The following is a 55,849-nucleotide window of genomic DNA, read 5'->3' on the forward strand; positions in this document are numbered from 1 at the left end:
CCTCCTACGTCACCGGGGCGTCCTGGCCCGTGGACGGCGGCATGCTGCGCATGGGGCCGCACGCCGGATCACACCTGTGGGACGACGCCTGGCGGCGCGGCTGGCACGCGGGGGACGCGTCCGGTCCTCAGGACTCCCCGTCCTCGTAAGTGACCACCGGCTCGTCGGGGACGATGTGCATCGCCGCCTCCTCGGCCGAGGCCGCGCCGCCGTTGACCCCCACGTCCCGGGCGAAGACGTCGTTGCGCCGGGGCGGCAGGACGTCCAGGGTCGCGGTCAGCCGGCCGGCGCGTACATCGCCGACCTCCTCGTCGATCGGCTCGCCCTCCCCGCCCGGCTGGTCGCCGATGCCGTCCCCGTCCGGTACGGCGATCTCGGGCAGTTCCTCGGACAGCCGCTGGTCGAGGCTCTCGCGCTCCCTCTGCTCGCGCGCCGTCGTGCCGTGGCGGCCGACGCCCAGCGGCTTCTCCGGGGGCGACCAGCCCTCGTCCAGCACCTCGTCGAGGAGGTCGCCGTCGAGCGCGTTCTCCAGGTCCAGGTCGGCGACGTTGTCCCGGCGGTCGGAACGGGCCGGCTGGTAGACCTCGTCACCCATCACGTCGTCGGACATGCTGCGCTCTCCTTCCTCGCGCGCGTCCCCGCGGCGACGGCACACCTCCAGTTTCCTCCGTACGCCTGCCCCGCGCTCCTCGGAGCGGAACAGCACGTCGGCGGAGGGCTCAGCCGGCCCGGGAGGCGCTCCGGCGGCCGAGCAGCTCGACGACGGCGGCCATGTCGCCGTCCCCGTACCCCGCGGCCACCCCGCGCCTCATCAGTTCGAACACCGGCGCGAACAGCTCCGTGCTGACCCCCTGCGCCCGGCTCACGTCCCCGATGCTGTCGTGCGAGACCTGCATCGCCAGGGTGGAGCCCGTCGCCGAGTAGTCACCGGAGTCGACCTTCGCCGCCATCCCCGGCAGGATGCCGCCGATCGCCCGCAGCCACGGCAGGAGCAGGTCCTCGGTGAACCCCGCCACGGGCAGGCCCGCCGAGCGCACCAGCGCGGCCGCCTGGAAGAAGCCGCCGAACATTCCGTACATCCCGCTCAGCAGCGCCAGATCCGCCAGCGGCGCCAGCCCGGGGTCCGTACCGAGGTGGACGGGGCGGGCCGGGGCCTCCAGCACCCCGCTCCACCGTGCGAACGCCTCCTCGGGGCCGCTGTAGAGCACCAGGGCCTCCGGCCCGCCGATCATCGCCGGCACCGCCATGACGCCGCCGTCGAGGTACTCGGCCCCCAGCGCCGCCACCCGCTCCGCCAGGACCCGGGCCTCCCCGGGCGAGCCGTTGGTGACGTTGACCACGGTCCTGCCCTTCAGCCGCGGACCGGCCTCCTCCACCAGGAGCGTGGCGGCGCGGTAGTCCAGGACGCAGACGACGATCAGTTCGGCGGCCTCCGCCGCGTCCCCGGGGGACGCCGCCCGTACGGCGCCGCGCGCGACCGGGCCGTCGGCCTTCGCGGCCGTCCGGTTCCAGACCGTGACGCGGTGCCCGGCGGCGAGGAACGCGTCGGCCAGGGCCGTGCCCAGGCTGCCCAGGCCGAGGACGGCGACGGACGCGGGGGTGGTGCTCATCGTGAACTCCCTTGCTCTGCGAGCCCGCTCTGTTGAACTTGCTCTGGTGAACTTGCTCTGCGGTGACGGTGGTGGCCATCCGTCCCGATGGCCACGACATCAGTCTCGGAGTGGCGGGAGATCGCGCCAAGTACGCACTTTTTTGTGCGCACTTACCTTCAGGTCCGTGCGGACGGGCCGGCCCTGCCTTGACTTCGCGTGCGCTCCAACTCCTAGCCTCACGCCCATGAGCACTCGGCAACACCGCCTCGGATCCGGATTCGGGGCCCGCAGCACCACCGACGACGTCCTCGCCGGGACCGACCTGACGGGCAGGACCGCCCTGGTCACCGGCGGCGCCTCCGGCCTCGGACGGGAGACGGTCCGGGCCCTGGCCCGGGCCGGGGCGCACGTCCTCGTCGCCGTCCGCGACCCCGCGGGGGCGGCGGAGGCCCTGCGCGGGATCCCCGGGGCGGAGCCCCTCGCCCTCGACCTCGGCGACCCGGACAGCGTCCGCGCCTGCGCCGAGCGGGTCCTGGCCGCCGGGCGCGTCCTCGACCTCGTCATCGCCAACGCGGGCATCATGGCCTGCCCGGAGACCCGCCTCGGCCCCGGCTGGGAGGCCCACTTCGCCGTCAACCACCTCGGCCACTACGCCCTCGTCAACCGGCTGCGCCCGGCGCTGAACCCCGCCGGTGCGCGCGTCGTGGTGGTGGCCTCCTCCGGGCACTTCCTCTCCGATATCCGGTGGGACGACCTCCACTTCCGCACCGGCTACGACCGGTGGCTCGCGTACGCCCAGTCGAAGACCGCCAACGCCCTGTTCGCCCTGCGCCTCGACGCGCTCGGCGCCGCCCACGGACTGCACGCCTTCGCGGTGCACCCCGGCAGCATCCTCACACCTCTCCAGCGGCACGTCCCCCGCGAGGAACAGGTGGCCCAGGGGTGGATGAGCGAGGACGGCACCCCGGCCGAGGGCTTCAAGTCGCCCGCGCAGGGCGCCGCGACGACCGTCTGGGCCGCCACCTCGCCCCTGCTCGACGGCCACGGCGGCGCCTACTGCCAGGACTGCGACATCGCCGGACCCGCCACCACCGACGACATGCTCGTCGGCGGGGTCAAGCCCTGGGCCACCGACCGGGACGCGGCGGCCCGGCTGTGGGAACTGTCCGCGGAGCTCACGGGAGTCGACGGCTTCACCCCGTGAACACCGCGGCTACGCTGCGGACATGAGCTCACCAGCCGTCACACCCGCCCCTGCCCCCGCTCCCGTCCTCCTCGGCCGCACCGCCCTCGTCACCGGTGCGGCGAGCGGCATCGGCGCCGCCTGCGCCCTGCGACTGGCCGCCGCCGGGGCGCGGGTGCGCGCCCTGGACCGCGACGCGGGCGGGCTCGCGGACCTCACCGCCCGGGCGCACTCCCTCCCCGGAGCGGTCGAGGCGGAAGTCCTCGACCTCACCGACCTCGACGCGGCCGAACGGGCCGCCGCCGGCACCGACGTCCTCGTCAACAACGCGGGCATCCAACTGGTCCGCCCCATAGAGGACTTCCCTCCCGACACGTTCCACACCATGCTCACCGTCATGCTGGAGGCCCCCTTCCGGCTGATCAGAGGAGCGCTGCCGGGGATGTACGGGCGCGGCTGGGGGCGGATCGTCAACATCTCGTCCGTCCACGGTCTGCGGGCCTCCGCCTACAAGTCCGCCTATGTCACGGCCAAGCACGGACTGGAGGGTCTCTCCAAGGTCACCGCGCTCGAAGGGGCGCCGCACGGCGTCACCTCCAACTGCGTGAGCCCCGGCTACGTCCGGACCCCGCTCGTCGAGAAACAGCTCGCCGACCAGGCCGCCGCGCACTCCCTTCCCGTCGAACGCGTCCTGAACGACGTCCTGCTGGCCGGCTCCGCGGTCAAGCGGCTCGTCGAGCCGGAGGAGGTCGCCGAGGCCGTCGCCTACCTCTGCGGCCCGTATGCCATGTCGGTCACGGGCACCACCATGGTTCTGGACGGCGGCTGGACCGCGCGCTGAGAGTGGCACCGGGGGCCGTGGCGCGCCCCCGGCCGTCACGCCCCGTGACGGGGGTGGAGCATCCCGCCGTCCTGTTGGATGATCTTGGTGTCATGCCCGCAGGACCACGGCTCCACCGCAACCGCAGTCCAGAGAGGTCTGTTTCATGCAGCACGAGACGAACACCCCGTACGAGACCGGCCCGGAGGCGTACGACACCGCCACCTTGAGCGAGGTCTCGCAGCGCGTCCTGTGGCTCGCCACCGCGATCGTCGACGCCGCCAACCGCGGCCGGCCCAACGACACCGGCATCAAGGTCGGCGGACACCAGGCCTCGTCCGCGTCGATGGTCGACATCATGGTGTCGCTGTGGTTCCACGAACTGACCGCCGAGGACCGCGTCTCGGTCAAGCCGCACGCCTCGCCCGTGCTGCACGCCATCAACTACCTGCTCGGCGACCTGGATCCCGGCTACCTGACCACGCTGCGGGCCAAGGGCGGGCTGCAGAGCTACCCGAGCCGGCTCAAGGACCCCGACACCGTCGACTTCTCCACCGGCTCCGTCGGCATCGGCGCCACCGCCACCGTGTGGGCCGCGATGGCCCACCGCTATCTGCTCTCCCGCTCCGACGCGACCCCGCCCGCGGGCCGGTTCATCGGCCTGATCGGCGACGCCGAGCTGGACGAGGGCGCGATCTGGGAGGCCGTCGCCGACCCCGCGGTCTCCTCGCTCGGCGAACTGCTGTGGGTCGTCGACCTCAACCGCCAGTCCCTGGACCGCGTCGTGCCCGACGTCCAGATCGGCCGCCTCCAGGGCATGTTCGAGGCCGCCGGCTGGCAGGTCGTCACGCTCAAGTGGGGCCGCGAGGTCACGGAGATCTTCCGGCGCCCCGGCGGCGAGGAGCTGCGGCGCCGGCTGGAGGACATGCCCAACGAGGAGTACCAGCGCCTCCTGCGCGCCGACGACGCCGAACTGGCCGGACGGCTAACGGGGGACGCCGCCGGCCCGGCCCTGCGCGCCCTCGTCGACGAGCTCGGTCCCGCCCGGCTCCACCGCGCCCTCCGCGACCTGGGCGGCCACGACATCGGACTGCTGCTGGACACCTACCGCACCGTCGACCCCGACCGGCCCACCGTCGTCTTCGCCTACACCGTCAAGGGCCGCGGCCTGCCGACCGAGGGGCACCCGAGCAACCACTCCGCCCTGCTGACCGGCGAGCAGATGACGGCCCTCGCCAAGGCCTGCGGCACCGACGAGGCCGACCCCTGGCGGGCGTTCGACCCCGGAACCCCGGCGGCCGAGCTGTGCGTCCGCCGCGGCGCTCACCTGCGCCGTACCCCCGTCGTCCCCGAGGGGCCCGCCGCTCTGCCCACCTCCTTCGGCCGCCCGCACAAGGCGGCGATCTCCACCCAGGCCGCCCTCGGCCGGTTCCTCACCGACCTCACCCGCAAGGTGCCCGAGGCCGCCGCCCGCGTCGTCACCTGCAGCCCCGACGTCGCCTCCTCCACCAACCTCGGCGGCTGGATCAACAAGACCGGCGTCTGGTCGGCGGAGGAGCGCCGCGACTGGTTCGCCGACGACGCCGAGCGGCTGCTCAAGTGGTCCGAGGGCAGCGGCGGTCAGCACATCGAGCTGGGCATCGCCGAGGTCAACCTCGTCGGGCTGCTCGGCGAACTCGGCGCCACCTGGAGCCGCTGGGGGCAGCGGCTCATCCCCATCGGCACGCTCTACGACCCCTTCGTCTCGCGCGCCCTGGAGCCCTGGTCGTACGGCATCTACGCCGGCGGGCAGTCGATCCTCGTCGGCACGCCGTCCGGTGTGACCCTCTCCTCCGAGGGCGGGGCCCACCAGTCCATCACCACCCCCTCCATAGGGCTCGAACAGCCCGGCTGCACCGCCTGGGAACCGGCGTTCGCCCAGGATCTGGAGTGGTGCCTGCTGGAGGCCATGGGGCAGGTCGGCGTCCCCGGCGGCACCTCGGCGTACTTCCGGCTGTCCACCCGGCCCGTCGACCCGGCACTGGCGAGCCCGCCCGCCGACGAGGCGCTCCTCGAACGGCGCCGCCGCCAGGCCGTCGCCGGCGGCTACCGGATCACCGCCCACGACCCCGCCGCCGAGCAGGTCACCCTCGTGGGCGTCGGGGCCATGATGCCGGAGGTGGTCAGGGCCGCCGAGCTGCTCGCCGGTCAGGGCGTCACGGCCGGCGTCGTCTGCCTCACCAGCCCCGATCTGGTCTTCCGCTCGATGCAGACCCGTGGCCGGCTCTCCGGCGGGGACGGCGGCGGCATCGTCGACGTCCTCTTCCCGGCCGGGCACCCGGCGCCGCTGGTCACCGTCCTCGACGGGCACCCGCACACCCTGGCGTTCCTCGCGGGCGCGCGGGGCGACCGGATCCGCTGTCTGGGCGTCACGGAGTTCGGCCAGTCCAGCGACCTGCACGACGCGCACGCGCTGCACGGCATCGACGCCGTCTCCGTCGTGGACGCCGCGCTCACGCTCCTCGGGCGCTGAGGCGCCTACCGGTCTACCGGCGGCAGCCGCCGGTAGACCGAGGTCAGCAGATGGTCCTTGGCCGGGCCGGTGGTCCGCCAGCGCAGGTGCCACTCGTCCGGCGAGACGACCGTGAACGTGCCGTCGTACCGGTCGGCCGCGCAGGGGTGCCGCACCGTCCACCGGCCGGTGCGCAGGTCCAGGCCGTGGAACGGCCGGCCGTCGGCGAACGTCACCTCGGCCGTGCCGTCCGGCGCCGGGTCCAGGCCGAGCGTGCGGCCCGCGCGGACCGCGGGGGCGTCGCCCCAGCGCAGCTCCCCGTCCTCGACGTGCAGCACGCGGCCGTCGTCCCCGGTCCGTGCGAAGCGCGCCGTGCCGCGGAACGCGCCGGCGGTGTCCGTCCGCAGGTCGAGCAGCTCGCGCTCGACCGCCCACCGGCCGGTCAGATAGGCGACGGCGTCGGGGACGGGATGCGGTGCGGCGGGGCTCATGTCTCCATTGTCCCTGCCGCATCGTCCGTCCCTGCCGCACCGTCATGCCCTGCCACGCCTTCATGCGAAATGGCCGGTTGATCGACATCTGCGAAGCTTGTCGTATGAAGACTCGGTTCCGCTCGCTCGCCGTGCACTGGCCCACCGCCGTGCCGGCCATCGCCTTCGTCATCCTCGCCCTGACCTGGGGGAGCTCCCTGAACGGGGGGATGGTGGCGCTGGTCGGCTGCGCTCTGGCCGGGGCGGTGCTCGCCGCCGTCCACCACGCGGAGGTGATCGCGCACCGGGTCGGCGAACCCTTCGGCTCCCTGGTCCTGGCCCTCGCCGTGACCGTCATCGAAGTGGCGCTCATCGTGACCCTGATGGCCGACGGCGGCGACAAGAGCAGCTCGCTCGCCCGCGACACCGTCTTCGCGGCCGTCATGATCACCTGCAATGGCATCGTCGGACTGTCCCTGCTGGTGGGCGCGCTCCGGCGGAAGGTCGCGGTGTTCAACCCCGAGGGCACGGGGGCGGCCTTCGGGACCGTGGCGACGATCGCCGGACTGAGCCTGGCCCTCCCCACGTTCACCACCAGCACCCCCGGCCCCCGCTTCTCCCCGCCCCAGCTCGTCTTCGCCGCCCTGGCCGCGCTGATCCTCTACGGCCTCTTCGTCGCGACGCAGACCATCCGGCACCGCGACTACTTCCTCCCCGTGACCGCCGAGGGCGAGGTCATCGACACCGACGACCACGCGGACCCGCCCTCCACCCGCACGGCCCTGGTCAGCCTCGGCCTGCTGGCCCTCGCCCTGGTCTCGGTCGTCGGCCTCGCCAAGGGCGTCTCGCCCGCCATCGAGTCCGCCGTCGCCGCCGCGGGCCTTCCCGCCTCGGTCGTCGGCGTCGTCATCGCCCTCCTCGTCCTCCTGCCCGAAACCATCGCCGCCGTCCGCGCCGCCCGCCGCGACCGCGTCCAGACCAGCCTCAACCTGGGCCTGGGATCGGCCATGGCGAGCATCGGCCTGACCATCCCCGCGGTGGCCGTCGCTTCGGTCTGGATGGAGGGCCCCCTGGTCCTGGGCCTCGGAGCCTCGCACATGGTGCTGCTGGCGCTGACGGTGGTGGTCGGAACGCTGACGGTGATCCCGGGGCGGGCGACGGTGCTGCAGGGGGGTGTGCATCTGGCGCTGCTGGGGGCGTATGTGGTGCTGGCGGTGAGCCCTTGAGGGCTGGTGAGCCCTTGAGGTTCCGATGTGCCCGGTCCCGCACGGGACTTCCGGAGGGTCGCCGCGCCGGGCATGATGCCCCGTCGGGGAGGCGTCCCGGCCGTCCCGGCGCGGTTCCGCGGCCGACCGGGGGCCGACCGCGGCCGGGGCCCTGGCGGCCGCGGAACCGCCGCACCGGCAGCCCGCGGGCTCGGCGCGCCTGTCGTCCTCAACGACGAGGTGCACGCCGTCCGTTGGGTGCGCAAGCCGCGCAGCACGAGTACCGCGTGGGCGGGCGCGCATCCTGACCGCGCCTGCACGCGGCACCGCCGCACTCCCGCCATGGCCCGGCGCGGCCCGCGTCACCCTCCGTCGCGTCACGTCCGACGACGGGGCGCTCCTCGATCGGGCCCGTGGGCGCCCTGACCGGACGCGTCCCGGTGGCGCCGGGCCCGAGGAGAGTGCGGCGGCCTTCGTCGGCTATGCCGTGCCCGTCAGACGCCGTCGCGTCCGGGCCGGGGCCGACGCGGGGAGTTCCGCGAGGAGGTCGCCGATCGAGACCCCGGCGAGGCTGCTCCGCCATGCCTCGTGCGCCGCGGCCATCTTCCGGGCGATGAGGCAGGGCCTCCGGCACTCCTCGGCGGGGAACGCCCCCCGCCCCTGCTGACGGATCTCGCGGCACTCGTACGGCGACGAGGCGCCGTCGACCGCCTCGACGATCTGCAGGAGTGTGATCTCGGAGGCCGGCCGGGCGAGCCGGAAGCCGCCCCGCGGTCCGGTGCTCGCGGCGAGCAGGCCCGCCTTGACCAGCGACTGGAGCTGCTTGGCGAGATACGGCGCCGGCAGGTCGTAGTACTGCGCGAGTTGGGCCGCCGACGCGGTCGCTCCCGGTTCGAGCTGTGCCAGCGTCGTGGCGCAGTGCAGCAGCCATTCGGTGCTCACGGGAAGCTTCATGGCCGGATTCTATCCCGGACTTCATAGATCCCGGATATTGTGGATCCATGAGGTCCGGGATAGCGTCGCCGGGACCGACAGGAACAACCAGGGGAGAACGTCATGCGCATTGCCGTCGCCGGTGCGACCGGGAACATGGGGACACTTACCGTCGCCGCCCTCGAACGCGACGGGCACGACGTCGTCCGCATCAGCCGCTCGCTCGGCGTGGACCTGACGACCGGTGAGGGGCTGGACGAGGCCCTGGCCGGGGTCGAGGCGGTCGTCGACACCACCAACTGCATGGCGGCCGACCCGGACGAGGTCGTCTCCTACCTCGGCACCACCACGCGCAACCTGCTCGCGGCCGAGGAGCGGGCCGGCGTCCGCCACCACGTCCTCCTCTCGATCGTGGGGATCGGCCAGATCGAGGGCAACGCGCACTACGCGGGCAAGCGGGAGCAGGAGCGCTTGGTGGCCGAGGGCGCGGTGCCGTGGACGACCGTCCCGGCCACGCAGTTCCACGACTTCGCGGCCATGGTGGCCGGCTGGACCGAGCGGGACGGGGTCGCCGCCATCGCGCCGCTGCTGGTGCAGCCGGTCGCGCCCGCGGACGTCGCCGACATCCTCGCCGAGATCGCCGCGGGCGCGCCGCAGGGCCGGTACGCCGACGTCGCCGGGCCGGAGCAACTGGAACTGACGGACATGGCCCGGCGCACCTTCGAAGCGCGGGGGCGTGCGGTGAAGGTGGTGCCGACGTGGTCGGGGCTGTTCGGCACGTCCATGGCCGGTGAGGTGCTCCTGCCCGGCGAGGGCGCCCGCATCGCGCCGACCACGTTCGAGAAGTGGCTCGACGGACAGCGCTAGGGGCCCTGGGGGCTCAGCGCAGCGTGGCCAGCCGTTCCAGCCCCGGACCCGGGGTCTTGGCCGTGCCGCAGTACTCGGCCTCCAGCAGCGCCGCGAGGTTCCCGCCCCAGTCGCCGTTCAGATTGAACGCCGCGGTGTGGCCGCCGCCGCGCGTGGCGGCGACGAGGGACGTCGAGCCGTGGATGCCGCCGCTGTGGAACCAGACCGTGGTGCCGCACGAGAGCCGGGACCGGGCGATGCCGAGACCGTAGGCGGACATCTCCTGTGCCTGCACTGGCACGGTGGTCAGCAACTCCCGCTGCTGGTGGCGGGGGAGGAGCCGGCCGTCCAGCAGGGCCTCGTAGAAGCGGGTGAGGTCACCGGTGGTCGAGATGATCTCGCCCGCGGCCCAGCCCCAGGACGGGTTGAGCTCGGTGGTGTCGTGGACCTTCGCGTCCGGGGCCGTGGAGAGGAGCTTGCTGTAGGCGCGGCCGTGGGGGTCGGGCATGCGCGGCGAGGTGCCCGGGAGGGTGGTGTTGCGCAGGTCCAGCGGGCGCAGCACGCGGCGCTCGATCTCGGTCGCGTAGGGGTGGCCGGTCACCTTCTCGATGACGAGCCCGGCGAGGATGTAGTTGGTGTTGGAGTAGTGCCAGCCCTTGCCGGGCTTGAAGTACGGCCGGTGCCTGAGCGCCGTCGCCACGAGCTCGGCGGGCCTGGCGGTGTCGTAGCGGTGCTGCGGGAAGCCGACCGAGAGCTTCTCCGCGAAGGCGGGATCCTCGGTGTAGTTGAAGATCCCGCTGGAGTGGTTGAGGACCTGGCGGAGGGTGACGCGGCGGCCGTCGTTGCCGTTGCCCCGCAGCACGCCCGGGAGGTACTCCTCCACGGGGTTGTCGAGGTCCAGCCTCCCCTCGGACTCCAGCTGGAGCAGGACGACCGAGCTGTAGACCTTGCTGATGCTCCCTATGCGGAAGCGGTCCAGGGAGAGCCGCTGCCGGTGCGTGGTGAGGTCGGCGACCCCCGCGCTGCCGTGCCACGAGCCGTGCCGGTCATGGGCGCGGCCCAGGATCCCGGGCACCGCGCCGGGCCCGGTGGTCTGGGCCTCCATGGCCGCCTGGGTGGCGGCGTGCCGGCCGGTGCCCCCGTCCGCCGGTGCGGCCGACGCGGCGGGGGCGAGCGCCGTGGCCGCCAGTGCCGCCGCGGCGGCCACGGCGGTGAGGGCTCTGCGTAACGTGGGTAACGTCCTTGCGGCCGAGGTTCCTGTGGCCGGGGTCCTTGGGGTCATCCGTCTCTCCGTTCCCTGTGACGATCGGGTGCGTACGAGAGGAAGAACTCCGTCCGGGGCCGTTCCGTTGAGCATGATCCGGCCATGAAGGGGACGCTCAGTCGCGGGAGTTGCCGAAGAGGATCCGGTAGCCGATCAGCAGCACGAGGGAGCCCACGATCGCCGCGCCCCAGGTCGGCGCGTCGAAGAAGTGCTTGCTGATGGGCCGGTGCAGGAACTTGGCGGAGAGCCAGCCGCCGAGGAAGGCCCCGGCGATGCCGATGGCGGTCGTGCCGATCAGCCCGCCCGGGTCCCGGCCCGGCAGCAGAACCTTGGCGATCGCGCCGGCCAGCAGGCCGAGAATGATCCAGCTGATGATGCCCATGATGGTGTTCAGTCCTTCCGGGGGTGCGTGCGTACGGGAGGACGCCCGGCCGCGGAGCGGTGGTTGCCGCACCGCGGCCGGGCGCCCCGGTCAGCCGAGGGTGACGCCGTAGTCGGCGGCGATGCCGGCGAGCCCGCTGTCGTACCCCTGGCCGATGGCCCGGAACTTCCACTCGCCGCCCCGGCGGTAGAGCGCCCCGAAGACCATGGCGGTCTCGGAGGCGGCGTCGTACGAGAGCTCGTAGCGGCACATCTCGCGGCCGGTGGCGTTGTCGACGACGCGGATGTACGCGTCCCGCACCTTGCCGAAGTCCTGGCCGCGGGCCGCGGCGTCGTGGATGGAGACGGTGAAGACCACCTGCTCCACCCCCTCCGCCGCGTCCAGGCCGTCGAGGTCGACGGTGATCCGCTCGTCGTCCCCCTCGCCCGCCCCGGTGGTGTTGTCGCCGAGGTGGCGCACCGCGCCGCCGGGCAGGACGAGGTTGTTGTAGAAGACGAAGTGGGCGTCGGAGAGCACCTTGTTGCCCGGGCCGCAGACCAGGGCGGCGGCGTCGAGGTCGAAGGCGGCGTCGCTCTCGCCGACGTCCCAGCCCAGACCGACGGTGACGTCGGCGAGCGGGGTGCCGTCCTGGGTCAGGCCGGCGTTCTGGCCCTTGGTGAGACTGGTGCCCACGGCTGTCGGGAGATCCTTTCCTGAGGGGTTGTCCATGGATCCTGAGGGGTTGTCCGTGGACCGGGTCAGACCCGGACGCCGAAGTCCTGGGCGATGCCGTGCAGCCCCGACGCGTAACCCTGGCCGATGGCGCGGAACTTCCACTCCCCGCCGTGCCGGTAGAGCTCGCCGAAGACCATCGCGGTCTCCGTGGACGCGTCCTCGGTCAGGTCGTAGCGCGCCAGCTCGCGGCCGTCCGCCTGGTCGACCACCCGGATGAAGGCGTTGCGCACCTGGCCGAAGCTCTGGCCGCGCTGCGCGGCCTCGTAGATGGAGACCGGGAAGACGATCTTGTCCACCTCGGCGGGCACCGTGGCCAGGCTCACCTGGATCTGCTCGTCGTCGCCGTCGCCACCACCGGTGAGGTTGTCACCGGAGTGCACCACGGAACCGTCCGGGCTGCGCAGGTTGTTGAAGAAGACGAAGTGCTGGTCGGAGACGACCTTGCCATTGGCGGCGCACAACAGGGCGGAGGCGTCCAGGTCGTAGTCGGCACCGGTCGTGGTGCGCACATCCCAGCCGAGGCCGACCGTGACGGCCGTCAGGCCGGGGGCCTCCTTGCTCAGCGAGACGTTGCCGCCCTTGGCCAGGGTGACTGCCATGAACTTCCTCCAAAGAAGACGGTGAAGAGGGTCCGGAACGTGCCCCGGTGACACGTCGTGACACGAGAACGTGAGGTCGGAACGGATGGTTCCCGGATTGCGCAAACAGTGAAGTGGGGTGCCGGAACGGCGGATCGGCCATGCCTCGCCCCCTCGTTCTTCCGCTTGCGCAACATCTAAAGTGTCTCCATGATGCATGCCGAGATGTCGAAGGCGGAGACCGCCCTGCTGGTCGGCGGCCCCGCGGCCGGAGCCCGTGTGCGGGTGACCGGCCGGCCGGGGGTGCTCCAGGTCACCCGCCCCTGCGCCGTGGAGGAACCGGCCGACGGGGTGCGGGTGGAGGCGCTGTACATCTACCGGCGCGACCTGGGTGTCGCCGAGGAGCCGCTGCGCTACGGCTACGACGCGGTCAGCCCCTGACCCTCCCGTCCCGTGGATCACGCCCTCCTCAACAGTTGCTATATTGCGCAACTGAAAAAGCGACGAGCGGGGTGGGATGACACGCGCAGCAGTGGCCGAGCGCCGTGAGGGGCGACGGGCCGACGGACGACGGGCCGAGCGGCTCAAGCAGCGACGGCGCGGCCGCGCCCGCCTCATGGGCGCGATAGCCGGCTCCTGCGCCCTCCTGCTGGCCGGGGGCGCCGCCTGGGTCTACTACGAACTCGACGGCAACATCGACAGCTTCGACGCCAAGGGCCTCTCCAAGGACCGCCCGGCCGGCGGCTTCGGCGGCCGGAACGTCCTCGTCATCGGCTCCGACTCGCGCTCCGGCGCCAACAGTTCGCTGGGCGGCGGCGAGGGCGACGTCGGCCGCTCCGACACCGCGTTCCTCCTGCACGTCTACGGCGACAGCGAACACGCCGTCGCCGTCTCCATCCCGCGCGACACCCTCGTCGACATCCCGCCCTGCCGCCTCCCGGACGGCACCTGGACGAAGACGCAGACCGGCGTCATGTTCAACTCGGCCTTCTCCGTGGGTCTCACGGCCAAGGGAAACCCCGCCTGCACCCAGAACACCGTGGAGAAACTCACCGGGCTGCGTGTCGACCACACCGTCGTCGTCGACTTCGCGGGCTTCTCCAAGATGACCTCCGCCGTCGGCGGCGTCCAGGTGTGCCTGCCCAACGATGTCTACCAGGGCGATCTCAATCCCCACCGCGGATCGCGCGGCGAGCGCATCTTCGCCAAGGGACCGCAGAACGTCTCCGGGCAGAAGGCCCTCGACTACGTCCGCCTGCGGCACGGCATCGGCGACGGCTCCGACATCGGCCGCATCCAGCGCCAACAGGCCTTCGTCTCCAGCCTCATCAAGAAGGTGAAGGGAGAGGGGTTCGACCCCACCACCCTGCTGCCGTTGGCCAATGCCGCCACGAAGTCCATGACCGTGGACCCCGGACTCGACTCCGCACAGAAACTGCTCTCCTTCGCGATGTCGCTGAAGAACGTGGACCTGCACAACACCAAGTTCGTCACCCTGCCCTGGCGTTACCAGGGCAACCGGGTCGCCGTCGTCCACCCCGACGCCGAGGCCCTGTGGGAGTCGCTGCGCAACGACCGCACCATCGACGGAAAGAACGCCGGTGGGAAGAAGAACGGTGGAAAGAACGACGGTGGAAAGAACGACGGCGGCAGGCCCGGGGCCGCCCCGAGCGCGTCCCCGGAGCCCACGTCCGGCGCCGGCATCAGCGTCACCGTCCACAACGGCACCACCGTCAAGGGACTCGCCGCCCGCGCCGCCGACATGCTCAGGAAGGACGGCTTCACCGTCACCGGCACCGCGACCGTCCCGGAGCCCGGCCGGACCGCCACCCTCGTCACCTACGGACCCGGCCTCAAGAGCCGGGCCGAGAACCTCGCCCGGCGCTTCCCCGGCGCGGAACTGCGCCAGTCCGCCGCCGGGGGACTCGTCGTCACCCTCGGCCGGACCTACGCCGCCGACCCGTCGCCCGCCCCGTCCGCGCCGGCCCCGACGGCCGTCCCCTCCCGGGTCGCCGAGAAGGCCCGCTCGGCCGACGACGACGTCTGCTCCAACCTCTCCTACGGGTGACCGGGCCCACGGCGCCCCGCCGCACACCGCTCCCGGCCGCGGGCGGGGGGACCGCCCGCACCGGCCCGGCCGCGCGTACGCTGGGACCGCCGGACCGAGCGCACGGGGAGGCAGGGATGGCGTCGCCGAGCACCGGCACGGAGGACCCCTCGCCCGAGGAACTCCGGCGCGCCGCCGCCGTCTTCGCCCTGCTGGCCTCGCCGGTCCGCCTCCACGTCCTGTGGCTCCTCGCCCAGGGCGAACACCACGTCACCAGCCTCGCCGAGCGCGTCGGGCAGTCCCTGCCCGCCGTCAGCCAGCACCTGACCAAACTCCGGCTGGCCGGCCTCGTCGACGCCCGCAGGGCCGGCCGGCACACGGTCTATCTGGCGACCGACCCGGCCGTCGGCGCCGTGGTGGAGCGGGTCCTCGGCCACCTGGCGGAGGACCGGGCCGCGGTGCGTCCGGCCGCCCGTGCCCGCTGAACCGGACCCGCCGGGCCGCCGTATGCCGGACGAGGACGGACGGAGGGCGGGCGAGGGGCGGACGCGCAACTCCCGCGCTCCCGGGGGCGCGTGCCCCGGAGCGCGGGCACGGCCGGTGCAACGGCCTGAACGCGCGCCGGACCGCGGACCGTTGCGGCTGTCCGGACCCACCGCCGTAGCCTGGCCGTTCATTCGGTCACGCCCCGGGTGACGCGTCGCGACGAGGGGACGCCGCCGTGCCGCGGGCGGAAGCGGGTCCTCACCGCGACGACGGGGAAAAGACGACGGGGAAAAATCGGCCAGTTGACCCCACGGCCCCGTGCGCCCGCGGGTCCGCCGCCCCCGCCGGGCCGACGGGGGACCTTCCCGGAAAGGGGGATCGATGGACGGCTATGTGATGGCGCGCGGCCGGGCCCGGGACGACGAGGACCACGGCGTCCCGGACGAGAACCACGGCTTCCTGGGCGCACGGCCGCCGGGCGCCTGGTGGCGCTCCTACACGGGGAGCACCGACCCCGACCGGCCGACGCTCCTCGTCGAGGCGGACGCCGGCGGCTGGCGGGCCTACCTCGGCGGCATACCCGCCGGGCCCCTCGGCGCGGAACCCGCGCCGGACACCGCTCCCTCGGGCTTCGCCCTGGCCTTCACGGGCGGCCCGGGGGAGGAGGCGGCCGGCGGGGTCGTACGACTCGTCGCCCGCTGGCTGGAGGACCTCGCCGAGGGCCGGCCGGACGGGCCGGTGAGCGCGTGCCTGCGACGGCACTTCCCCGACGGCACCGTCGAACGCCTCGGCGACACGGACACGGCGGGGGAGACCCGGCTGCTGCTGGCACGCACCCTGGCGGACGTGGCGTGGCTGCCGGCCCCGGGGGACGCCGGGGGCCCGGACCTGCCGGCCGCCGGGGGCGACCCCCCGGCATGGATCGGGACCGTGCACCACCGCTCCTCGCGCGAGCGCTTCGTCATGCGCGTCGAGGAACTGCTCTCCGGCGTCGAGGGCCGGGCCCTGCTCCTCAACCGGGTCGGCGGCCCCGAACAGGCGCCGGCCGGACGCCCCGGAGAACGGCTGACCGTGCTGACCGACCGGCCCGCCGGTACCCTCGGCGGCGGTCCGGTGGCCCTGGCGGGCGGGAGGCCGCCCTACGGCGCGCTGTCCGCGAAGGCACTGATCCTGGCGGGTGCCGTGGTCGTGGTCGGGTGCTTCGTGTGGGTGCTGTGCATGACGGCGGGATGAGGGGGCGGTCGGGGCCGCGCCCCGTCGGCGTCCCAAGGGCACGGAGCCGTCGGCTCCGGCGCGAGGGACCACCGCCCGTCCGCTCCCCGGGAATCCGTGCGCGTGCGCATTTCCGCTCCGCCGGGCGCATTCGGCGTTTGACGGGTCCCTCACGGGTCATTCGTGTCGTGTCGGCCGGTGACGGGCAGAAAGGCGAACGGACATGGGCATCATCGCGTGGATCGTCATAGGGCTGATCGCCGGAGCGGCGGCCAAGGCCATCATGCCGGGCAGGGACCCCGGCGGAGTCTTCGTGACCATGCTGATCGGTATTGCCGGCGGTCTCCTCGGCGGATTCCTCGGCAAGGTGATTTTCGGGATCCATTCCCTCACCGGTTTCTTCCACCTCTCCACCTGGATCGCCGCGATCGTCGGATCGCTCGTGATCCTCGCCCTCTACCGGCTCTTCGCCGGGCGCCGCTCGTCACGGGGGTGACCCGTCCGGTCACACGGGGTGGGTGGCGAGGAATGAAGAGCGTCTTCCGGGGCAGGCGCGTGCCGGTCAGTACATCCGTCGCACGCACTTCGCTTCGTGGAGGAATTCATGCTGCTCGCCCACCCCGCCGTTCTCCGTGACCTCGTCGAGCGCCACACCGCCCTCGAGCGCGCCGCGGCATCGGGTGCGGCGGACCCGGGGATACGGCAGGAGCTGGCGGACGTCACCTACACCCTGTGCGTGACGACCGGGACCAGGGACGCCGATGCCGCGCTGCGCGTCGCCCGTCACCGGCTGGCGAAGTCCGGCGGGGACCACGAGGACGGGGCGGTCCCGGGCGGGCGCTGATCTCGATCCGTGATCACAGTCGGCTCGGTTCGCCCCTCGGCGGGTGCGCCGCGCGGTGATGGGATGGAGTCATCCGGCCCGGGCGGTCCGCCCGGGCCCCTCCTTCTCGCACTGCGGAGCGTTTCCATGCCTCTCATCCAGGTGAAGCAGACCCCCGGCAAGACGGCCGAGCAGAAGGCCGCGCTGGTCCGTGAGCTCACGGACGCCTATGTGCGGGCCACCGGCGGAAAGCCGGAGAGCCTCTGGGTCACCGTCGAGGAGGTCGCCACGGACAGCTGGGCGGTCGGGGGCGAGACGCTCGCGGCCCGCGCGGCGGCGGCACAGGGCTGACCCTGCCGACGGAGCGCCCGATTCATCCCCTTCGGGGAAGGAATCGGGCGCTTTTCCGTTCACGTTTCGTGAGGAATACGTCGCTCGGAGTCGCGCGAATGCCCTCGCGCTGTGAGCCCGGCCATGGGACGTGCGTCACTTACTGCTTTGTTTAGTGAGTGCGGTCGGCTCTGTGGTGGGAATTCACGCCGGTGCGGGTGGGTGTGGACGGTGGTCGGTAGTAGGTCACAGGCATTGTCAGGGGTTTTCCCGGCCGCTAACAATTGCTGGACCCGCTGGGGCGCCGTCGGATTGCGGCGCTCGTTTCGTATCGGATCTCCGGAGCGGTGCGGTTCCGCGATACGGGAAGAGGTTCTTCTTCGCATGCGTTCCACTCACTCCGGTTATACCCGTCTGTCCAAGGTCCACAAGATTTCCGCCGCTGGTCTCGGTGCTGCTGGTGCGGCTGCCGTGGCGTTCGCGGTGGTTTCGGGTGGTCCGGCCGCCGCCCAGTCGGTGGCCGTGAAGCCGGTGGCGTTCGACGCCAAGGCGTTCACCGCGGACGAGCAGGGCCGGGGCGAGCTCGCGCAGCAGGCCGACGAGGCCGCCGCGCAGGCGCGGACGGAGGCCGCCGCGACGGTCAAGGCCGATGGTGAGGCGAAGGCCGCCAAGGCCGCTGCGGACAAGGAGCGCGCCGAGAAGGAGACCGCGAGCCGTTCCGCCGCGCGTCAGCCGGTCAAGGCCGCCGAGCAGGCCCCGGCCGCCGCTCCGGCGCCGAAGGCCTACGGCAACGACCTGGACGGCTGGATCAACCAGGCGCTGGACATCATGCGGGCCAAGGGCATCCCCGGCTCCTACGAGGGCATCAAGCGCAACGTCCTGCGCGAGTCGACCGGCAACCCCCAGGCGATCAACGACTGGGACGTCAACGCGGTGAACGGTGTGCCGTCGAAGGGTCTGCTGCAGATCATCGACCCGACGTTCCAGGCCTTCCACGTGGACGGTACGTCCTGGGACATCTACGACCCGGTGGCCAACATCGTCGCGTCCTGCAACTACGCCGCCAAGACCTACGGCTCCATGGACAACGTCAACTCCGCCTACTGATCAGTTCAGTCGAGGCCCAGCAGAACGCGGCCGCCGCCCGATATCCGGGCGGCGGCCGCGTTCTGCTGCCCGGGATGCCGGGATCCGGCGGGACAACCACCCACCTCCGGAAGGTAAGTAACCGATCAGTAGGGTGATCCCCACCGGACAGAGGGGAACGCCATGAGCAGCGCATCACGGCACGCGGTCGTCATCGGGGGGAGCCTCGCCGGGCTCCTGGCGGCCCATGTGCTCAAGGACCACGCGGACACCGTGACCGTCGTCGAGCGCGACCGCTACCCCGACGGACCCGAGCACCGTCCGGGGACACCCCAGGACCGGCACGCCCACATCTTCCTCAAGGGCGGGGTGCAGGCTCTGGACGCCCTGCTGCCGGGCCTTCCGGACGAACTGCGCGAGCACGGATCCCCGAGCCTGGGCATGCCGGACGACCTCCTGCAGTGGCAGGGCGGCCAGTGGTTCCGGCGCACACCCGCCGCCACGCACATGCTCACCGGCTCCCGCCCGCTGACCGACTGGCTCGTGCGCCGTCGCGTCCTCGCCGACCCCCGCATCACCGTCCTGGAGGGCGCCGAGGTCACGGGCCTCGCCGGTGACGCCACGCGCGTACGGGGCGTCCGGATACGCCCCAGGGGCGCCGGCCAGGAGACCCGTACCCTGGCCGCCGACCTTGTCGTCGACGCGTCCGGCCGCTCCTCGCGCGCCCCCGACTGGCTGCGGGCGATCGGCGCCGAGCCGGCGCCCGAGGAGACCATCGACGCGGGTCTCGCCTACTCCACGCGCTTCTACGGGGCCGGCGCGAACCCGGACGGAGCGACCTTCCGGGGCATCTATATGGCCATCGACGGCGAACACCCGCGCGGCGGGCTCCTGTTGCCCGTGGAAGGGGACCGATGGGTCGCCCTCCTCTCGGGATTCAAGGGGAACGAACCGCCCACGGACGAAGCGGGGTACCTCGACTTCGCCGCCAGTCTCCCCGACCCGGTCATGCGCGAATGGCTGGACAAGGCCGACCCTCTCACCCCCATACACGCCTACCGCAGAGCGTCCAACGTCCGCCGCCGCTACGACCGGCCGGGCCGCCGCCCGGCGGGCTTCCTCGCCACCGGCGAGGCGCTGTGCGCCTTCAACCCCGTGTACGGACAGGGCATGTCGGTCGCGGCCCTGTGCGCCGTGGCCCTGCGCGACGCCCTGGACGACCGCCGCCGTACGCCCACCACCCGGCGCGTGCAGCGGGCCCTCGTCGCCGTCGCGCGGCAGGCGTGGGACATCTCCGCCGGAGCCGACCGCGCCGTGCCCGGAGCCACCGGCAGCGCGGTGCGGCCCCGGGCGGTCGACCGGCCCGCCGCCTGGTATCTGCGCCGCGTCATCGAGCGCGTGCCCGGGAACCGCGTCGTGGGCGACACCTTCCGGCAGGTCGGCTCCCTCGCCGCCCCGACGACCGCGTTCTTCGCCCCGAGGGTCGCCAGGGCGGTCCTCTTCGACCCCGTCCCCGCGTCGCCCTCCTCGCCCCCGCTCCTGCCGGAGACGCCGGACGCCGGGCACTGACCCCGACGGGGCGGCGGCTCCGGGCCCGTCAGGCCGCCGTCCCCTTCTCCAGCCGCTCCAGGAAGTCCAGCAGCGCGGAGCTGACCTCCTCCGGGCGCTCCTGCTGCGTCCAGTGGCCGCACCCCGGCAGCGTCACGTCGTCGTGCAGCAGCGGGGCGATCCGGCGCAGCCCGGCCCGCAGTTCGGCCACGCCGGCCAGGGACGTCACCATGTCCCGGTCGCCCACCATGTACAGGGCGGGCATCTCGATGCGGCGGCCGTTGAAGGGCGTCAACAGCTCCTGGTTCCGGGCGATGTTGCGGTACCAGTTCAGCGGTCCGGTGAAGGCCCGGTCGCCGTGTCCGGCGTAGTCGTCCACGAACGCCTCGATGTCACGGTCCGTCAGCCATGCGGGCAGCCGTTCCGGATCCGGCATGCCGTCCAGCAGCCCCTGCCCTTCGGCGACGATCCATGGGCGGGGACGGGAGTTGGCCGGGTTGTCCCCGGAGCCGCCGAACAGGACGCGGCGGAACGTCGTGGCGGGATCGCGGGCCAACTCGGCGTCGGCCACGCCGGGTTCCTGGAAGTAGTTCTGGTAGTAGCCGTCACCGTAGTGGGCGCGCGTCACCGCGGGCGGTGCCATGACCGCCGGCGGAAGCGTCGGCGGCACGCTCAGGCCGACGACGCCGCGCACGAGGTCCGGGCGGAGCATCGCCGTCGTCCAGGCGACCGGCGCACCCCAGTCGTGGCCGACGACCACGGCCTGCCGCCCGCCCAGCGCGGCGATCAGTTCGGTGACGTCGCCGGCCAGGTGCAGCAGCGTGTACGCGTCGGCACGCCCGGGCTGCTCGCTGCGGGCGTAGCCGCGCTGGTCGGGGGCGACGACCCGGTAGCCGGCCGCCGCCAGCGGCCCGAACTGGTGGCGCCAGGAGTACCAGCTCTCGGGAAAACCGTGCAGCAACAGGACCAGCGGGCCTTCGCCCTGCTCGGCGAGGTGCAGGCGCACGCCGTTCACTTCCACGGAACGGTGGGTGACGGACGGATTCGCAGCGGTCTCTTCAATGGTCACCCGTTGATGTTCGCCCCGATCGGCCCGGGAGTAAACGCCGGTGTCCGGCACCGGGTGGCGCCGGACACCGTGACATCGCGCCGCCTCAGCTGCGCAGCGGTCCCTCGCACAAGTAGTCCGCACTGCCGGCGGTTCCGTCGGACCAGACGTCCACGGCACCGAAGTGACAGTTCATGTCGGCCAGATTGGTGGAGGCGGGACGGGCCCGCTCCAGGATGAAGTAGTCCACCGTGCGGGACATGTCCTGGAACACCCGGTCCGTGTCACCGGAGGCCTCCAGGCGCGCGGTGATGCGCCCGGTGCAGACGAAGCGCCGCATCGCCGGGTCGGGGCCGGCGGCGCAGGACGGGGTGAGGTACGTCGCCCCGGCGAAGGACGCGCGGACGGCCTCGGCGGAGGCGTCGCGCAGCCGGTCGTTGGGGGTGAAGTCCGTGCTGGGCACGTAGAGCCCGTCCACCTGGGCGATCTGCCGGTCCAGGAAGGCGTCGTAGGAGCGCTGGAGCGAGGCGTCCCGGCCCGTACGGTCGCGCCACGCGTCGAAGCCCTTCGGGTCGTCCGCCCGCAGCAGGCCGTACATCTCGCGCAGCAGCGAGGGGTGTTCGGTCCACAGGAACTCGAAGAACGTGCCCGCGTAGTCGTAGAAGCGGAAGCCGTCGCCCGCGTAGGTGGCGTGCAACAGCTTGTCCATGCTCATGCGCGGCCCGCCGCCGGACGTGTCCCGGATGACGCCCCGGACCAGGGACTTGCGGACCTTCACCCCCTCGTCGCGGGTGGACCCGGCGAAGAACTCGGCCGTGCCCTCGTCCATCGCGGTGGTGCGGTCGCCCTCGTACCAGGGCCCTTCCCCGAACAGACCGGGCACCGCCCAGCGGCCGTTGAGATAGTGGGTGTACTCGTGGCGGAAGAGCTCCTCCAGGGTGAGCGAGGAGTCCTCGGGGACGCGCCGCTGGTAGGTGTAGAAGGTGGCGCCCTGCTCGATGTACATGCCGCCGTTCTCGGTGGACAGTCCGGTCAGCACGGTCTGGAACGCCACGTAGTGCGCACGGGAGTCGTAGAGCACGATGTGCAGGGTGGAGTTGGTGTCGTCGGGCAGCGGCCGGTCGGTGCCCAGGACCCGGAAGTACTGCTCCTTGACCTGCTTGCTCGCGTAGTACAGCCGGTCCACGGTCGCCCGGTCCAGCGCGGTGCGGACCGTGATGCCGCCGCCGTCGTAGGAGTACGTGCGCGGGAACAGCCGCTGCTCGACGTCCGGTTTGCACACGTGGTAGGCGGAACAGGCCTGGTAGTCGATCAGCCAGGCCACCGCCTTGGCCCAAGGATCGCCGAGGGCGCCGAAATTGCCCTCGGTGACGGACAGCAGGGCCCCGAGCCCGGAGACGGTCGCGTCGCGCAGCTCCGGGATCTCGCCGAAGCGGCCGTACTCGCCCACGGCGTCGCGCACCACCCACTCGTTGGGCGTGCCCCTGAGATGGGTGTAGTCGGCGAACTCCCGGAAGGTGTCCCGGTACGCGGCGTCGCGCGCGGCCGCGGCGCGGAAGGCGGTGTCGTTGTTGCCCGGGTAGATGCCCAGGTAGTTGACCGAGAGCCCGGCGAGGGCGGCGCCCGCCCAGGAGGGGTCCTTGAAGGTGGCGGTGTGGTGCGGGTCCATCGTGGCCAGCACCTTGCGGATCAGCGGGAGTTGGGACTGGCGCAGATCCTTGGCGCTGCCCGCGTAGAGCGCCTCGCGCAGGCTCTCGGCGTTGATGCGCGTGACGTCGAAGCTGTGGGCCGCGGTGCCGAAGTCGTCGATCGCCCCGCGCATCGCCTCATGGGTCGCCGGGTCGGCGATGTCGACCTCCGCATGCGAGAAGGCCTGGTACGCCACGGCGTGGAGGTAGGTGAGCAGCTCCAGCAGGTGGCTGCCGTCCTGGCCGTCGTGCGTGGGGGAGAGGGCGGATATGCGCCGGGACGCGGCCTGGATGTGGGCCCGGGACATGACCGGTGCGAGCCGCGGGTCCCACGTCCAGATCAGGCCGCGCAGGCAGCCGTCGGCGGTGACGGCCGGATCGGCGAGGAAGTCGGCGAACTGTTCGGGGCCCAGGCCGGTCACGCCGTCGAGGGTGCAGGGCGCGACGGCCGGCCGTCCGAGGTTCTCCGGCGGGACGGCGGGGGGACGCGGTCCGGGTATGCGGCCCTCGGGCAGCCCGCCGGGCGCGGGGACCGATCTGCCCCTGGCCTTCGGCGACTTGGCCAGGTGCGGCACCTTGTCATGGGTGCCGCGGTGATCTCCGTCATGGGTGCCGCGGTGCTCTCCGGCGACGGGTGGCGCGGGGTGCCGCGGCGCGGCCGCCGCGTCGGTGAGCAGGTTCGCCGGAGCGAGGAGCGCCGTGGCGGCCGCGGCCGCCAGCAGGGTGCGGTGAACGGATCTCCATCGGGACACAGGGTCTCCAGAGTGGGGGGAATCGTCGGACAACGTCCGTGTCGGAGGGGCAACTTGGGCCGGACGGCGCGGAGGCGCCGTGCGAGGGGTACCGTAGTAATGTGACATTGCACTGACAAGGCGTCTGCATCTCCTTTACCGACTCGTGCACGAGAGGAAGAGAGCCGATGAACCGTCAGGAACCTCCTCAGGTGTCCTTGGGCCCGCGGACCGCAAGCCATGACCTCCCGCCCTCCGACGAACTCCGGTCGGCCATGACCCGCGGCTGGGCCACGGATCCCCGCACCCCTCAACCACCCCTCCTGGAAGGGGATATGAGTGGCGCGCGGCGCGCCCGGCTCTCCGCCCGGTTCCCCGGCGAACGCCTGGTGATCCCCGCCGGCGCCGCGGCCGTCCGCTCCAACGACTGCGACCACCGCTTCCGCCCGCACAGCGCCTACGCCTGGCTCACCGGGCTCACCGGAGAGGAACAGGCGGGCCACGTCCTCGTCCTGGAGCCCTCCGGACCGGCCGGTCACGAGGCCGTCCTCCACGTCCACCCGCACCCGCCGCGGCGGGAGGACGGGGCGGGGGCGTTCTACCGCGACCGCCGCCACGGCGAGTTCTGGGTCGGCCACCGGGCCGGACCGGCGGAGACGGAGGAGCTGACCGGCATCCGCTGCGTCCCCCTGGACACCTGCGGGACCGGCGGCCCGGGGCGCGACGCCTCCCACGACCCGGAACTGGCCACGGCGCTCGCCGAGTTGCGGCTGGTGAAGGACGCATGGGAGGTGGAACAGCTCCAGCAGGCCGTCGACCACACGACGGCCGGCTTCGAGGACGTCGTCCGCGACCTGCCCGCCGCCCTCGCCCACCCGCGCGGCGAGCGCCGGATCGAGGGCGTCTTCGCACTGCGCGCCCGGGCCGAGGGCAACGGCACGGGGTACGAGACCATCGCCGCCTCCGGAGCGCACGCCTGCGTCCTGCACTGGACCCGCAACGACGGCCGGCTCGACCCCCGCGAGCTGCTCCTCCTGGACGCCGGGGTCGAAACGGACTCCCTCTACACCGCCGACGTCACCCGGACCCTGCCGCTGTCCGGACGTTTCTCGCCGGTGCAGCGCCGCGTCCATGAACTGGTGCTCGCCGCCCAGGAGGCGGGCATCGCCGCTGTCAAACCCGGCGCCGCCTTCCGTGACTTCCACCACGCGGCGATGCGCGTCATCGCCGACGGGCTCGCCGACTGGGGCGTCCTGCCCCACGCGCGCGGCGACCTCCACCGGCGGTACACCCTGTGCGGCAGCGGGCACATGCTCGGCCTCGACGTGCACGACTGCGCCCGGGCCCGGGCGACGGCCTACACCGACGGCGTCCTGGAGGAGGGGATGGTGCTCACGGTCGAGCCGGGCCTGTACTTCCAGCCGGACGACACGACCCTGCCCGCCGAACTGCGGGGCATCGGGGTGCGGATCGAGGACGACCTCGTCGTCACCGCGGACGGCGCCCGGCTGCTCTCCGGGGCGCTGCCGCGCACGGCCGACGCGATCGAGGAGTGGATGGGCGGCCGGTGACGGGGTGCGGCCGGCCGCCCGGGAGCGGCTACCGCCTGGGCTGGCCCAGGCCGTCGCTCCGGTGGAGCCACAGGGTCGCCCCCGGGTCCGCGTAGGGGGCCCGGGTCCGGGTGCTGTCGTGTGCGCAGCGCAGGCTGACGGTCGTCGGGCCCGTACTGGAGAAGGCGCCCTGGGCGCTCACCGAGGCCGCGTAGACCCCGCTGCCCGCGCCCGTGGCCGCGCTGCCGATCATGCTGGTCGCCCCGCCGACGGCGGTCTCGCCCGCGTAGAGCGTGCAGCGGGTGTAGTCGCTCGGTTCCCAGCTGACCAGCGTCGCGTTGGCGGACAGCACCCACGAACCGGCGGACACCGTCTCCGAGATCACTGTCGTGGGCACCCCGCCCGTGACGCTGAGCAGCACCCCGGACGAGGTCTGTCTGACCACGTCCTGCGAGGTCGTGAGGTGCGGCTCGGCCACGACGGACGTACTGCCGGCGCCGGCCGAGGCCGAGGAGGCCGTCAGGAGGCTGCCGGCCACGAGGCCGCCGACGCCCAGCAGCGTCATCAGCCGGGAGGACTTCTTCATGGTCCTGTTCCCTTCGGTCGGAGCGGGTGCGTGCGGTGCGGACTGTGCGTGTCGTGCGGGCTGTGCGTGTCGTGCGGACTGTGCCTGCCGTGCGGGCTGTGCGTGCCGTGCGCGCCACAGGATGCTGGGCCGAGGGACGGGAGGGACAGGGCGAGTTCGGCCGATCGCCGGAGGGGGCGATGCGTCCCGGGAACGTCCAACTCCTCGTACGGTGAAGGGGCTTCGTCCCGTCCGGCCTCTTGGCACCGACCAGTGCCATGTGAAATGGTACCGGCCGTGTCCCAGCGAAAACCTCCGGACGTCATCGTCGTCGGCGCGGGAGCGGTCGGCGCGGCCTGCGCCTATCACGCGGGCCGGGCCGGCCTCTCCGTCACCGTCGTGGACCGCGGCCCCGTCGCGGGCGGGACCACCGGCGCCGGCGAGGGCAACATCCTGGTCTCCGACAAGGAACCCGGACCGGAACTCGAACTCGCCCTGCTGTCCGGGCAATTGTGGCGCGAACTCGCGGATGCCCTGCCGCCGGACATCGAGTACGAGCCCAAGGGCGGCCTCGTCGTCGCCGACGACCGGGAACGCCTCGACGCCCTCCGCACCCTCGCCGCCGCCCAGTCGGCCGCGGGCGCGGAGGCGCACGAGGTGCCGGCCGCCGCCCTTCGCGACCTGGAACCCCACCTCGCCCCCGGCCTGGCGGGAGCCGTCCACTACCCGCAGGACGCCCAGGTCATGCCCGCCCTCGCCGCCGCCCGGCTGCTCCGTGCCTCCGGGGCCCGGCTGCGGCTCGGCGAGGAGGTCACCGGCCTGCTCACCACGGCGGCCGGACGGGTCCGGGGAGTCCGCACCACCCGGGGCGACCTCCACGCCCCGGCCGTGGTCAACGCGGCCGGGGCCTGGGCCGGTTCGCTCGCCTCCGGCATCGGTGCGGGGCTCCCGGTGCTGCCCCGGCGCGGCTTCGTCCTCGTCACCGAGCCGCTGCCCCGCGTCGTCCGGCACAAGGTCTACACCGCCGACTACGTCGCCGACGTGGCCGGTGACACGGCCGCCCTGCGCACCTCCACGGTGGTCGAGGGCACCGCCGCCGGACCCGTCCTCATCGGCGCCAGCCGCGAACTGTCCGTCTTCGACCGCACGTTGTCGATCCCGGCCCTGCGCCGGCTCGCGGCGGGGGCCGTCGCCCTCTTCCCCGTACTGGCCGGGGTCCGCGCCCTCCGCGCCTACGCCGGCTTCCGCCCGTACCTCCCCGACCACCTGCCCGCCGTCGGCCCCGACCCCCGCGTCCCCGGCCTCGTCCACGCCTGCGGGCACGAAGGCGCGGGCATCGGCCTCGCCCCCGCGACCGGACTGCTCGTCGCCCGTGCGCTGACCGACGGTGAACTCCCCGGCTGGGCCCGGGCGTTCCGTCCCGAGCGCTTCGCCGCCGCCCCGAAGGAGGCCCGCCCTGAACCGCGCTGAACCCCCCGCCCCGTTCACCGTCACCCTGGACGGCCGTCCCCTGACCGGCCTGCCCGGGCAGTCCCTCGCCGCGGTGCTCCGGTCCGCAGGTGTCCTCGCCTGGCGCACCACCCGCAACGGCGGCGCCCCGCGCGGCGCCTTCTGCGGCATCGGCCACTGCCACGAGTGCCTCGCCACCGTCAACGGGCGGCCCAACCGCCGCCTGTGCCTGCTGCCCGCCCGCCCCGGCGACGCCGTCACCACCCAGGAGGGAACCGGCCGTGCCGAACTCGCCGTCTGAGCCGGCCGACGCGTCCGATGCGTCCGGCGATTCCTGTATACGCGACCTCGCGATCGTCGGCGCCGGGCCCGCCGGACTGTCCGCCGCCGTCACCGCGGCCCGGCTCGGGCTCACCGTCACCCTGCTGGACTCCGGCCCCCGCCCCGGCGGACAGATCTGGCGCCGTCCCGCGCCCGAATTGCGTGCCCGGCCACCGGTCCAACTGGTCCTTCGCGCCGAACACCACGGCCTCGTACGCCACTTGCCCCGCCACCACGTGTGGAGCGCCGTCCGCCAGGAACCCGACCTGTGGACCGTGCACGCCGTCACCGGCGACGACGGCGACGACGGGGACGGGGACGGCGAACGCCCCGTACGCATCACCGCCCGGACCCTCCTCCTCGCCACCGGCGCCCACGAACGCCACCTCCCCTTCCCCGGCTGGACCCTCCCCGGAGTCGTCGGCGCGGGCGGGGCCCAGGCCATGCTCAAGTCCGATCTCGTGCTGCCCGGGCGGCGCGTGGCCGTCGCCGGAAGCGGACCGCTGCTGCTCGCCGTGGCCTCCTCGCTCGCCGCCGCCGGCGCCCGGGTCCCCGCCGTCGTCGAGGCCTCCGGCTACCTCGGCTACGCCCGCCGGCCCCGCGCCCTCGCCGCCGACCCCCGCAAACTCGCCGAAGGCGCCGCACACGCCGCCGCCCTCCTGCGCCACCGCGTCCCGCTCCTCACCCGCAGCGCCGTCACGGCCGCGCACGGCACCCGACGCGTCGAGGCCGTCACCGTCACCCGGCTCGGCCCCGACTGGCGCCCGCTGACCGGCACTTCGCGACGCATGCGCTGCGACGCCCTCGCCGTCGGCCATGGCCTCGTCCCGCAGACCGACCTGGCCACCACCCTCGGCTGCGCCACCCGCCGCACCGCCGACGGCAGTTTCGCCCTCCTGCTGGACGACGACCTGGAGACCACCGTGCGCGGCGTCTGGGCGGCGGGCGAGAGCGCCGGCGTCGGGGGCGAACGCGTCGCCCTCGCCGAGGGCGAACTCGCCGCCCGCGCCATCGTCCGCCGCCTGCGCCACGTCGCCGCCGTCACTCCCGCCCTGCGCCGCCGCCGCGCACGGCTGCGCGCCTTCGCCGACGCGATGACCGCCGTCCACGCCCCCGGCCCCGGCTGGACCGGCTGGCTCACCGACGCCACCGAGGTGTGCCGCTGCGAGGAGGTCACTGCCGGCCGCATCCGCGAGGCCGTCCACGACCTCGGGGCCCGGGACGCACGCACCGTGAAACTCCTCACCCGGGCCGGCATGGGCTGGTGCCAGGGCCGCACCTGCGGGCAGGCCGTCGCCCGGCTCGCGGCCCCCGACGGCCTGCCCACCGCCCCCGAACGCCGCCCGCTCGCCGTCCCGGTCACCCTCGGGACGCTCGCGGCCCTCGACGACGGCGCTCCATGAAAGACAGTGTCCTATGAAAGACAGTGTCCTATGAAAGGAAGTGGAATGAGCATCAACTCCTGGAACCACGAGCACCCTTGGCGGGGCGTCATGGTCGCCACCGCCCTGCCGCTGCGCGACGACCTGTCCATCGACCACGACGCCTACGCGGCCCACGTCCGCCACCTCCTCGACCAGGGCTGCGACGGCGTCGTCCCCAACGGATCGCTGGGGGAGTACCAGTCCCTCACCGCCGACGAGCGCGCCCGCGTGGTGCGCACCGCCGTCGAGGCGGCCGGCGACGGGGCCAGGGTGATGCCCGGCGTCTCCGCCTACGGCAGTACCGAGGCGCGGCGCTGGGCCGAACACGCCGCCGAGGCCGGCTGCGGCTCCGTCCTGCTGCTGCCGCCCACCGCCTACCGGGCCGACGACCGCGCGGTGCTCGCCCACTACGCCGAGGTCGCCGCCGCCGGACTGCCCGTCGTCGCCTACAACAACCCCACCGACACCCGCACCGACCTCACCCCCGGCCTGCTGGCCCGGCTGTACGACGCCGGGCACATCGCCGCCGTCAAGGACTTCAGCGGCGACGTCCGCCGCGCCTGGGAACTGGCCGAACGCGCCCCGGGACTCGACCTGTTGGCCGGCGCCGACGACGTCCTGCTCGAACTGGCCGTCGCCGGCATCAAGGGCTGGATCGCCGGATACGCCAACGCCTTCCCCGCCGACTGCGCCGCGCTCTACCGCGCGGCCGTCGCCGGCGACCTGGAGACCGCCCGGCCGCTGTACGCCGCGCTGCACCCGCTGCTGCGCTGGGACTCCCGGACCGAGTTCGTCCAGGCCATCAAGCTCTCCATGGACCTCGCCGGCCGGCCCGGCGGCCCCGTCCGGCCCCCGCGCCTCCCGCTCACCGGCGACACGGAGTCCGCCGTACGCGCCGCCACCGAGAAGGCCGTCGCCGACGGCCGCCGCTGAACGGGGACCCATGCGCACCCGTCACGTCCTCCACGCCGTCGACTCCCACACCGAGGGCATGCCCACCCGCGTCGTCACCGGAGGCGTCGGTACGATCCCCGGCGCCACCATGGCCGAACGCCGGCTCCACTTCATCGAGCACCTGGACCACCTGCGCACCCTGCTGATGTACGAACCGCGCGGCCACGCCGCCATGAGCGGGGCGATCCTCCAGCCGCCCACCCGGCCCGACGCCGACTGGGGCGTGCTCTACATCGAGGTCTCCGGGGTGCTCCCGATGTGCGGACACGGCACCATCGGCGTCGCCACCGTCCTCGTCGAGACCGGCATGGTGCCCGTCACCGAACCCGTCACCACCGTCCGCCTGGACACCCCCGCCGGGCTCGTCTCCGTGGACGTCCGCGTCGAGGACGGCGCCGCCCGTGGCGCCACCTTCACCAACGTCCCCGCCTACTGCGCCGCGCTCGACCGCACCGTCGACGTGCCCGGGTACGGAACCGTCCCCTACGACCTCGCCTACGGCGGAAACTTCTACGCCTTCGTCGAACTCGACGCCCTCGGGCTGCCGTTCGACCGCTCCCGCAAGGGCGAGCTGCTGGCCGCCGGACTCGCCGTCATGGACGCGGTCAACGCCGCCGACCGGCCCGTCCACCCCGAACAGCCCGAGATCAACGGCCTCAAACACGTCTACCTGGCCGCCCCCGGCTCCGACGCCCGCCATTCGCGGCACGCCATGGCCATCCACCCCGGCTGGTTCGACCGCTCCCCGTGCGGCACCGGCACCTCCGCCCGCATGGCCCAGCTGCACGCCCGCCAACTCCTGCCGCTCGGCCGGGACTTCGTCAACGAGTCCTTCACCGGCACCCGCTTCACCGGCCGCCTCGTCGCCGGGACCGCGCTCGGCGGTCTGCCCGCCGTCGTCCCCACCGTCACCGGACGCGCCTGGATCACCGCCACCGCCCAGTACCTCCTCGACCCGGACGACCCCTTCCCCGGAGGCTTCCTGCTGTGACCACCGTCGTCTCCCACAACCCCGCCGACCCGGACGAGACCGTCGTCACCACCGCGGCCGCCGGGGCCGCCGCCACCGCCCGCGCCGTGGACCGCGCCCGCGCCGCGCAGGCCGTCTGGGCCTCCGGCGGCGCGGCCGCCCGCAGCACCGCCCTCGGCCGGGCCGCCGCGGCGATCGAGGACGCGGCCGCCGACCTCGCGGCGCTGAGCGTGCGCGAGGTCGGCAAACCCCTCGCCGAGGCCCGCGCCGAGGCCGCCCGGACCGCCGCGATCTGGCGCTACTACGCCCAGTTCCCCTACGAACCCACCGGAGCCGTCCACGAGAGCGCGGACGGCGCGGGACTGCTCCTCACCCGCCGCCGCCCGCACGGCGTCGCGGGGCTCATCACCCCCTGGAACTTCCCCCTGGCCGTCCCCTCCTGGAAGGCGGCCCCCGCGCTCGCCGCCGGCAACGCCGTCGTCCTCAAACCGGCCCCGCAGGCCACGGCCTGCGCCCTGCTCCTCGCGGAGACGCTTCAACGTGCCCTGCCCGACGGGCTGTTCACCGTCGTCCCGGGCGGCATCGAGGAGGGCACGGCCCTGGTCGGCACGGCCGATGCCGTCTCCTTCACCGGCTCCACCGCCGTCGGCGCCACGGTGGTGGGCGCCGCCACCGCGCGCGGCATCCCCGTCCAGGCCGAGACCGGCGGGCTCAACGCGGCGATCGTCCTCCCGGACGCCGACATCGGCCGCGCGGCCGCCCACATCGCGACGGCGCTGGCCGGATACGCCGGACAGAAGTGCACCGCCACCGGCCGCGTCATCGCGGTCGGCACGGCCCTGGAGCCGCTGCGTGCCGCCCTGGCCGAGGAGTTGGGGAAACTCCCGGTCGGCGACCCGGCCGACCCGGCGACCGTCTGCGGGCCGCTCATCTCCCGCGCCGCCCGCGACCGGGTCCGCGGGGCCGCCGCGGGCCTGCCCGTCGTCGCCGCCGGCACCGCGCCCGACGCGGCGGGCTGGTACACGGCCCCCGTCGTGGTGGAGGCGCCGGACGGCCATCCGCTGCTGCGCGAGGAGGTGTTCGGGCCCGTCGCCGCCCTGCTCCCCGCCCGCGACCTCGAAGAGGCCGTCCGGATCAACAACTCCGTGCCGTACGGGCTGGTCACCTCCGTCCACACGGCCGGGCTGGACGCGGTGCTGCACGTCCTCGACCGGCTCGACACCGGCATGATCCGCGTCAACGCCCCCTCGGCGGGCGTCGACTTCCACCTGCCGTTCGGCGGGGCCAAGGCCTCCGGCCACGGACCCCGCGAACAGGGCCGCGCCGCCCTGGAGTTCTACACCGCGGGCCGCACCTACACCCTCGCCCCGGCTGCCGGGAAGGCAACGTGACATTGTACGCTGGGGCCTCCCCGGCACAGGGAGGCAAGCGCATGGGGCGACTGCAGCGCCGCGCACCGATTACCGCCACGGAACGCCTGCGCGACCAGGTGGCGCACGCCCTGCGGGCCGCACTGATCTCCGGCGAACTCCGCCCGGGCGAGGTGTACTCGGCGCCCGTCCTCGCGGAGGACTTCGGTATCTCCGCCACCCCCGTACGGGAGGCGATGCTCGACCTGGCGCGCGAGGGCCTCGTCGAGCCGGTGCGCAACAAGGGCTTCAGGGTCACCGAGGTCGACGAGCGCGACCTCGACCAGTACACCGAGATCCGGATGCTGATCGAGGTCCCCGTCACCGGCCGCGTCGCCCGCACCGCCGCCCGCGCGGACCTGGAGGCCCTCCGCCCGATCGCCGAGGACATCGTGCGCGCCGCGCGCGACCACGACCTCATCGGCTACCTGGAGGCCGACCGCCGCTTCCACCTCACCCTCCTCGGCCTCGCCGGCAACGAACGCCTGGTGGAGACCGTCGGCGACCTCCGCAAACGCTCCCGGCTCTACGGCCTGACGGGCCTGGACGAACGCGGCGAACTCATCCCCTCGGCGGAGGAACACCTCGAACTCCTGGATCTGATGCTGGCGGGCGACGCGGAGGGGGCGGAGGCGTGCATGACCCGGCATCTGGGGCATGTGCGCTCGCTGTGGGCGCGGGACCGGGGAGGTCCGCCGGGCGACGAGTGAACCGTCTCCGCCGGGGGCCTGCCCTTGATCTGAACTCAGGAAGTGGTGCAGGCCTCGGCGATCGACACGCTGTTCTCGTAGAGATGGTGCCGGGTGATCCGCCCCTCCTCGACGGTGAGACGCAGCGCGAACGGGCCCCCGAAGGACTTCCCCGTCGCGCGCACGGTCCCCGAGAGGTGCCCCATCAGGACGGCGTCGGTGCCGTCGACGAGGAACGCGTCGACGGAGGCCCGTGCGTCCTCGGCCACCGTGTGCTCGGCCAACTCCGTGAACTGGGCGGCGCATTCGGCCGGGGTGGAGCGCGGCCGGATCCACGGGACGGCGGGGTTCTCGGCGAGCAGCCAGTCGACGTCGTCCGCGAAGAGCCCGACGAGCCGCTCGACGTCGCCGGCCATCCGGGCGGCGAGGAACTCCTGGACGACGTGGCGGGTGGTACCGGTGACGGAACTCACGGTGGTGTCTGTGGACTTGACGGGCATGGTCGCTCCTCGGGCCTGGGGCCGGAACCTTCGTCGGGGGAACTCGTTGACGCGCACCACGCTGCCGCAGCAGGGGAGCGTGGTCGATGACGTCAGGGGTAAGGGCCGGCGCAGCAGGCGCGGGAGGCGCCCGGTGCGGCGGCGGCCGCGCCGGGGACCTCCGTGCGCCTCACCGCATCGCCTCCCGCACCTTCGCCGTGTCCACGAACTGCTCGAAGCGCACGATCAGTCCGCCGCGCACCGTGAAGTGGTGCGCCACGCGGACGTCGATCGCCTTGCCCGTCGCCTTGTTGACGGCGGTGTAGCGGGCGAGGACGACGACGTTCTCGCCGTCGGCGACGTAGGTGTCGTCGTGCACGGCCCAGTCGTCCCACTCGGCCGCCAGCCGCTCCATCACCTGTGAGGTGACGCCCTCGGGCGTGCGGTAGGTGCCCGCGAGCGGGAAGCCGGCCATCTCGGTCCACTCCACGTCGGGGGCGAGGGTGGAGCGCAGGGCGTCGAGGTCGCCGGCCGCCGAGGCGAGGTACTGGCGGCGCACCACGTCGGCGGGGGCGGGGGAGGTGTCGAAGTCGTAGGTCATGGTGATCAGCCCCAGGTCATCTCGCCGGTGGCGACCTTGGCACCGATCTGGGCGGCGATCAGCATGCCGTGGCCGGGGAAGCGGCGCACCAGGGCCTCGGTGAGGGAGGCGCCGTCGGCGGCCTTCGCGCGCTCCTCCTCGAAGGCGACCAGGTACGCGCGGGTGCCGGTGATCGCGCTGAGGTCGGCCGGGGTGTCCGGCAGCCGGTGGCCGGGGACGACGAGGCGCGGGTCGAGCGCCGCCATCTCGTCCAGCAGGCCGATCCAGGCCTCGCGCTGGCCGGGGCGGGAGGTGTCGGCGGTCCAGACGTGCTCGTGCTGGAAGAGGAGGACGCCGCCGAGGATCGCGCGGTGACCGGCCTGCCACAGGTAGTGGCGGTCGGGCAGGGCGGCCGGGCCGCCCCGCAGCTCGAAGCGGTGGCCCTCCAGCTCCAGGTCGCCGGTCAGCGGGGCGAGGTCCACCAGGCGGGTGGGCAGGTTGGCGCCGGCCGCGGCCCACGCCTTGAGCTTGCCCTCGTAGGAGCGGCGGATATGGGCGATGACCGGCTCGGTGGCCACGAACCGGGCCTCGGGGAAGGCGTCGGCGACGACCTCCGCGCCGAAGTAGAAGTCCGGGTCGCCGTGGCTGATGAAGACGGTCCGCAGCTCCTTGCCGGAGTCCAGGAGCGCGGCCACCAGCCGGTGGCCGTCGGCGCGGGTGAAGCCGGCGTCGACGAGCAGGGCGTCCCGCTCGCCGGTGACGAGCGTGGCGGTCTTGTTCCTGCTGCCGACCGGGAAGTCCAGGTCGAGGATGGTGAAGTCGAGCGTGTTCATGGCAGGCCCTCGCAGACGTGGGGAAAAGCGATTCGCCTGACTCAACAGTGACTGACCAGTCAGGTATTTCGGCGAGGCGATGTGAGCTGCGTCTCTCCGTCCGGCGGGCTCAGCGCAGCCGCGGCAGCTCGTCCCGCGCCGCGTGGCTGAGGATCCGCAAGTCCTCCGCGAACCGCTCCAGATGCCCGGCCGGCAGCGGCGCGACGAAATAGCGGCGGATGTTCTCCACATGCACCCGCGCCGCGCGCACCGCCGTCTCCTCGCCCAGCGGCGTCAGCCGCACCAGGCGCCCGCGCCGGTCCGACGGATCCTCGGCGCGCTCCACCAGCCCGGCCGCCGCCATGCGGTCGACCAGCCGGGTCACCCCGCCCGTCGTCAGCACCTGCTCCCGGCCGATCTCCTTCATCGACAGCCCCGGCCCGCCCGCCCGCGCCAGGATCAGCAGCACCTCGAACGTGAGGTGGCCGATCCCGCACTCCTCCTCCAGGGCCCGCCCGAGGATGTACTCCAGGCGGCCGGCCGCCCCCTGGAGCCGGCCGAACGCCAGCACCAGTGCGTCGTCCGCCGCCTGCCGCGCGGTCGTGATCTCCGTGGCTCCGTCGTGCACCGGCTGTGCCGCCTCTCCTCGTCCGGGGCCCGGCCCGGCGCCCTCGCGCGGACCGCCGACCGGATGTGACCCGGCCAGCATGCCCTGCCGCCGGACGGCGGCGGGCAAGTGGAAGGAGTCGCACCGGACAGACCCTAAGGTTGTCGTCCTGACCATTGTTCCGAATCACGAACAGCAGTGCGCGCACGCCCACCCTCGTGCGGCCAGCAGAAAGGCGGTCCCGAGGTGGAGGCTCCGCGCGTCCGGTTCAAGGTGCTCGGACCCCTGGAGGTCGTCGCCGACGGCCGTGCCCTGCCGCTCGGCGGATCGAAGCAGCGGACCCTGCTGGCCACCCTGCTCGTGCACGCCAACACCCCTGTCCCCGGGGAGCGTCTGTGCGACGCGGTCTGGGGCGAGAACCCCCCGGCCTCCGCCCAGGCCAACATCCGCAGCTACGTCGCCGCACTGCGCCGGGTGCTCAACAAGGCGGCCGGGGAAGACCGGTTGAGCATGGGTCACCGAGGCTACGAACTGCGGGTGCGCCCCGACGAAGTGGACCTGCACCGCTTCGAGGACCTGGCCGAACGCGGCCGCGCCGCCCTCGCCGCGGGCGAACACCGCGCCGCCGCCGGACATCTGGGACGGGCCCTGGACCTCTGGCGCGGCGAGGCCTTCGACCGCGTCGCCCACCACGAGGCCCTGCACATCGAGGCTGCCCGCCTGGAGGAATCCCGCCTGGTCGCCTTCGAGGGCTACGCCGAGGCCCGCCTCGCGCTCGGCGAACACCTCGACGCCGTCGCCGTGTTGCAGGCCCAGACGGCCCGGTACCCGCTGCGCGAATCACTGTGGGCCAAACTGATGGTCGCCCAGTACCGCTGCGGCCGCCCCGGCGACGCGCTCACCTCCTACACCCTCGCCCGCGCCGCCCTCCGCAACGAGCTCGGCCTGGAACCGGGCGCCGAACTGCGCCGCCTGCACCGCGCCGTCCTCACCCGCGACCCGGCCCTCGGGGCGGCCCCCGCCCCCGTACCCCCCGCCCGCCCGGCCCCGTCCTGGCGGACGGTCAGTCAACTCCCGCTGGACACCCCCGACTTCACCGGCCGACACCTCGTCATGTCGCGCGCCGCCGCCCTCCTGGAACCGGCCGCCGACGCGGGCGCCGCCCCCTCGCCGACCACCACCCCCGTCGTCGTCCTCACCGGCCCCTCCGGCACCGGCAAGACCGCCCTCGCCACCCGCCTCGCCCACCTGCTGCGCCACGCCTTCCCCGACGGACAGCTCTTCCTCCGCCTCGACGGCGCCCGCGGCATCCGCCGCCCGCCCGGCGCGCTCCTGTCCGACCTGCTGCTCAGCCTCGGCGTCGCCGGCTCCTCCCTGCCCGAGGCGACCGTGGACCGCGCCGCCATGTTCCGCTCGCTGCTGTGCGGCCGTCAGGTCCTGCTGGTGCTCGACGACGCCCGCGACGAGGCCCAGATCCGCCCCCTGCTGCCCGGCTCCTCCCGCAGCGCCGTCCTGGTCACCAGCACCGCCCGGCTCGACGGACTGGAGGACGCGCACCTCGTCGACGTCCCGCCGCTCGACGACGAGGAGGCCCAGGCCCTGCTCCGCCGCCTCACCGACTGCCGCCGCCTGGACGCCGAACCGGCCGCCGCCCGGCGGGTGGTGACCGCCTGCGCCGGACTGCCGCTCGCCCTGCGGGTGGCCGGCGCACGGCTCGCCGCCCACCCCCGGCTGCCGCTCCAGGACCTCGCGGACGGACTCGACGCCGCACGGTACGAGACACCGGACGGACACACCGACGAGGACCGCACCGACGAGCAGCGCGCCGTCCGCGCCGCGGCCGCCGTCGGCTACCAGGGCCTCGGCCCCGACGCCGCCTGGGCGTTCCGGGCCCTCGGCCTGCTGCCCTCGCCCGAGTTCCCCGGCTGGGTCCTCGCCGCCCTCCTCGACGAACCCGACACCGACCGCTGGGCCGACGCCCTCCTCGACGCCCACCTGATACAGGTCTGCGCCATCGATGCCCAGGGACAGCCGCGTTACCGCATGCACGACGCCCTGCACGCCCACGCCGCCGAACGCGCCCTCGCCGAGGAACCCCCCGCCTGGCGGCGCGCCGCCGTGGCCCGCGTCCTGGACGGCTGGCTCCTGCGGCTGCGCACCGCCGGCGACCGCCTCGTGCGCGGCGGCCCCGCCGACATCGTCCGCGGCGGCACCGTCGACCCGTTCGGCTGGCTGGAGAGCGAACGCACCAACCTGGTCACCGCCGTCGAGTTCGCCGCGGCCGACTCCGGCTACGGCGCCCAGGCCGCCGCCCTCGCCGCCGCCATGGAGAACGTCTGCCACCTGCGCAACTGGTGGGAGGAGTGGGAACGCGTGGCCCGCGCCGCCCGGGACCGCGCCACCGCCGACGACGACCCCGTCGCCGCCGCCGTCGCCCAGGGCTCGCTCGCCCGCGCCGCCGCCGCCCGCGGCCGCGTGGACGACGCCGCCGGCCGCTTCGCCACCGCGATCGACGCGCTGGACGCGCTCGGCGAGGAACACCACGCCGCGCTGCTGCGCGTCCACCGCAGCTTCGCCGTCGCCGACCGCGGCATGGCCGAACTCGCCTACCGGGACGCCGAGTCGGCGGCCGCCGTCCTCGAACGCCTCGGCGACGCCCCCGGCCGCATCACCGCCCTGCGCAGCCTCGGCTACGCCCTGGTGTGCCGGCAGCGCGACGCCGAGGCCATCGAGGCGGGGGAGGCGGCCCTGGCCGCGGCCGAACGCCTCGGGCACCCGCTGCTGCTCGCCGACGCCCTCCAGCTCCTGGCCGTCGCCGAGATCGGCCACGGCCGCTTCGGCCGCGCCGCCCGCCATCTGCACCGCGCCCTGGCCGAGTACCGGCTGCTGCGGCACCGGCCCGGCGAGGCGTACACCCTCCTGACGATGGGCCGGCTGCACGTCGGCCTCGGCCCCGACCAGGCGCCGCGCGCGCTGGGGCCGTTGGGGGAGGCCGCTGCCGTCTTCACCGAGCTCGGTGAGCTGCGGGGGGAGGCGCTCGCGCATTACTGGCTCGGCCGGACGCATGCGGCGCTGGGCGATCCGGCGCGCGCCGCGGGCCACTTCACCGAGGCGCTCGGCGGCTTCCGGCGGCTTCGGATGCCGGTGTGGAGGGAGCGGGCGCAGTTGGAGCTGGATGCGGTGCAGCGGGCCACGGTGGAGTCTGTGACCGCCTCCTGACGTGGCGTCGGGGATTGAGTCTGCCCCGGTCCCGCCCTTTCACCGTTTCTTCCGGGGCTCCGCCCCGGGGCCCGGCACCGCGCTGCCGCGCGGTGGGGCGGGGGCTGTGCCCCGCTTCCGGGGCTCCGCCCCTGGCCCCCGTTGTCGCGGCTCCGCCGCTCGTCCTCAAACGCCGGACGGGCTGAAATAGCCCGTCCGGCGCTTGAGGACTCCGCCCGAAGGGCGGATGGGGTCCGGGGTCTCCCCGGAAGAAACGGTGAAAGGGCGGGACCGGGGCACACACCCAGCCCGTCCGGCGCTTGAGGACAGCGCCCGCAGGGCGCCTCGGGGGGGCCAGGGGGCGCAGCCCCCGGTGGGGCGCAGCCCCCGGTGGGGCGCAGCCCCCGGTGGGGCGCAGCCCCCGGTGGGGCGCAGCCCCCGGTGGGGCGCAGCCCCTGCGGAAACGGCGAAAGGGCGGGCCAGGGGGCTCTTGTGCGTTTCTCATGCGCTCGAAGCGCACCGTGGATCCCAGTCCACGAAGGGAGGCGCGGTGTCCGATCACGCCGCACCCGATACCGCCGTACGTGACAACGAAGAGGCCGCAACCCGCGTGGTCCGGGAAATCCTGGGCCACCAGCGCAGAATGCGCGACGGCGGCTGCGACGGAGACGTCTGCCCGAAGTGTGCCGCATATCACCTGGACTTGGTCCGGGCGGCCATGGAGAGCGGACGGCCCATCGAGTTCGTCCTGCCGGCGTTCCCGACGAAGTCCCCCAATCCGGCCAAGGTCCTGGGCCCCCTGCCCGACCTGGCCGAGGAACTCGCGCTGCGGTTCCTCAACTCCCTGTGCGAGCGCATAGCGCGGATATACCCGCCCGGCGCCGTCATCCGGATCTGCTCCGACGGACGGGTCTTCAACGACCTGCTCGGCGTCGACGACGCGCATGTCACCGCCTACGTCACCGGCATCGACCGGATGATCAAGGACATCGGTGCGACGCACCTGGAGCAGTTCACCCTCGACGAGGTCTACACCGGCTCCGGCCACGAGGACATGCGCGACCTGCTCTCCTCCGGCTACGCCCCCTCCGTCGAGGAGTTGCGCGAGGAGGTACGGGCCGGCGGCGCCCCCCTCGCGATGTACCGGGGCATCACCCGCTTCATGCTGGAGGACCTGTCCGGCCCGCAGTGGACCGGCACCCGCTCCGCCCTCCAGCGCAAGTGCCGCGACCTCGCCTACCGCGTCATCCAGCGCAGTCGGGCCTGGGGCGACCTGCTCCTGGAGCTGTTCCCCACGGCGGTGCGGCTGTCGATCCACCCGCAGCCCTGCTCCACGGGGAAGATCGGCATTCTGCTCGCCGACACCCCCGATGCCTGGCTCACCCCCTGGCACAGCGTGGCGGTCGACACGGGCGAGGGCTTCACCCTCATGAAGCGCGCCGAGGCCGAGGAGGCCGGCGCCGTCCTCCGGCACGTCGACGGCCGTCCCAGCCACTACGTCCTCGCCCCGGCCGCGTCCCGGGCCGCCTGACACCTTACGGAGACCACCATGAGCAAGGACAACACCACGCTCGCCGACAGCCGTTGGACCGTCGAACCGGTCAGCCCGTTCGGCCGGGCCCTGCGGGCCACCGCCCCGGGCACGCATGTGGACGATGTCCCCGTCGAGGCCCTGCGCGCCCTCGTCCGGGAGCACCACCTCGTCCTCCTCCGCGGCTTCGACTCCTTCGAGGCCCCCGAGCAGTTCTCGGCCTACTGCGAGAACTGGGGCGAACCCGCCCAGTGGCCCTTCGGCACCGTCCTCGAACTCGTCGAGAAGGAACAGCCCGAGGACCACATCTTCGACTCCAGCTACATGCCCATGCACTGGGACGGCATGTACCGCGACCACATACCGGAGTTCCAGGTCTTCCAGTGCGTGCACGCCCCCGGTGCCGACAACGGCGGCGAGACCACCTTCTCCCACACCCCCAGGGTCCTGGAGCGCACCGACCCCGCCGTCGTCGACCGGTGGTCGAAGGTCACCGGCACCTACCACCGGGCCATGGAGTTCTACGACAGCGTCACCGTCTCGCCGATCGTGACGTCCCACCCCGTCAGCGGCACGCCCGTCATCCGCTACAACGAGCCCACCGCCGCCGACGACGAGGGCTTCGTCAACCACCCCGACCTGAAGTTCACCGGGCTCGACGACGACGGCATCGCCGAGGTGCACCGCAGCCTGCGGGCCGCCCTCTACGACCCGGAGCACCTGTACGCCCACGCCTGGCAGACCGGCGACCTGGTGTTCACCGACAACTACACGCTCCTGCACGGACGCAACGCCTTCACCAGCGGTGCCCCCCGCCATCTGCGCCGCGTCCAGGTGCACGGAAATCCGCCGCTGGCCAACCCGGGACTGGTGAAGTGATGATACGGACCGACCCGACCCCCGAGACCAACGCCCTGATGACGGGCGACAGTTACCTGGAGAGCCTGCGCGACGGCCGCAACGTCTTCCTCGACGGCGAACGCGTCAAGGACGTCACCCGGCACCCCGCCTTCCGCAACTCCGCCCTGTCCGTGGCCCGGCTCTACGACGCGCTTCACGACCCGGCCACCTCCGGCGTCCTCACCGGCGTGGACGACCAGGGCATCCGCACCCACAAGTTCTTCAAGCCCAGCAGATCGGCGGCCGAACTCGCCGAGGCGGGCGAGGCCATCGCCACCTGGGCCCGGATGGGGTACGGATTCCTCGGCCGCACCCCCGAGTACAAGGCCGCCTTCATGTCGGGCCTCGGTGTCAACGCCGACTACTACGGCCCGTACGCCGACAACGCCCGCACCTGGTACCGGGAGTTCGCGAGCAAGGCGCTCTACCTCAACCACGTCCTGATCAACCCGCCGGTGGACCGCAAGCGGGCCATCCACGACATGGAGGACGTCTTCGTGCACGCCGTGCGCGAGACGGACGCCGGCGTCGTCGTCAGCGGCGCGAAGATGCTGGCCACCGGATCGGCGATCACCAACGCCGGATTCGTCGCCCCGGTCGGCTCCGCGGCCCTCGCCCCCGGCAAGGCCGAGGCGTTCGCCCTCGTCTTCCTCGTCCGCATGGACAACCCCGGCGTCAAGCTCATCTGCCGCACCCCGTACGCCACACAGCACGCCACCCCCTTCGACGCCCCGCTCAGCAGCCGCTTCGACGAGAACGACGCCGTCCTCGTCCTCGACGAGGCGCTGATCCCCTGGGAGGACATCCTCGTCTACCGGGACATCCAGCGCGCCACCGGCTTCTACGCCACCTCCGGGTTCCCCAACCTCTACAACTACCAGTCCGGGATCCGCCTCGGCGTCAAGCTGGAGTTGATGGCCGGGCTCCTCTCCCGCGGCACCCGGGCCAACGGCACCGACGAGTTCCGCGGCGTCCAGGCCGCCGTCGGCGAGGTCATCACCATGCGGCACATGGTCGGCGCCCTCACCTCCGCCATGGCCCACGACCCCGAGCCGGGCAGCGGCGGCACCGTCGTCCCCCGCCTCGAACACGCCTCCGCGATGCGGATGTACAACGCCCAGATCTGGGCCCGCGTCCACGAGATCTTCGAGACGAACCTGGGCGGCGCCCCGCTGGCCGTCCCGTCCAGCGCCCGCGACCTGGCCAACGACGAACTCCGGCCGCTCATCGACCGGTTCTACCGCGGCTCCGACACCAGCGCCCAGGAGCGGATCAAGCTGCTCAAGCTGTGCTGGGACGCCATCGGCACCGAGTTCGGCGGACGCCACGAACTCTACGAGCGCAACTACTCGGGCAACGGCGAACAGATCCGCCTCGACGCCCTCAAGTGGGCCACCAAGCGCGGCGGTCTCGCCCGCTACGAGGCCCTCGTGCAGGACTGCCTCGACGACTACGACCTCGACGGCTGGCGCAGAGGCCCCTGGGAGACCCCGGGCCACACCGACCGCTGAACGACCGACAACGGAGCAAACCATGTGCGGCATCACCGGATGGGTCGCGTTCTCCCGCGACCTGTCCCAGCAGTCCGCGGTCGTCGGCGCCATGACCGACACCCTGGACCACCGCGGCCCCGACGCCCGCGGCCTCTGGCTCGGCACCCACGCCGCCCTCGGCCACCGGCGGCTGTCCATCATCGACCTCGAACACGGCACCCAGCCGATGCTCACCCCCGAGCAGGGCCCCGACGGCCTGCCCCGCGCGGTGATCTCCTACGGCGGCGAGATCTACAACTTCCGCGAGCTGCGCGAGGAACTCGCCCTCCTCGGGCACCGGTTCACCACCCGCAGCGACACCGAGGTCGCCCTGCGCGGCTACCTCCAGTGGGGCGCGGACCTCGTCCACCGCCTCAACGGCATGTACTCCATCGCCATCTGGGACACCGCCCGCGAGGAACTCCTCCTCGTCCGCGACCGGCTCGGCGTCAAGCCCCTCTTCTACTACCCCACCGACGACGGCGTCCTCTTCGGCTCCGAGCCCAAGGCCATCCTGGCCAACCCGCTGGCCCGGGCCCGCGCCGGCGGCGAGGAACTGTGCGACGCCCTGCTGTTCCTGCGCAGCCCCGGACGCGTCCCCTTCCGCGGCATGCACGAGGTCAAGCCCGGCCACCTGCTGCGCATCGGCCGCGACGGCATCCGCGAGGAGCGCTACTGGTCCCTGGAGGCACGCCCCCACACCGACGACCTCACGACCACGATCGCCACCGTCCGCGACCTGCTCGACGACATCGTCCCCCGGCAGATGATCGCCGACGTGCCGCTGGTCTCCCTGCTGTCGGGCGGACTCGACTCCAGCACCGTCACGGCGCTCGCCGCCCGCACCCGCGCCGCCGAGGGCGCACAACTCTCCACCTTCTCGGTCGACTTCACCGGCCACACCGAGAACTTCAAGGCCGACGCCGTCCGCCCCACCCCCGACGGCCCCTACGCCCGCGAAGTCGCCCGGCACGTGTCCAGCGACCACCACATGATCACCCTGGACCGGGGCCGGCTCCTCGACCCGGCCGTCCGCAAGGCCGTCCTCGGCGCCTGGGACCTCCCGTTCAACTTCGCCGACCTGGACGTCTCCCTCTACCTGCTGTTCGCCGCCGTCCGCGAACACGCCACCGTCGCCCTCTCCGGCGAGGGCGCCGACGAGGTCTTCGGCGGCTACCTCTGGTTCTCCGACCCCGGCGCCCGCGCCGCGGAGACCTTCCCCTGGCTCAAACTCGGCGCCCACCGCGGCCTCGACCCCCGCTCGCTGTTCCACCCCTGGTTCATCGACGGCATCGACCTCGCCGAGTACGAGGCCGACCTCTACCGCACCGCTCTCGCCGAAGTCCCCGTACTGGAAGGGGAGAACGCCGAGGAGCGCCGCACCCGCGAACTCGGCCACCTCACCCTCACCCGCTGGCTGCCCATCCTCCTCGACAAGAAGGACCGCATGGGCATGGCCAGCGGCCTGGAGGGCCGAGTCCCCTTCTGCGACCACCGCCTCGTCGAATACGTCTTCAACGTCCCCTGGGAGATGAAGAACTTCGGCGGCGAGGAGAAGGCCCTGCTCCGCGCGGCCGCCGCCGACCTCCTCCCCGAATCCGTGCTGCGCCGCAAGAAGGCCGCCTACCCCTCGATCCAGGACCCCGCCTACGACCGGGCCCTGATCACCGGCCTGGCCACCGCCGCCGACGGCGAGGGCGGCGCACCGCTGGCCCCGTTCCTCGACGGCGACGCCGTCCGCCGCCTCACCGACAAGACCGCCGGGGGCAGCCTGTCCGAGTTCGAGCGGATCCTCGTCGAATCCACCGCGCGCATGGACGACTGGCTGCGCACCTACCAGGTCGAACTGACCGGCATAAAGGGAGTCAACTGATGCACGCGATCGAGATCCGCGAGACCGGCGGCCCCGAGGTCCAGCTCTACGTCGAGAAGCCCGACCCCGGCGCGCCCGGCGAGGGCCAGATCCTCGTCGAACTCGCCGCCGCCGGAGTCAACTTCATCGACCTCTACCGCCGCGAAGGCCGCTACCCGCTGCCCGTGCCCTGCGTACCGGGGGAGGAGGGCTCCGGCACCGTCCTCGCCGTCGGACCCGGCGTGACCCGCTTCCGGCCCGGCGACCGCGTCGCCTGGACGACCGTCCTCGGCAGCTACGCCACTCGCGTCCTCGTCCCCGAGGAGAAGGCCATCGTCGTCCCCGACGACATCGACCTGCCCACCGCCGGCGGCGTCCTCGTGCACGGCATGACCGCCCACTTCCTCGCCCACGACTCCTACCCGGCCCGCGAGGGCGAGACGGTGCTCGTCCACGCCGCCGCCGGGGGAGTGGGCCAGCTGCTCACCCAGATGCTCACGCGACGTGGCGTACGCGTCATCGGCACCGTCTCCACCGAGGAGAAGGAGAAGCTCGCCCGCGCCCACGGCGCCGACGAGGTCATCCGCTACACCGAGACCGACGACCTGGCCGGTGAGGTGCGCCGGCTCACCGGCGGCGAGGGCGTCCACGCCGTCTACGACGGCGTCGGCGCGGCCACCTTCGACGCGAGCCTCGACTCGCTGCGCACCCGGGGCACCCTCGTCCTGTACGGCGGCGCCAGCGGCGCCGTGCCCCCGGTCGACGTGATGCGGCTGCTGTGGGGCGGCTCGCTCACCCTCACCCGCCCCTACCTGGAGCACTTCCGGGCCACCACCGAGGAGTTCGAGCGGCGCGCCGGGGAGGTCTTCGCCGGCATCGCCGACGGCACCCTGCGCTTCACCGTCGCCCGCACCTACCCGCTGGCCGAGGCCCACCGGGCGCACACCGACCTCGCCTCCCGCAGCACCACCGGAAAGCTGCTGCTCGTCCCGTAACCACCGCACCCAGCAAGGAGGTTAACCCATGGGAGACATCGTCGGCGCCGGTCTGCTCTCGCACGCGCCCGTCATCATGTTCCCCGAGACCGCCCGCATCGAGGCCAACGAGGGCAGCGACTTCACCCTCGCCACCGGTCTGCAGGAGCTGCGGCGCGAGGTGTTCGACACCACCGAGTACGACGCCGTCGTGGTCCTCGACTCGCACTGGGCGACCACCACCGAGGCGGTCATCACCGCTCATCCGCGCCGCGAGGGCCTGTTCACCTCGGACGAGATGCCCGCCGCGATCAGCCGGCTGCCGTACGACCTGCCCGGCGACCCCGAGCTGGCCACCGCGGCCGCCGCCCTCGCCGAGGAGCGCGGCGTCTGGCTCCAGTCGAACGACGACCCCTATCTCCCCGTCCACTACGCCACGCTCAACCTCTGGACGTACCTCGGCCGCCCCGGCACCCCCTGGCTGTCGGTCTCGGTCTGCCAGACGGCGACCACCGAGGACTTCCTGAGCATCGGCGAGACCCTCGGCGAGGCCGTCCGCGGCCTCGACCGCAAGGTGCTGCTCCTCGCCTCCGGCGGCCTCTCCCACCGCTTCTGGCCCCTGGCCGAACTGCGCGACCGCATGGCGGGGGACCCGGCCAACATCATCACCCCCGAGGCGCGGGAGGCCGACGAACAGCGGCTCGCCTGGCTGGAGGAGGGCCGGCACGACCGGGTCGTCGCCACGATGCCCGACTACCGCCGCTTCGCCCCCGAGGCCCGATTCGGCCACTACCTGATGCTGGCCGGCGCGCTCGGCGGCGAGCGCTTCACGGGCAAGGGGCGCCGCTTCGGCGCCTACGAGAACGGGATCGGGACGGGCCAGGCGCACGTCTGGTTCACCGTCTGACACCGAGTCCGACACCGCGTCCGACACCGGGGCGCCGGGCCGTACGGCCCGGCGCCCCTCCTTCTCCGGAAAGGAGCGGCATGCCCCCCGAGCACGACGCCCGGCAACTGCGCACCTGCCTGGGCCACTTCGCGACCGGCGTCACCGTCGTCACCTGCGAGGCCGACGGCGCCCCGCACGGCGCCACCGTCAACTCCTTCACCGCAGTCTCCCTGGACCCGCCGCTGGTGCTGGTCTCGCTCCACCGCGACAGCCGGGCCGCCCGCCTCCTGGAGGGCCGCCCGTTCACGGTGAACGTCCTCGCCGAGGAACAGGCCGCCCTCGCCCGGCACTTCGCAGGGCGCGCGGCCGCCACGCCCCGCTGGATCCCCTCGCCCTCCGGCCTCGCCCCCCGCCTCGCCGGGGCCCTCGCCACCGTCTCCTGTGCCCCCTGGGCCGTCCACGACGGGGGAGACCACCTGCTCTTCCTGGGCCGCGTCGAGGAGTTCGCGGTCCACCGGGACGGCCGTCCCCTGGTGTTCTACCAGGGGGAGTTCCAGCGGCTGGGCCCGTCCCCCGCGGTCTTCCGGGCGCGCCCCGCCGCGGAGATGATGGATGCCACAGGCAACGTGGAGCGGGGAGGCGACCGGACGTGAGCGGTACGGGTGGTACGGGTGGTTTCGGCAAGGGCATCGACACGGCCCAGGCACGGATCAAGTGGGATCCCGCCCCGCTCGGCGCCACGCCCCACGATCTCGACCTGATCGTGGCCGTCCACGCGACGGGCGATCCGCACGGCGCGCCCGTCCAGCTCGTCCACTTCGGCCGCCGCTCGACCGACGGCACGGTCTCCCTCGACCGGGACAGCCGCACGGGGAAGGGGCTGGGCTGGGACGAGGTGATGACCCTGGAGCTGTCCCGCATGCCGGACGCGAGCGGCCGCGTCGTGATCGGGGCGGCCATCCAGCAACCGGACGGCACGGCCGTCCGCTTCGCCGACGTCGCGAACCCGAGGGCACAGATCACGGCCGGGTACGACGTCCTGGCGGAGCAGGACTTCACGGCGGTCGCCGGCTCGACGGCCGCGACGGTGGGGGAGTTCGTCCGCGACGCGGCCGGGCTGTGGACGTTCCGCCCGTTCGTGCGCGGCTTCGACACGGATGCGGTGACGTTCGCACGGACGATGGGCATGGTCTGAGGGCGGCGCGGCCACGATGCGCCATGGGCCGGACGGCCCATGGCGCGATCCCGTACGGACCGGCAGGCTGTCCGGCGCCAGCATGATCAACTCGGCGCGTCATCCCACCCATGACTTAAGGACAGTTCTGTGGCTTTCCAGCAAGTACGTTCACGCGCAGGCGTTTTCGGCACCGTCGCGATAGCCGCGGCCGCCCTCTGCGGGCCGCTGGCGGTCGCCCCCGCGGCACAGGCGGCCCCCGCCGCGCCCGCGAGCCGGACGACGACCTTCACCGTCCCGGCGGGAGTCTCCACGGTCTCGAAGACCATCGGCTCGGCGCATGTCTCGGTCACCAGAGCGACGGGCGTGGGCCCCCTGCCGATGGTCACCTGCACGCTCTCCTCCGAGGCGCCCGTGCACTTCATGAGCATCGTCTACGGCCGCGCGAAGATGCAGTGCTCGGCGACGATGCAGAGGATCGAGCTGACCACGTCCCTCTACCGCAACGGCACCCGCGTCGCCACGAAGGGCCCGGAGTGGGGTTCCTCCACCAAGAGCGTCGAGAACCAGGCATACGTCACCTACGAGGCCGGGAACTACTACACGGGCGGCGAGAGCAATGTGACCTTCCCGGTCGGCCACATGCCGCCGACGGGCAGCGTGGGCAACTACAGCGAGAAGGTGGATCTCTGATCGCACGCGCCGCGCTCGCGTCCTTCGTCTGCGCATAGGCATGGAGCGGGGAGGCCCGGGGCGATGCCCCGGGCCTCCCCGCGGGCCCGCCGCACGGCGCGCACCGTTCCTCCTGGAACCGCCGACTCCGCCCCAACCGCCCGGAGACGGTACCTTTGGCCACGGACTGGAAGTACGGCCGGTTCGTGACCAGGTCGTTCCGCCGCGTCGGAACAGTCCGGCACGCCCTCCCCCGGAGTTCCGCTCCGCCGCTGTTCCGCCGAACAGAGGGCCCCGCTGAACGAAGACAGACAAAGACGTCAAGGCATGAACGTTTCTCACACCGACGCCGCCGCGGGCGCCACCGCGCCGGGCGGCCGCGCCACCCGCGTGGGCGTACTGGTCACCGCGCTGCTCACCGCCTGCATCGCCTTCCAGCTCAACGCCAGCATGCTCAGCCCGGCGCTCAAGAGCATCGAGGACAGCCTCGGGGCCACCTCCGCCGAGATCGGGCTCACCCAGACGGCCTTCTTCACCTCGGCCGCGCTGTTCTCCCTCTTCCTGCCCCGCCTCGGTGACCTCCTCGGGCGCCGCAAGGTGCTGGTCGGGATGCTCGCCCTGATGGCCGTCGGCTGCGTGGTGGCCGCGCTGGCGACGAGCGTGCCGATGCTGTTCGTCGGCCGCGTGATCCAGGGCGCCTCCGGCCCCACCGTGCCGCTGTGCCTGATCATGCTGCGCCAGGAGGTCACCGAGCCCAAGCGCTACGGCACCCTGCTCGGCATGATCACCGCGGTCAACGGCGGTATCGCCGGTGTGGACTCCCTCGCGGGCGGTTACCTCGCCGACAACCACGGCTTCCAGTCGGTCTTCTGGGCGATGGCCGTCGTGGCGCTGATCGCGACCGTGATGGTGGCCGTCATGACCCCGGAGACCAAGGTCCCGGAGGCTCACCGGATGGACTGGCCGGGCGTCGCGATGCTGGTCGTCTCGGTCGGCGCGCTGCTCGTCGCGCTCAACGAGGCCGGAAAGCTGGGCGCCGCGAACTGGGCGATGGTCGGTGTCCTCGTCGCCGTCGCCGCGGCCGCGTTCGCCCTGTTCTGGCGGACCGAGGGCCGCACGCGCCACCCGCTGGTCTCCACCCACCACCTCAAGCAGCGCAGCACCTGGGCGATCCTGCTGACCACGGTGCTCACCATGACCGGTGTCTTCGCCGTGATGAACGGTCTGATCCCGTCCTTCGCCCAGGACGCCGGGGCCGGTCTGGGCATGACCGCCGAGGAGTCCGCCTGGTGGACGCTGACGCCGTACGCGCTGGCGGGCCTGGCCATGGGCCCGGTCGCGGGCCGGCTGGCCGCCACCCACGGCTACGGCCGCGTCCTGCGCTTCGGACTCGTCGGCTCGGTGCTGTCCGTCGTGCTGATGATCCTGACGATCCCGGCCCACTCGCGCGTCATGCTGCTGGTGACCTCGGTCCTGGTGGGCATCACCTACGCGGGTGTGGCGAACATCGTCCTCAACGGCCTGGGCATCGTCCTGTCCCCGAAGGACAACCCCGGCTTCCTGCCGGGGCTGAACGCCGGTGCGTTCAACCTGGGCGCCGGTCTGAGCTTCGCCGCGCTCTACGCGGTCAAGACGGCGACCGTGCCCGCCGACAGCTCGTCGGCCGAGGGCTATGTGACGGGCATGATCGCCGGCGTGGTGATCCTGGCCGTGGCCTTCGGGACGTCCCTGCTGATCCCGAAGCCCGTCGAGGCCGAGGCGCACGAGGACTGATCCCTCCCGGCACCGGATTCCTTCCCGGCATCGGATTCCCTCCCGGCACCGGAACGAGCCGGGGGCGGCCCGCACAGGCCGCCCCCGGCTCGTCCCGTACCCGCGGGACTCATGCCGCCGGGCACTGCTTCCAGGCGAAGCGGTAGAGCGTGCTGATGTTCCCGTCGGTCGAGTCCATCGCCAGGAAGCTGGTGGTGTGGGCGGTGTCGGAGGTCCCGGCGTCCACCCGCAGCTCGGTGTTGATGTTGAGGAACCGCATGGCCCCGCAGGGCGCGTAGACCAGGGCGTCGATGTCCGTGGAGTCGGACACCTGCCAGTTGTCGTTGACCGGGCCCGTGAACGGGTGGTTCACAAACGCGGTCTGCTGCATGCCCTGGAAGTAGTAGTTGGCCCGCTCCAGCCCCGCGGCCCCCTTCTCCAGGTGGGCGAAGCCGCGGTAGTCCGCCCTGGCGACCGCGTAGGTGAACCCCTGCGGGACGTGGACGTTCAGGCTGAGCTGGCAGTTCTTGCGCATGTCCGTCGGCTTGGAGCCGACGCCCACCTGGGCGACGTAGTCGCTGTAGGAGACGGTGAAGGCGGTGTTGTCCGGCGAGACGGCCACGTTGGCCGTCCCCGCGGGACATCCCGAGCCGTTCACGGTCACCACATCGATCACGATCTTGTCAGGCGGGGGCGTGCCGTACGGGTCCGCGGCCGCTCCGGGCGCCGCCGCCGCGAGCAGCACCGCTGCCGCGGCGCCGGTCATCGCCGATCTGAGCATGGGGCTCCCTCCCCTGCGCTGTGCGGGCGCCGGTCAGGGACATTGCTTCCAGGCGAAGTGGTAGAGCGTGTTGACGCTGCCGTCGGCGGAGTCCATCGCCATGAAGCTGGTGGTCGCCCCGGGGTCCGAGGTGCCGGCGCCGACGCGCAGCTCGGTGTTGACGTTGAGGATCCGCTGGGAGCCGCACGGGGCGTAGACGAGGGAGGCGACGTCCGTGCTGTCGGTGGTCTGCCAGTCGTCGCTGAGCGGGCCGGAGAAGCGGTGCGTCTGGGACGCCGTCTGCGACATGCCCTGGAAGTAGTAGCTCGCCTTCTCCAGGCCGTTGGCCCCGTTCTCCAGGTGGGCGAAGCCGCGGTAGTCGGCCTGGGCGATCGCGTATGTGAAGCCCTGGGGCACGTGGACGTTCAGACCGAGCTGGCAGTTCTTGCGGAAGTCGGTCGGCTTGGAACCGACGCCCACCTGGGCGAGGTAGTTGCTGTAGGAAATGGTGAAGGCGGTGTTGTCCGGGGCGACCGCCACCGCCGCCGTGCCGGCCGGGCAGCCCGAGCCGTTGACCGTCACCACATCGATCACGATCTTGTCGGGCGGGGGAGTGCCCTGGGTGCTCGCGCCCGCGCCCGGCGAGAACGCGGTGGCGAGGAGCGCCACGGCGGCGCTGCCGGTCAGGATGGATCTGATCATGGGAAGGCCTTCCGCTGCTGAGGAATGACGCCGGTCATGCCACCACTGGCAGAAGGTCATGTACAGGTCAGCTTTGGCCGACTCCGGCCACCCGTCCATAAGAAACCCGTCACCCTGGAGCCGGTGACTTGTTGAATCACGCATGATTGGCTCGGCACGCCGTACCCCCGCTCATCACCGCGAAGGAGCAGCGTGTCCACCGTCTGTCAGCCCGTGCTGTGCCTGCCCGACCACACCCTCGCGCTCGACGACGTCGTCGACCACATGGCCCGGCGGCACGCCGGGCACCCCAGGATCCGCACGGCGACCCAGCTCATGCGCAACACCTCCGTCCGCACCAGATCCCTCGTCGACCCCTTCGAGGAGGTCGTGCGCGGCAGAAGCTTCGGCGAACGGATGCGCCGCTACGCCGAGGCCGGCACCGACCTCGGGTCCCGGGCCGCCGAACGCGCCCTCGCCGCCGCCGGCACCACCGTGGACGAGGTGGACCACCTCCTGGTCGTCTCCTGCACCGGATATCTGCTCCCGGGGCTCGACGCCCACCTCGCCGCCCGGCTCGGCTTACGCCGCGGCGTACGGCGCCTCGCCTTCACCCAGGCGGGCTGCGCCGGCGGCGCCTACGCCCTGGCCCGGGCCCGCGAACTGGCCGTCGCCCACCCGGGATCGGTCACCCTCGTCGTCGCCGTCGAACTGTGCTCGCTCTCCTACCAGCCCGACGACGACCGGATCGCCTCTTTCGTCTCCACCGCGCTCTTCGGCGACGCGGCGGCCGCCTGCGTGGTGCGCGAGGACCGGCCCGGCCTGCGGCTGGAAAACGCCTACGAGGACCTCGCGCCCGGCACCCTGGGGCACATCTCCTACGACGTCGACGAGTCGGGCTTCCACTTCGACACCAACCCCCGGATATCCCGCGTGGTCGCCGAGGCCATGCCCGGCCTGCGGGACTGGCTGCGCCGCGAGACCTCCGTCCTCGCGCCCCAGCCCGACGTCCTCGTCAGCCACACCGGCGGACCGCGCATCATGTACGAGGTCAGCAAGGGCCTGGGCATCCCGCCCGCCCTGTTCGAGCTCAGCGGGAACTCCCTCGCCGAGCGGGGCAACACCGCGAGCGCCGTCGTCCTCGACGTCCTGGAGCAGACCTTCGCCACCCGGCCCCGGCCCGGCGCGCAGACCCTCGTCCTCGCCTTCGGCCCGGGCGTCACGACCGTCGCCGTGACCGGCACCTGGACGAACTGACGCCGCGTGCACGGGACATGACCGAGGGGCGGGACCCGTCCGGATCCCGCCCCTCACCGTCGCACCGGCCCTACGCCGGGGCCCGCACCGCGCCCTCGACGGCGCTTGCCGCCCGCGCGGCCGCCTCGGCGCGCCGGCGCTTGCCCGTCCGGATCGTCCAGGCGACCAGCAGCGCGACGACGACGGCCGGAAGCGCGTTGTTCACCACTACCATGACCCCGGTCGGCAGCACATAGGTCAGCACCACCCGCACCACCGCCTCCAGCAGGAAGGCGACGCCCCACACCGCGGTCATCACGTACTGGGTACGGCGGAACCCCGGGTACTGCCACAGCCCGTTCCAGCGGGCCAGGCCCTCCGGCGTTCCGTCGGTGGCGAACCGGCGGCCCAGGTAGAACATCAGCGGCCGCGGCAGCGCCAGGCTGCCCAGGTACACCAGCCCCAGCAGACCGGTGATCGCCGAGTCCTTGACGAAGACCAGCTCCGTCGAGTTGTAGGCCAGCGCGCTCAGCGCGCCGAGCAGCATCAGGGCCAGCATCATCACGCCGAACTCGTCCACCCGGCGCCGCACCGCCAGGGAGATCAGCGTCTCCACGACGGGCCACAGCGAGATCAGCAGCAGGGCGCTCACCTTGCTCACCCCGTGGTCCGTGAGCATCCCGTACGTCACGAACGGCAGGACCACGCCGAACAGGATCGACGGCCCCCAGTTCATCAAGGCCGACCCACCGGATCCGCGCCCACGCTCTTGCGTCATTCCCCCGTTGTTCCTTTATTTTGTGCTTACTCGAACAAGAGCGAGAGGTTAACAGACCGTCAGCGCGGCTACCGCCGCCGCCCGCACTCGGGACAGAACGCCGCCCCCTCGGGCAGCACCGCCCGGCAGCCCCCGCACTCCGTCCGCTGCGCCAGCTCCGTCCCGCACGCCGGGCAGAACCGCCCGCCGTGCGCCTCGGCCCGGCAGTGCGGACACACCAACTGCCGCGGCGTGCGCACGTCGTGCCCCTCCGCCTGCCGCTGCCCCTCGTCGTAGGCGCGCTGCGTCACCGCGTCGTTGACGCCGCGCTGCCGGGCGGCCAGCTGCTCGCCCGCGGTGTCCGGGGCACAGGTGAAGCAGAGCCCCTGATCCGGGTGCCAGCACCGGCCGCACACGTACGAGGCGCAGCGCGCGCAGCGGTTGAAGTGCCCCTCGGCCGCGGCGATGGCCCGCCGGAACGACGCGTCGCGCGCGGTGCCCCACCCCGAGTCGGCCAGCCCGCCCACGGCCGTCGAGACCTCGCTCACCGCCCTGCCGAGCACCCCGGAGGCGGCCCCGATGCCCTTGTTGAGCCAGCTCGCCAGCCGGCCGCTGCGGTACGGCTCGAAGGACGACCGCCAGGTGTCGTGGCAGCGCCAGCAGGAGAACTCGAACTGGAACCCCGCCGCCGTCCCGGAATGCTCGCACAGATCCCGGTAATTGCCGCCGAAATAGATCTCTTCGCCCATGGCGCGTCCCCCCGTGCTCCGATCGGTAGGCGCAGTGTGGCACAGCACGCGGACGAGGGTCGATCAGGGTGCGGAGGACCTGCGGGCGCGGATCTCCTCCGGTGTCGGACAGGCGTCCGTGAACTCGAAGTCCCGCAGCGTCGCCCGGTGTCGGCCCTGGAACCCGGTGCGCACGCAGTCGTCGCCCGCCACGGCGTTCAGCAGCCGGTTCGTCGCCGTCCGCACCCTGGCGACACCGGTCCGCAGCGCCATCAGGTGGTAGCCGCGCGCCACCGCCCGGGCGGGCAGGCCCGTCAGCCGCACCCCCAGCGGCCGGGAGACCGCGTCCGTACCGCCGAGGTCCACCACGAGCCCCAAGTCCTTGTGCGCATAGGGCCGCAGGGGCCGCCCGCGCGGCTGCGCCACCACGTTGTTCGCGGCCACCCGCCCCTGGCGCAGGGCGTGTTGGGCCGTGGGCGGGCAGACGGCCCCGCCGCCCGTCGCGACGTCCGGCACCGCCGCGGCGTCGCCGAGCGCGAAGACCCCGTCGAGACCGGGAACGGCCATGCGGTCGGTGACGACGAGACGGCCCCCGACGGTGTCCGCGCCGAGCGTGCCCACCAGCGGACTGGCCGCCACCCCCGCCGTCCGGACCAGGGTCCGGCACGGCAGCTCCCGCCCGTCCGTCAGCGTCACGCTCTCCCGCTCCACCCGTTCGACCGAGGTGCCCAGCGAGACCTCGACGCCGCGCCGCCGCGGTGGTGAGACGCTGCAGACAGGCGGCCGTCTCGGTGCCCGCGTAGCCGCCGCCCACCACGACGAACCGCAGCCGGGCGGCCCGTTCCGCCTCGTCCGCGGCGGCGTCGGCCAGGTCGAGCCGGTGGTCGAAGGGGGCCGTGAGCGTGATCCGGGCCTCGCCCGGCCGCAGCCGGCGCTCCAGGCGGCGGGCGCACGCGACTCCGGCGAAACCGCCGCCGGCGATGAGGATCCGAGGAGACGTCATGCTCCGGAGCATGCTCTCCCGGCGGGAGTTCAGTGCTCCCGTGCCGGACGGACCGCCCGGTCCGGCACGGGAGCGGGGATTGCTAGACCTCGTCGGCCGTCACCGGGGCGACGGGCGCGGGCGGTCCGTCCGGCACGGGGAACTGCTGGAGCTGGCGGGCGACGAGGGCGCCGACCCGGCCGGCGTCGGCGGCGGGCGGTACGGCGGACGCCTCGGCCCCGTCGTCCTCGTCGCTGCCGGCCAGGGTGTTCCACATGTCCTCGGCCGCCGCGACCACTTGGTCGAGTTCGTCGCGCAGCGCCTCCCACGCGCCCTCGCGCAGGGCGGTCTCGACACGGGAGAACGCACTGAGGAGCTCGACGTAGTCGTCGGCCAACTGCTCCTCTACCGGATCGGCCTCAACAGCGGGGAACACCTGAGCGATGGTGGACACACCTACCTCCAGCGGGAAAGTGCCATGGGAGTGGCGGGACGAAAACCCTCGACGCATGGTCGCGCGTCCGCCGGACCGATCAGGGGGAAAGACCCCATAGGGGACGGACAGATCACCCGCCCGGGTGCGGAGGGGCCGGGCCCGCCGCCGGGGTCAGTCGTCCGAGGTGCCTCCGTCCAGGGCGCTCGCCCCGTTGCCGGCGCGGTGCCGCGACGGGCGCAGCAGAGGGAGGGTGAGGTCGGCGACGACGCCCAGGACCGTGGCGGCGAAGACCGCGTAGGCGCGGGCGCGGCGGCGGTGGTCGGGCCGGAGGTTGGGCTGGGGCGTGGACGCCGAGGGCTGTGAGGTCACGTTCACCTTCTTTCTTTCTTCGATCGGAAATGATGGCGGTATGGACCTTTGGGTTCCGTTTCCATCACGCAACCTGTCACAAGCCCCGGCAACTGGGAAGATCATGCGAAGATTCCCCACCCGGCCGTGGAGAGGCCGGG

56 protein-coding genes and 1 pseudogene (1 of these 57 running past the window's edge) are annotated in these 55,849 nt (G+C 73.1%); 35 read left to right on the forward strand and 22 right to left on the reverse strand.

From position 1 onward, the window contains the following. On the forward strand, positions 1-149 hold the 3' end of the coding sequence (locus AB8735_RS34945) for an SDR family oxidoreductase (protein WP_372411664.1). 703 nt of this gene lie to the left of the window's left edge; 149 of the gene's 852 nt are visible here — the last part of the coding sequence; the start codon falls outside the window, past its left edge; the stop codon is at positions 147-149. Here AB8735_RS34945 and AB8735_RS34950 read toward each other — a convergent pair. Together AB8735_RS34950 and AB8735_RS34955 are read right to left on the reverse strand one after the other, a co-directional pair. Further along, entirely contained in the window at positions 128-610 is a 483-nt protein-coding gene (locus AB8735_RS34950) for a DUF5709 domain-containing protein (RefSeq protein WP_344021195.1), read from the reverse strand. The genes AB8735_RS34945 and AB8735_RS34950 overlap by 22 nt on opposite strands. A 109-nt stretch (positions 611-719) precedes the next feature. Next, positions 720-1,610, reverse strand: a complete 891-nt coding sequence (locus AB8735_RS34955) for an NAD(P)-dependent oxidoreductase (RefSeq protein WP_372411665.1) — start codon at positions 1,608-1,610, stop codon at positions 720-722. Between the two features lie 226 nt (positions 1,611-1,836). Here AB8735_RS34955 and AB8735_RS34960 point away from each other — a divergent pair, with 226 nt between their 5' ends. The 3 genes from AB8735_RS34960 (at position 1,837) to AB8735_RS34970 (ending at position 6,107) form a co-directional block, all read left to right on the forward strand. Beyond that, positions 1,837-2,796: an SDR family NAD(P)-dependent oxidoreductase gene (locus tag AB8735_RS34960; RefSeq protein WP_372411667.1), complete on the forward strand. Its 960-nt coding sequence runs from the start codon at positions 1,837-1,839 to the stop codon at positions 2,794-2,796. A 22-nt stretch (positions 2,797-2,818) separates the two neighbouring features. Beyond that, the gene (locus tag AB8735_RS34965; RefSeq protein ID WP_344021189.1) at positions 2,819-3,616 is read left to right on the forward strand and encodes a 3-hydroxybutyrate dehydrogenase; all 798 of its coding nucleotides are present in this window, start codon (positions 2,819-2,821) and stop codon (positions 3,614-3,616) included. Positions 3,617-3,761: 145 nt separating this feature from the next. After that, the gene (locus tag AB8735_RS34970; RefSeq protein ID WP_372411669.1) at positions 3,762-6,107 is read left to right on the forward strand and encodes a pyruvate dehydrogenase; all 2,346 of its coding nucleotides are present in this window, start codon (positions 3,762-3,764) and stop codon (positions 6,105-6,107) included. Between the two features lie 5 nt (positions 6,108-6,112). Here the strand turns inward: AB8735_RS34970 and AB8735_RS34975 are convergent, their stop codons facing one another. Continuing rightward, positions 6,113-6,577: a DUF6314 family protein gene (locus tag AB8735_RS34975; protein WP_372411670.1), complete on the reverse strand. Its 465-nt coding sequence runs from the start codon at positions 6,575-6,577 to the stop codon at positions 6,113-6,115. A 104-nt stretch (positions 6,578-6,681) separates the two neighbouring features. Here AB8735_RS34975 and AB8735_RS34980 point away from each other — a divergent pair, with 104 nt between their 5' ends. Then, positions 6,682-7,782, forward strand: a complete 1,101-nt coding sequence (locus AB8735_RS34980) for a calcium:proton antiporter (protein ID WP_372411671.1) — start codon at positions 6,682-6,684, stop codon at positions 7,780-7,782. A 459-nt stretch (positions 7,783-8,241) separates the two neighbouring features. Here AB8735_RS34980 and AB8735_RS34985 read toward each other — a convergent pair whose 3' ends face one another. Beyond that, positions 8,242-8,715 (reverse strand): Rrf2 family transcriptional regulator, encoded by a 474-nt coding sequence (locus AB8735_RS34985; protein WP_372411672.1) that lies wholly within the window; start codon positions 8,713-8,715, stop codon positions 8,242-8,244. Between the two features lie 102 nt (positions 8,716-8,817). Between AB8735_RS34985 and AB8735_RS34990 the strand changes: the two genes are divergently transcribed. Beyond that, complete coding sequence (locus tag AB8735_RS34990) at positions 8,818-9,561, forward strand: SDR family oxidoreductase (RefSeq protein WP_344021176.1); 744 nt, start codon at positions 8,818-8,820, stop codon at positions 9,559-9,561. Between the two features lie 13 nt (positions 9,562-9,574). Here AB8735_RS34990 and AB8735_RS34995 read toward each other — a convergent pair whose 3' ends face one another. The 4 genes from AB8735_RS34995 to AB8735_RS35010 form a co-directional block, all read right to left on the reverse strand. Further along, on the reverse strand, positions 9,575-10,822 hold the full coding sequence (locus AB8735_RS34995; RefSeq protein WP_372411674.1) for a serine hydrolase domain-containing protein: 1,248 nt from the start codon (positions 10,820-10,822) through the stop codon (positions 9,575-9,577). 97 nt (positions 10,823-10,919) lie between these two features. Beyond that, a complete protein-coding gene (locus tag AB8735_RS35000; RefSeq protein WP_344021172.1) occupies positions 10,920-11,186 on the reverse strand; it encodes a GlsB/YeaQ/YmgE family stress response membrane protein in 267 nt (88 codons plus the stop codon). 90 nt (positions 11,187-11,276) lie between these two features. After that, positions 11,277-11,858, reverse strand: a complete 582-nt coding sequence (locus AB8735_RS35005; RefSeq protein WP_372411675.1) for a TerD family protein — start codon at positions 11,856-11,858, stop codon at positions 11,277-11,279. Positions 11,859-11,923: 65 nt separating this feature from the next. Continuing rightward, the gene (locus tag AB8735_RS35010; protein ID WP_344021168.1) at positions 11,924-12,499 is read right to left on the reverse strand and encodes a TerD family protein; all 576 of its coding nucleotides are present in this window, start codon (positions 12,497-12,499) and stop codon (positions 11,924-11,926) included. A gap of 189 nt (positions 12,500-12,688) precedes the next feature. Between AB8735_RS35010 and AB8735_RS35015 the strand changes: the two genes are divergently transcribed. The 9 genes from AB8735_RS35015 to AB8735_RS35055 all read left to right on the forward strand — a co-directional run bounded on the left by AB8735_RS35015 (position 12,689) and on the right by AB8735_RS35055 (position 20,031). Next, a complete protein-coding gene (locus AB8735_RS35015; protein WP_344021166.1) occupies positions 12,689-12,919 on the forward strand; it encodes a hypothetical protein in 231 nt (76 codons plus the stop codon). 76 nt (positions 12,920-12,995) lie between these two features. Continuing rightward, entirely contained in the window at positions 12,996-14,546 is a 1,551-nt protein-coding gene (locus AB8735_RS35020) for an LCP family protein (protein WP_372411677.1), read from the forward strand. Positions 14,547-14,662: 116 nt separating this feature from the next. Next, the gene (locus tag AB8735_RS35025; RefSeq protein WP_344021162.1) at positions 14,663-15,010 is read left to right on the forward strand and encodes a metalloregulator ArsR/SmtB family transcription factor; all 348 of its coding nucleotides are present in this window, start codon (positions 14,663-14,665) and stop codon (positions 15,008-15,010) included. 382 nt (positions 15,011-15,392) lie between these two features. After that, entirely contained in the window at positions 15,393-16,244 is an 852-nt protein-coding gene (locus AB8735_RS35030; RefSeq protein WP_372411678.1) for a hypothetical protein, read from the forward strand. A 202-nt stretch (positions 16,245-16,446) separates the two neighbouring features. Beyond that, positions 16,447-16,719, forward strand: coding sequence for a GlsB/YeaQ/YmgE family stress response membrane protein (locus tag AB8735_RS35035; RefSeq protein WP_344021158.1), 273 nt, complete (start codon positions 16,447-16,449; stop codon positions 16,717-16,719). Between the two features lie 96 nt (positions 16,720-16,815). Beyond that, on the forward strand, positions 16,816-17,067 hold the full coding sequence (locus tag AB8735_RS35040) for a DUF5133 domain-containing protein (protein WP_372411680.1): 252 nt from the start codon (positions 16,816-16,818) through the stop codon (positions 17,065-17,067). A 126-nt stretch (positions 17,068-17,193) separates the two neighbouring features. Beyond that, positions 17,194-17,397 (forward strand): 4-oxalocrotonate tautomerase family protein, encoded by a 204-nt coding sequence (locus tag AB8735_RS35045; RefSeq protein WP_344021154.1) that lies wholly within the window; start codon positions 17,194-17,196, stop codon positions 17,395-17,397. Positions 17,398-17,760: 363 nt separating this feature from the next. Then, the gene (locus tag AB8735_RS35050) at positions 17,761-18,483 is read left to right on the forward strand and encodes a transglycosylase SLT domain-containing protein (protein ID WP_372404258.1); all 723 of its coding nucleotides are present in this window, start codon (positions 17,761-17,763) and stop codon (positions 18,481-18,483) included. Between the two features lie 162 nt (positions 18,484-18,645). Further along, positions 18,646-20,031, forward strand: coding sequence for an FAD-dependent oxidoreductase (locus AB8735_RS35055; RefSeq protein ID WP_372411681.1), 1,386 nt, complete (start codon positions 18,646-18,648; stop codon positions 20,029-20,031). A 28-nt stretch (positions 20,032-20,059) separates the two neighbouring features. Here the strand turns inward: AB8735_RS35055 and AB8735_RS35060 are convergent, their stop codons facing one another. Together AB8735_RS35060 and AB8735_RS35065 are read right to left on the reverse strand one after the other, a co-directional pair. After that, a complete protein-coding gene (locus tag AB8735_RS35060; RefSeq protein ID WP_372411682.1) occupies positions 20,060-21,079 on the reverse strand; it encodes an alpha/beta fold hydrolase in 1,020 nt (339 codons plus the stop codon). Between the two features lie 85 nt (positions 21,080-21,164). Then, entirely contained in the window at positions 21,165-23,498 is a 2,334-nt protein-coding gene (locus AB8735_RS35065; RefSeq protein WP_372411684.1) for a collagenase, read from the reverse strand. Positions 23,499-23,812: 314 nt separating this feature from the next. On the opposite strand from AB8735_RS35065, the gene AB8735_RS35070 reads away from it, so the two are divergent. Beyond that, a complete protein-coding gene (locus AB8735_RS35070; RefSeq protein ID WP_372411685.1) occupies positions 23,813-25,048 on the forward strand; it encodes an aminopeptidase P family protein in 1,236 nt (411 codons plus the stop codon). Positions 25,049-25,076: 28 nt separating this feature from the next. On the opposite strand, the gene AB8735_RS35075 is transcribed toward AB8735_RS35070, so the two are convergent. Then, positions 25,077-25,613: a hypothetical protein gene (locus AB8735_RS35075; RefSeq protein ID WP_372411687.1), complete on the reverse strand. Its 537-nt coding sequence runs from the start codon at positions 25,611-25,613 to the stop codon at positions 25,077-25,079. Between the two features lie 264 nt (positions 25,614-25,877). Between AB8735_RS35075 and AB8735_RS35080 the strand changes: the two genes are divergently transcribed. Genes AB8735_RS35080 through AB8735_RS35110 form a run of 7 tightly spaced genes read left to right on the forward strand, consistent with a single transcriptional unit; the run spans position 25,878 to position 32,829 of the window. Further along, a complete protein-coding gene (locus tag AB8735_RS35080; protein ID WP_372411689.1) occupies positions 25,878-27,062 on the forward strand; it encodes an NAD(P)/FAD-dependent oxidoreductase in 1,185 nt (394 codons plus the stop codon). Beyond that, entirely contained in the window at positions 27,049-27,342 is a 294-nt protein-coding gene (locus AB8735_RS35085) for a (2Fe-2S)-binding protein (protein WP_344021283.1), read from the forward strand. Before AB8735_RS35080 ends, AB8735_RS35085 begins: the two co-directional genes overlap by 14 nt. Then, the gene (locus AB8735_RS35090) at positions 27,323-28,765 is read left to right on the forward strand and encodes an FAD-dependent oxidoreductase (RefSeq protein ID WP_372411690.1); all 1,443 of its coding nucleotides are present in this window, start codon (positions 27,323-27,325) and stop codon (positions 28,763-28,765) included. Before AB8735_RS35085 ends, AB8735_RS35090 begins: the two co-directional genes overlap by 20 nt. Positions 28,766-28,810: 45 nt before the next feature. Then, positions 28,811-29,719 (forward strand): dihydrodipicolinate synthase family protein, encoded by a 909-nt coding sequence (locus AB8735_RS35095; protein WP_372411691.1) that lies wholly within the window; start codon positions 28,811-28,813, stop codon positions 29,717-29,719. Positions 29,720-29,729: 10 nt separating this feature from the next. Then, positions 29,730-30,731, forward strand: coding sequence for a proline racemase family protein (locus AB8735_RS35100; protein ID WP_372411693.1), 1,002 nt, complete (start codon positions 29,730-29,732; stop codon positions 30,729-30,731). Then, entirely contained in the window at positions 30,728-32,101 is a 1,374-nt protein-coding gene (locus AB8735_RS35105; protein ID WP_372411694.1) for an aldehyde dehydrogenase, read from the forward strand. Before AB8735_RS35100 ends, AB8735_RS35105 begins: the two co-directional genes overlap by 4 nt. 41 nt (positions 32,102-32,142) lie before the next feature. After that, positions 32,143-32,829: a GntR family transcriptional regulator gene (locus AB8735_RS35110; protein WP_344021128.1), complete on the forward strand. Its 687-nt coding sequence runs from the start codon at positions 32,143-32,145 to the stop codon at positions 32,827-32,829. A 35-nt stretch (positions 32,830-32,864) separates the two neighbouring features. Here the strand turns inward: AB8735_RS35110 and AB8735_RS35115 are convergent, their stop codons facing one another. The 4 genes from AB8735_RS35115 to AB8735_RS35130 form a co-directional block, all read right to left on the reverse strand. Beyond that, on the reverse strand, positions 32,865-33,308 hold the full coding sequence (locus AB8735_RS35115; protein WP_344021126.1) for a nuclear transport factor 2 family protein: 444 nt from the start codon (positions 33,306-33,308) through the stop codon (positions 32,865-32,867). Between the two features lie 169 nt (positions 33,309-33,477). Further along, on the reverse strand, positions 33,478-33,903 hold the full coding sequence (locus AB8735_RS35120; RefSeq protein ID WP_372411962.1) for a nuclear transport factor 2 family protein: 426 nt from the start codon (positions 33,901-33,903) through the stop codon (positions 33,478-33,480). After that, entirely contained in the window at positions 33,894-34,700 is an 807-nt protein-coding gene (locus AB8735_RS35125; protein WP_344021122.1) for an MBL fold metallo-hydrolase, read from the reverse strand. Before AB8735_RS35125 ends, AB8735_RS35120 begins: the two co-directional genes overlap by 10 nt. Before the next feature lie 109 nt (positions 34,701-34,809). Next, on the reverse strand, positions 34,810-35,415 hold the full coding sequence (locus tag AB8735_RS35130) for a MarR family winged helix-turn-helix transcriptional regulator (RefSeq protein ID WP_372411695.1): 606 nt from the start codon (positions 35,413-35,415) through the stop codon (positions 34,810-34,812). 117 nt (positions 35,416-35,532) lie between these two features. Here AB8735_RS35130 and AB8735_RS35135 point away from each other — a divergent pair, with 117 nt between their 5' ends. The 11 genes from AB8735_RS35135 to AB8735_RS35185 all read left to right on the forward strand — a co-directional run bounded on the left by AB8735_RS35135 (position 35,533) and on the right by AB8735_RS35185 (position 49,781). Continuing rightward, on the forward strand, positions 35,533-38,505 hold the full coding sequence (locus AB8735_RS35135) for a BTAD domain-containing putative transcriptional regulator (protein WP_372411697.1): 2,973 nt from the start codon (positions 35,533-35,535) through the stop codon (positions 38,503-38,505). A 529-nt stretch (positions 38,506-39,034) separates the two neighbouring features. Next, positions 39,035-40,015 (forward strand): L-tyrosine/L-tryptophan isonitrile synthase family protein, encoded by a 981-nt coding sequence (locus AB8735_RS35140; RefSeq protein ID WP_372411698.1) that lies wholly within the window; start codon positions 39,035-39,037, stop codon positions 40,013-40,015. An 18-nt stretch (positions 40,016-40,033) separates the two neighbouring features. Beyond that, positions 40,034-40,894: a TauD/TfdA dioxygenase family protein gene (locus AB8735_RS35145; RefSeq protein WP_372411699.1), complete on the forward strand. Its 861-nt coding sequence runs from the start codon at positions 40,034-40,036 to the stop codon at positions 40,892-40,894. Further along, positions 40,894-42,426 carry a 4-hydroxyphenylacetate 3-hydroxylase family protein gene (locus tag AB8735_RS35150; RefSeq protein ID WP_372411700.1) on the forward strand — a complete coding sequence of 511 codons (1,533 nt, stop codon included), beginning with the start codon at positions 40,894-40,896 and terminating at the stop codon, positions 42,424-42,426. Before AB8735_RS35145 ends, AB8735_RS35150 begins: the two co-directional genes overlap by 1 nt. 22 nt (positions 42,427-42,448) lie before the next feature. After that, on the forward strand, positions 42,449-44,320 hold the full coding sequence (gene asnB, locus AB8735_RS35155) for an asparagine synthase (glutamine-hydrolyzing) (RefSeq protein ID WP_372411701.1): 1,872 nt from the start codon (positions 42,449-42,451) through the stop codon (positions 44,318-44,320). Then, positions 44,320-45,294, forward strand: a complete 975-nt coding sequence (locus AB8735_RS35160; protein WP_372411702.1) for a quinone oxidoreductase — start codon at positions 44,320-44,322, stop codon at positions 45,292-45,294. Before asnB ends, AB8735_RS35160 begins: the two co-directional genes overlap by 1 nt. Before the next feature lie 28 nt (positions 45,295-45,322). Continuing rightward, the gene (locus AB8735_RS35165; protein ID WP_372411703.1) at positions 45,323-46,180 is read left to right on the forward strand and encodes a catechol 1,2-dioxygenase; all 858 of its coding nucleotides are present in this window, start codon (positions 45,323-45,325) and stop codon (positions 46,178-46,180) included. A gap of 80 nt (positions 46,181-46,260) precedes the next feature. Then, positions 46,261-46,815, forward strand: a complete 555-nt coding sequence (locus tag AB8735_RS35170) for a flavin reductase family protein (RefSeq protein ID WP_372411704.1) — start codon at positions 46,261-46,263, stop codon at positions 46,813-46,815. Beyond that, complete coding sequence (locus AB8735_RS35175) at positions 46,812-47,357, forward strand: TerD family protein (protein ID WP_372411705.1); 546 nt, start codon at positions 46,812-46,814, stop codon at positions 47,355-47,357. Before AB8735_RS35170 ends, AB8735_RS35175 begins: the two co-directional genes overlap by 4 nt. Positions 47,358-47,486: 129 nt before the next feature. Then, on the forward strand, positions 47,487-48,029 hold the full coding sequence (locus AB8735_RS35180) for a hypothetical protein (protein ID WP_344031589.1): 543 nt from the start codon (positions 47,487-47,489) through the stop codon (positions 48,027-48,029). 306 nt (positions 48,030-48,335) lie between these two features. Beyond that, the gene (locus AB8735_RS35185) at positions 48,336-49,781 is read left to right on the forward strand and encodes an MFS transporter (protein ID WP_344031591.1); all 1,446 of its coding nucleotides are present in this window, start codon (positions 48,336-48,338) and stop codon (positions 49,779-49,781) included. Between the two features lie 109 nt (positions 49,782-49,890). Here the strand turns inward: AB8735_RS35185 and AB8735_RS35190 are convergent, their stop codons facing one another. Then, positions 49,891-50,541 carry a DUF4360 domain-containing protein gene (locus tag AB8735_RS35190; protein ID WP_344031593.1) on the reverse strand — a complete coding sequence of 217 codons (651 nt, stop codon included), beginning with the start codon at positions 50,539-50,541 and terminating at the stop codon, positions 49,891-49,893. A 33-nt stretch (positions 50,542-50,574) separates the two neighbouring features. Continuing rightward, a complete protein-coding gene (locus tag AB8735_RS35195; RefSeq protein WP_344031595.1) occupies positions 50,575-51,222 on the reverse strand; it encodes a DUF4360 domain-containing protein in 648 nt (215 codons plus the stop codon). 192 nt (positions 51,223-51,414) lie between these two features. Between AB8735_RS35195 and AB8735_RS35200 the strand changes: the two genes are divergently transcribed. After that, a complete protein-coding gene (locus tag AB8735_RS35200; protein ID WP_372411706.1) occupies positions 51,415-52,458 on the forward strand; it encodes a type III polyketide synthase in 1,044 nt (347 codons plus the stop codon). A gap of 70 nt (positions 52,459-52,528) precedes the next feature. On the opposite strand, the gene AB8735_RS35205 is transcribed toward AB8735_RS35200, so the two are convergent. The 5 genes and pseudogenes from AB8735_RS35205 to AB8735_RS35225 form a co-directional block, all read right to left on the reverse strand. After that, positions 52,529-53,215 (reverse strand): VC0807 family protein, encoded by a 687-nt coding sequence (locus tag AB8735_RS35205; RefSeq protein WP_372411707.1) that lies wholly within the window; start codon positions 53,213-53,215, stop codon positions 52,529-52,531. Positions 53,216-53,283: 68 nt separating this feature from the next. Further along, positions 53,284-53,943 carry a zinc ribbon domain-containing protein gene (locus AB8735_RS35210; RefSeq protein WP_344031601.1) on the reverse strand — a complete coding sequence of 220 codons (660 nt, stop codon included), beginning with the start codon at positions 53,941-53,943 and terminating at the stop codon, positions 53,284-53,286. A gap of 63 nt (positions 53,944-54,006) precedes the next feature. Further along, positions 54,007-54,925, reverse strand: a pseudogene (locus AB8735_RS35215) (NAD(P)/FAD-dependent oxidoreductase). An 82-nt stretch (positions 54,926-55,007) separates the two neighbouring features. Continuing rightward, a complete protein-coding gene (locus tag AB8735_RS35220) occupies positions 55,008-55,358 on the reverse strand; it encodes a hypothetical protein (protein ID WP_344031603.1) in 351 nt (116 codons plus the stop codon). A gap of 153 nt (positions 55,359-55,511) precedes the next feature. Then, entirely contained in the window at positions 55,512-55,709 is a 198-nt protein-coding gene (locus tag AB8735_RS35225) for a hypothetical protein (RefSeq protein ID WP_372411708.1), read from the reverse strand. Positions 55,710-55,849: the final 140 nt, after the last annotated feature.

This window comes from Streptomyces luteireticuli (assembly GCF_041519305.1).
In the GTDB taxonomy this organism is placed as follows: domain Bacteria; phylum Actinomycetota; class Actinomycetes; order Streptomycetales; family Streptomycetaceae; genus Streptomyces; species Streptomyces luteireticuli.

Excerpts from the sequence above, each read along its gene's own strand:
- AB8735_RS34950 (WP_344021195.1), bottom strand. The coding sequence starts at position 610 with ATGTCCGACGACGTGATGGGTGACGAGGTCTACCAGCCGGCCCGTTCC.
- AB8735_RS34955 (WP_372411665.1), bottom strand. The coding sequence starts at position 1,610 with ATGAGCACCACCCCCGCGTCCGTCGCCGTCCTCGGCCTGGGCAGCCTG.
- AB8735_RS34960 (WP_372411667.1), top strand. The coding sequence starts at position 1,837 with ATGAGCACTCGGCAACACCGCCTCGGATCCGGATTCGGGGCCCGCAGC.
- AB8735_RS34965 (WP_344021189.1), top strand. The coding sequence starts at position 2,819 with ATGAGCTCACCAGCCGTCACACCCGCCCCTGCCCCCGCTCCCGTCCTC.
- AB8735_RS34970 (WP_372411669.1), top strand. The coding sequence starts at position 3,762 with ATGCAGCACGAGACGAACACCCCGTACGAGACCGGCCCGGAGGCGTAC.
- AB8735_RS34975 (WP_372411670.1), bottom strand. The coding sequence starts at position 6,577 with ATGAGCCCCGCCGCACCGCATCCCGTCCCCGACGCCGTCGCCTATCTG.
- AB8735_RS34980 (WP_372411671.1), top strand. The coding sequence starts at position 6,682 with ATGAAGACTCGGTTCCGCTCGCTCGCCGTGCACTGGCCCACCGCCGTG.
- AB8735_RS34985 (WP_372411672.1), bottom strand. The coding sequence starts at position 8,715 with ATGAAGCTTCCCGTGAGCACCGAATGGCTGCTGCACTGCGCCACGACG.
- AB8735_RS34990 (WP_344021176.1), top strand. The coding sequence starts at position 8,818 with ATGCGCATTGCCGTCGCCGGTGCGACCGGGAACATGGGGACACTTACC.
- AB8735_RS34995 (WP_372411674.1), bottom strand. The coding sequence starts at position 10,822 with ATGACCCCAAGGACCCCGGCCACAGGAACCTCGGCCGCAAGGACGTTA.
- AB8735_RS35000 (WP_344021172.1), bottom strand. The coding sequence starts at position 11,186 with ATGGGCATCATCAGCTGGATCATTCTCGGCCTGCTGGCCGGCGCGATC.
- AB8735_RS35010 (WP_344021168.1), bottom strand. The coding sequence starts at position 12,499 with ATGGCAGTCACCCTGGCCAAGGGCGGCAACGTCTCGCTGAGCAAGGAG.
- AB8735_RS35015 (WP_344021166.1), top strand. The coding sequence starts at position 12,689 with ATGATGCATGCCGAGATGTCGAAGGCGGAGACCGCCCTGCTGGTCGGC.
- AB8735_RS35020 (WP_372411677.1), top strand. The coding sequence starts at position 12,996 with ATGACACGCGCAGCAGTGGCCGAGCGCCGTGAGGGGCGACGGGCCGAC.
- AB8735_RS35025 (WP_344021162.1), top strand. The coding sequence starts at position 14,663 with ATGGCGTCGCCGAGCACCGGCACGGAGGACCCCTCGCCCGAGGAACTC.
- AB8735_RS35030 (WP_372411678.1), top strand. The coding sequence starts at position 15,393 with ATGGACGGCTATGTGATGGCGCGCGGCCGGGCCCGGGACGACGAGGAC.
- AB8735_RS35035 (WP_344021158.1), top strand. The coding sequence starts at position 16,447 with ATGGGCATCATCGCGTGGATCGTCATAGGGCTGATCGCCGGAGCGGCG.
- AB8735_RS35045 (WP_344021154.1), top strand. The coding sequence starts at position 17,194 with ATGCCTCTCATCCAGGTGAAGCAGACCCCCGGCAAGACGGCCGAGCAG.
- AB8735_RS35050 (WP_372404258.1), top strand. The coding sequence starts at position 17,761 with ATGCGTTCCACTCACTCCGGTTATACCCGTCTGTCCAAGGTCCACAAG.
- AB8735_RS35055 (WP_372411681.1), top strand. The coding sequence starts at position 18,646 with ATGAGCAGCGCATCACGGCACGCGGTCGTCATCGGGGGGAGCCTCGCC.
- AB8735_RS35070 (WP_372411685.1), top strand. The coding sequence starts at position 23,813 with ATGAGTGGCGCGCGGCGCGCCCGGCTCTCCGCCCGGTTCCCCGGCGAA.
- AB8735_RS35075 (WP_372411687.1), bottom strand. The coding sequence starts at position 25,613 with ATGAAGAAGTCCTCCCGGCTGATGACGCTGCTGGGCGTCGGCGGCCTC.
- AB8735_RS35080 (WP_372411689.1), top strand. The coding sequence starts at position 25,878 with ATGGTACCGGCCGTGTCCCAGCGAAAACCTCCGGACGTCATCGTCGTC.
- AB8735_RS35095 (WP_372411691.1), top strand. The coding sequence starts at position 28,811 with ATGAGCATCAACTCCTGGAACCACGAGCACCCTTGGCGGGGCGTCATG.
- AB8735_RS35100 (WP_372411693.1), top strand. The coding sequence starts at position 29,730 with ATGCGCACCCGTCACGTCCTCCACGCCGTCGACTCCCACACCGAGGGC.
- AB8735_RS35110 (WP_344021128.1), top strand. The coding sequence starts at position 32,143 with ATGGGGCGACTGCAGCGCCGCGCACCGATTACCGCCACGGAACGCCTG.
- AB8735_RS35115 (WP_344021126.1), bottom strand. The coding sequence starts at position 33,308 with ATGCCCGTCAAGTCCACAGACACCACCGTGAGTTCCGTCACCGGTACC.
- AB8735_RS35125 (WP_344021122.1), bottom strand. The coding sequence starts at position 34,700 with ATGAACACGCTCGACTTCACCATCCTCGACCTGGACTTCCCGGTCGGC.
- AB8735_RS35145 (WP_372411699.1), top strand. The coding sequence starts at position 40,034 with ATGAGCAAGGACAACACCACGCTCGCCGACAGCCGTTGGACCGTCGAA.
- AB8735_RS35150 (WP_372411700.1), top strand. The coding sequence starts at position 40,894 with ATGATACGGACCGACCCGACCCCCGAGACCAACGCCCTGATGACGGGC.
- asnB (WP_372411701.1), top strand. The coding sequence starts at position 42,449 with ATGTGCGGCATCACCGGATGGGTCGCGTTCTCCCGCGACCTGTCCCAG.
- AB8735_RS35160 (WP_372411702.1), top strand. The coding sequence starts at position 44,320 with ATGCACGCGATCGAGATCCGCGAGACCGGCGGCCCCGAGGTCCAGCTC.
- AB8735_RS35165 (WP_372411703.1), top strand. The coding sequence starts at position 45,323 with ATGGGAGACATCGTCGGCGCCGGTCTGCTCTCGCACGCGCCCGTCATC.
- AB8735_RS35170 (WP_372411704.1), top strand. The coding sequence starts at position 46,261 with ATGCCCCCCGAGCACGACGCCCGGCAACTGCGCACCTGCCTGGGCCAC.
- AB8735_RS35185 (WP_344031591.1), top strand. The coding sequence starts at position 48,336 with ATGAACGTTTCTCACACCGACGCCGCCGCGGGCGCCACCGCGCCGGGC.
- AB8735_RS35190 (WP_344031593.1), bottom strand. The coding sequence starts at position 50,541 with ATGCTCAGATCGGCGATGACCGGCGCCGCGGCAGCGGTGCTGCTCGCG.
- AB8735_RS35195 (WP_344031595.1), bottom strand. The coding sequence starts at position 51,222 with ATGATCAGATCCATCCTGACCGGCAGCGCCGCCGTGGCGCTCCTCGCC.
- AB8735_RS35205 (WP_372411707.1), bottom strand. The coding sequence starts at position 53,215 with ATGACGCAAGAGCGTGGGCGCGGATCCGGTGGGTCGGCCTTGATGAAC.
- AB8735_RS35210 (WP_344031601.1), bottom strand. The coding sequence starts at position 53,943 with ATGGGCGAAGAGATCTATTTCGGCGGCAATTACCGGGATCTGTGCGAG.